We start from the raw sequence: 53,481 nt of genomic DNA, 5'->3' as shown, positions 1-53,481 counted from the left end.
TCCCCCGCCTCCGCCACCGCCCCCCGACGAACCGCCGCCGCCAAAACCGGAGGACGAGCTCGACGGCGGCGGCGAGGGTATGGTCGAGGCGATGGTCGAGGCCATCGACGAGGAAAAGCCGCCGACGCGGTCGGAGAAACTGCCGCTGTTGAAATTGCCGGAATACCAGGCGGGCGCATAGGCGGCGGCCGCACCGGCCGCGGCGGCTGCAAGCCAGGTCTCGAAGGTGCGCGACCAGGGCCTCTCGACACCGAGCGCCACCGCATAGGGCAGCAGCGTCTCGAAATGCTGCGGCGACATTTCAGGCGCGCCTGCCGTGTTCATGCGGTCTTTTTCGGCCAGCGTCAGATATTGGCGCAGGCCGTCTATGCCGTCCATCATCCGGGCGCCAAGCGGGGTCGGCGCGCCCATGATGAAGAAATAGAGGATGTTGAGCAGCACGATGCCGCCGACGGCAAAGAGCATCGGCGTTTCGTGCAGTTGCACCAGCGACGAAGCAAGCGCCAGGACGACGACGGCAAGAATGCTGATGCCGACGAAAACACCGACCGCCGTGGCAATGATGGCGACGATCTTGCCGAATAGCGAGTTACCGCGATGCATCGACCTCATGAAACCGGCGACGAAGACGGCAACGAAAACCGCGATCGCCGTCGGGACCAGCATCAGAGCGATCGTGTCCGGCTGCAGCGAGCCGAAAACGAACAGCGCCACCAGGGAAGCGGCGCTGAGCGCGATGCCGCCTGCGGTATAGGCCAGGTTGGAATTGTAATATTTGCCGCGATGCTCCTTCTCGATCGCCGAACGGAAGGCCTGGCCGACGGATTTGACGCGCTCGCCATTGGCCTTGTCGATCGTCAGTGTCCTGCCTGCGCCACCGACAGCTTTCAGAAGCTCGGTCTCGCCGGCCTGGAATTTCTCCTTGCCGAGCGCTTTGCCCGTGCCCTGGATGACGATCGAATTCTTCAAGTCTTCGAGCTTGACGTAGCCGCGCACCGCAAGGTTGAGCGCGGTTGAAGCAAGCGCCGTCCAACCTCCGCCGGAGAAACCCTTGTTGTCGATGTAGTTGACCAGCGCCGGCGAGATGCCCTCAGGTGCGTCCCAGCGCGGCACGACGACGCCGCGGGCGGGATCGCGGCCGACCTTCAGCCAGGAACGAGTGTAATAAGCGAAAACCAGGATCAAGCCGCCGAAGCCGATGAAATAATTGCGGTTATCCTTGAGCCACCAGGTGCTTTCCATATCGGCGCTCGGCGGATCGATCGAACCCTTCGGCATGCGGATCGCGAAGGTCAGGCCCTCGCCGGCGGCAAGCGGCGCGGTGGTGGCAAAGACCAGGCCGGCGCCGGCTTCATCGACGCGGGCGTTCTTCCCCGTCGCGCCCTGAGGGCCGGTAAAGAAGACCGTGTCGGTGGCGGCAACACCCAGCGGCAGTTGCACCGTCGCCGTGGCCGAGCGGATCGGGAAGATCCAGCCATTGCCGGTGACGTTCCAGTAGAGTTCGGCATGATCGTCGAAATAGCGGATCTGGCGGTTGGTCTTGTAGGTGAAGACGTAGCGGTGACGGCCCGGCGTCACCGACACATCGGCGGAACCGGCATAGATGCGGATGCCGCCGGAAATCGATTCCGTGTGCCAAGGCTCGTCTTCGCCGTCGCGGGTGACCGACACCATATCGAAATCGACGCTACGGCGACGGCCTTCGGCGTCGGTGAAATAGAGCGGGAAGTCACGGAAGATGCCGTGATTGATCCGGTTGCCCTCGGCATTGACGGTGATCGTTTCCGCCACCGTCATCGCGCCGCTCTTTTCGAGCCTGATGGCGGAGGCGAAACTGTCGATGACCTCGGCAGCGAAAGCCGCCGGGGCCGCCAGCATCAAGAGCAGAGCAAAACAAAATCCGAAAAACCGACGCCCCATCCCTGTCTCCCCGCCGGCAGCCTCGGCTGCTTCTAGTCAATCCTTGTTCTGATATGTCACGCCGAGGGCGGCGAGCGTCCGCCAATAGGCGGGGAAGGTCTTGCCGACGCAATCGGGATCAAGAATGGTGATGCCGTCGATCTTCAGGCCGGCGAGCGCGAAGCTCATGGCGATACGATGATCGGCGAAACTGTCGATCTCGGCCGGAAGACGCTTTCCCGCAAGGGCCGGATCGGACTTTACGATCAGATCGTCGCCCTCTTCGCGGGCAAGGCCGGGGAGAATGCGGTTGAGGCCGGAGGAAAGCGCCCGGATGCGGTCGCATTCCTTGACGCGCAGATTGGCGATGCCGACGAAGCGCACCGGCGTCTCGTTGAAGGCGGCAAGCACGGCCAGCGTCGGAACGGCATCCTGCATCTGCGAGCCGTCGATTTCGGGGGGCAGCTGCGGAAAGCGGGCGATCATGTCGTAGGCGCGCGCGTCCGGCTGCGAAAAAGCGTCGGCGGGAACGCCGAGATCGATCGCGCCGCCGGTCAGGATTTCGGCGGCCCAGAGATAGGTCGCAGCCGAGGCATCGGGTTCGACGATGAAGTCGGCGGCGCGGTAGCCGGTCGGCTCGACCCGCCAGGTGACCGGGCTGGTCTTTTCGACCTTGGCGCCGAAGGCTTTCATCGCCGCCGTGGTCAGATCGATATAACCGAGTGCGCCGATATCCTCGCCGACGAGCTCGATATCGACCGGCCGGTCGCCGCCGGCCGCCATCATCAGCAAAGCCGAGACATATTGGCTGGACAGGCCGCCATCGATGCGGATGCGGTCGGCCTGGAAGCGGCCGGTGCCCTTGACGGTGACCGGCGGGCAGCCGGTCTCGGCGGTCGCATCGATGCCGAGCGTGCGCATCGCCTCAACCAGCGGGCCGATCGGGCGCTTGCGCATATGTTCATCGCCGTCGACGATCACGGTGCCATCGACCAAGGCGGCGGCCGCCGTCAGGAAGCGTGTCGCCGTGCCGGCATTGCCGAGGAAGAGCGGTGCTTTCGGCGGCTGGAGCCTGCCGCTGCCGGTGACGACGAAGGTTGTGTCGTCGGGCTCGTCGATCGAAACGCCCATGGCGCGCAGCGCATCGGCCATATAGCGCGTATCGTCGCTCTTCAGCGCGCCGGTCAGCCGGCTCGTGCCCTTGGCAAGGCCGGCGAGCAGCAGCGCCCGATTGGTGATCGACTTGGAGCCCGGCGGCATGGCGCGGCCCGAAAGCGGCTTGTCCGGCGGGATGATCGTGAGTTTGGCTGTACGTGTCATGCTGTTCTTCCGTCCATCGTGCCGCTGCACAGTTTTGCGCGACATGCTCTTGCCGGCCGCAGTCTGCCCCTGCTCTTAGTCGCTTTTTCGCAAAGGCAAAATGCCGGATCGTCAGAATTTAACGCTGGGGACGGCGCGATCGGCCTCGTTGGTGATTTCGAAATAGTCCCGCTTGGCAAAACCGAACTGGCCGGCGACGAGATTGGAGGGGAAGCTTTCGACCTTGACGTTGAGGTCGCGAGCTGCCCCATTGTAATAACGCCGCGCCATCTGCAGCTCGCCTTCCATGGTTTCGAGCGAGGCCTGCAGCTCGGCAAAATTCTGGTTGGCCTTGAGATCGGGATAGGCTTCCGCGAGCGCGATGACACGGCCGAGCGCCTGGCCGAGCAGCCCTTCCGCCTGCGCCCTGCCGGCGACATCATCTGCTGGCACGGCCTGCGCCTTGTTGCGAAGCGCAACCACCTCTTCGAGCGTCGACTTCTCGTGGGCGGCATAACCCTTGACCGTCTCGATCAGGTTCGGGATCAGATCGGCGCGGCGCTTCAGCTGCACGTCGATACCCGACCAGGCTTCTTCAGCCATCTGCCGCGAGCGAACCAGGCCGTTGTAGATGAAGACGACATAGAGGGCGACCAAAACGATGACGCCAAGCGCAATATACATCGCGAATCCCCTGCAACGAAGTAATCTTGGTGCAAAGACTACGCAGGATTCCCAGTTGCCGTCAAACACCGATATGCGCGAGAATTCGGGCCGTCGTCTGCTCCGGCGAAAGATCCGTCTTATCAATTTCGACCGTGTGCTCAGCAAGTCCGCGCAACAGTTTATAGTTTGCCCGGAGCTGTTGCAGCCTCGCCGTATCCGTCAGCTTGAGCGCCTCCGATCGGCCGGGGGAGACGAGGCGCCTGGCATTTTCCTCCGGCGCGCAGTCGAGGAGAACTGCGACCAGATCCGCGCCCCTGCCGGCAGCCAGATCGAGATACCAGGAAAACGTCGCACTATCATCCGCGTCATCCGCAAGAGCATCGGTAAAGACGAAGCTGTCGGCCGGATCGGCACGCACGGCATGGTCGAAAACCGCCAGCAAACGGCCGACGGTCAGCTTCCCGGTGCCTGGCCAGCCGTTGATATGGACAATACGGCTGGCAGGCTTTTGCGTCACGCTGCCTCTTTGCCCAGATTGACGCCGCCGGCGTCGGTCAGGAGGAAGGCTTCGCCGCAGGCCTTGGCGAGCGTGCGCACGCGCAGGATATAGCTCTGGCGTTCGGTGACCGAGATGACGCCGCGGGCATCGAGCAGGTTGAAGACGTGGCTGGCCTTGATGCACTGGTCATAGGCGGGGAAGACGCATTTGTGCAGGCGCTGGTTGGCGTTGTCGCCAGGCGCGCCGGCATCGAGCAGCGCCCGGCATTCCTTCTCGGCATCGACAAAGTGGCGATGCAGCATCTCGGTATTGGCGAATTCGAAGTTGTGACGCGAATATTCCTGCTCGGCCTGCAGGAAGACGTCGCCATAGCTGATCTTCTCGTCGCCTTCGCGGCCGTTGAAGTTCAGGTCGTAGACATTGTCGACGCCCTGGACATACATGGCGAGGCGCTCGAGGCCATAGGTCAGCTCACCGGCGACCGGCGCGCATTCGATGCCGCAGACCTGCTGGAAATAGGTGAACTGCGAGACTTCCATGCCGTCGCACCAGCATTCCCAGCCGAGGCCCCAGGCGCCGAGCGTCGGGCTTTCCCAATCGTCCTCGACGAAACGGATGTCGTGCAGCAGCGGGTCGAGGCCGATCGCCGCGAGCGAGCCGAGATAAAGCTCCTGCAGATTGGGCGGGTTCGGCTTCAGGATGACCTGATACTGGTAATAATGCTGCAGGCGGTTCGGGTTTTCACCATAGCGGCCGTCGGACGGGCGCCGCGACGGCTGGACATAGGCGGCCTTCCAAGGCTTGGGGCCGAGGGCGCGCAGCGTGGTGGCAGGGTGGAAGGTGCCGGCGCCGACCTCCATGTCGTAGGGTTGCAGCACCGCGCAACCCTTGTCCGCCCAGTAGCTGTGCAGGGTCAGGATCAGCGCCTGGAAGGAGCGCTTCGGGTTCATATGGTCTGGGATGGCTGACATGAAACGGCACCGATTGCGTGGGGATTATCGGCGCGACAGGTGCCATGGAGGGCGGCGGGGGTCAAGGGTTTTGCGAGAGTGGAACGGCCCGTATGGAGAGGGTCTCTGCCCTCACCCTAGCCCAACGGGGACGTGCCCCGTGAGGCGTCGGTGCGGGACGGAGAGGTCGCGGCATATCCCTTCTCCCCAGCGTGGAGAAGATGCCGGCATGCAGATGAGGGGGTAAGCGGCAAAGCCGCGAATGCGCTGAGCGCAACCGAAGGGCAATTAATGCCGTGCCGTGCGGCCCCCTCATCCGACCCTTCGGGCCACCAGCCTGGGCGAGCCACCGGTCTCGCCCGTCCTTCGGACCCCCGCTGGGGAGAAGGGAAAATCGACGCCCTATTCCTCATCCCGCTTCAGCCGGTATTCGCCGGTGACAGGATCCTTGACCAGCGTGCCGATTGCGCCGGTCTGGCGCTCCCTTTCGGCGCGGCGCGATTTTTCGGCGAGCTTGCGGGCATCGGAGACGAAGCGGCGGTAGAGCCACCAGGCCGAGAAGACCAGGACCAGGATGGTGATAAGCTGCGCCATTTCCCTCTCTCGCTCCCCTCAAAGCCCGAAACGGCTCCACAATGCTCTTTCTTCGGCCGCTTCGACAAGCCCCGTCGCGAGACCGGATGCCGCACTTTCGAGCGAGACCGGCGACACGCCGGGAACACGGCGGCCGAACAGGCCGCGGCCGGCGGCGACGAGTTCCAGCTTGGTCTTCTGGCCGTAGCGCCGCTTCAATTCCTGGCGCATGTCGCCGAGACCGTCGACGAGGCCGAGTTCGAGGCCGCGGGTGCCGCTCCAGAACAGGCCCGAGAAGACCGCCGCATCGTCCCTCAGCTTGCCGGCGCGGCGCTCGCGCACCATCGAGATGAAGACCTGGTGGATTTCGAGCTGCAGGCTCTTCAGATATTCGATGTCCTTTTCCTTTTCCGGCTGGAACGGATCGAGGATCACCTTGTTTTCGCCCGCGGTGTAGACACGGCGCTCGACGCCGATCTTCTTCAAAAGTTCGGGAAAGCCGAAACCGCCGGAGACGACGCCGATCGAGCCGACGATCGAGGTGGCGTCGGCAATGATCTCGTCGCCGGCGAGCGCGATCATATAACCGCCCGAGGCGGCGACATCCTCGACGAAGACCAGGACCTTCTTCTGCTTCTCGCGGGCGAGTTCGCGAATGCGGGTGAAGATCAGGCGGGACTGGACGGGCGAACCGCCCGGCGAATTGATAGTTATGGCAACCGCCGGCGCGTCCTTCATGGCGAAGGCCTTTTCCAGAACCGGAGCGACATTGGCGAGATTGAGGGCCGGCCGAAACGGGCCGCCGCCGCTGACGATCGGCCCCTGCAATCTGACGACCGGGATGGTGATGCCGTTCTTGCGGAACCGTTTCGGCAGCAGCTTTCTCCAGAATCCGGCCATCTCTAATCCTTCGCTTTCGGGTCGCACGATCACGTCAATGATGATCGGCATCCATGTATGCGCTGGAACGACAAACGCAATGGCCGCGTTCTCGAAAACATCGGCCCTGAAAACAGCGGATTGATTTTCTTGTTGCGAATGACTTGCATTATCATTCTAATTCGTCATAGTGCCACTCACGACTAATAGGTGGAAATCGTATGGATGCCCTGAATCCGAATGCAAACCGCGGCTGGCGGCACGAACGGGGAGAGGCGTCGCTATCAGATGTCTATCGCACCGTCGGAACCGGGCGTCATAGCTCAAGGTGGCGGCGGGCGGCAGCTTTTGCCGGACCCGGCTACATGGTCGCCGTCGGTTACATGGATCCCGGCAACTGGGCGACTTCGCTCGCCGGCGGCTCGAAATTCGGCTATGCGCTGCTCACCGTCGCGCTGCTTTCCAACCTGATGGCGATCGTGCTGCAATCGCTCTGCGCGCGCCTGGCGATCGCGTCCGGCCGCGACCTGGCGCAGGCCTGCCGCGACGCCTATCCGAAATGGGTTTCGGTGCCGCTCTGGGCCTTTGCCGAAATCGCGATCATTGCCACCGACATCGCCGAGGTGATCGGCACGGCGATCGGCCTCAACCTCTTGATGGGCATCCCGCTCGAACTTGGCGTGCTGATCACCGCGCTCGACGTCTTCGTCATTCTCTTCCTGCAAAAGCTCGGTTTCCGCTGGGTGGAAGCCTTCATCATCGCGCTGCTCGGCGTCATCGCGATCTGCTTCGGCGTGCAGATCCTGCTGGCCGATCCGCAGTGGGGCGCCGTCGTCACCGGCTTCTTCCCGACGACGGAGATCGTCACCAATCCTGAGATGCTTTATCTGGCGCTCGGCATTCTCGGCGCGACCGTCATGCCGCACAATCTCTATCTTCACTCCGGCATCGTGCAGACACGGGCCTATGGCCATACGGTTCCCGAAAAGAAAGAGGCGCTGACCTATGCGACGATCGACTCGACGGTCGCTCTCTGCTTCGCGCTGCTGATCAACGCCTCGATCCTGATCCTGGCGGCTGCCGCCTTCAATGCGCATGGCAGGACCGATGTCGTCGAACTCGGCGAGGCGCATTCGCTGCTGTCGCCGCTGCTCGGTCTCGCCATCGCGCCGACATTGTTCGGCATCGCGCTTCTCTGCTGCGGCCTCAACTCGACGGTGACGGCGACGCTTGCCGGCCAGATCGTCATGGAAGGTTTCCTGAAAATCAAGCTGCCGCCATGGATGCGCCGGCTGATAACCCGCGCCATCGCCATCGTGCCGGCGGCGATCGTCACCATCTGGTATGGCGACCAGGGCACGGCGCAGCTTTTGATCCTGACACAGGTAGTGCTCAGCCTGCAGCTTTCCTTCGCCGTCTTCCCGCTCGTCATGTTCACCGCCAACAAGGCCAAAATGGGCGAACTCGTGGCGCCGCGCTGGCTGAGCGGCATCGCCTATCTGATCGCGGTTGTAATTGCGGGGCTGAACGTCAAGCTGCTCTTCGACTTCGTCACCGGCTAAATTAAAGCCTGGCATAGGCCGCCCGGCCATTGTTGAAATCGTCGACGAGAGGGGAGAACTTGTGGCTCCCCTCTTCGTGCATGATGAGGGCCGCGCGCAGCGACAACCGCGCCCGCGATCCCTTGATCGCGGTCACCAGGATACGCACGGCGTTTTCACCCTGTCGCGGATGGATTGCGGTGATTTCGATGCCGCCGAAGCGCCGGCCGCAGGCATCGATGATCTCGGCGATCGATTGGGGTCTGGCGATCAGCGACAATTGCCCGCCCGGGATCATGACCGCACCCGCCGTGCGGATCCAGCTTTCGAACAGGCCGTCGGTCATCGCATGGGCTTCGGCTTTCAACGCATCCGGCGTGCGCCGGTCGCCCACATGGTTGAACGGCGGGTTCATGATGACGTGGTGGAAACTCTCATCGATGAGGCCGGCATCGTTGCGTGCTCTGGCAGTCAGCGTCACATCGGCTTCGACGACGCTGACGCGGGTAGCAAGATGGGCGTTTTCAGGCAGCAGGATGCTGCGGCGGGCGTAATCGGCCATTTCGGCCGAGCGCTCGAACAGCACCACCTCAGCATCGGCAAGCCGCGAGGCGACGGCAAGGCCGGCAGCACCGGCGCCGGCGCCGAGGTCGGCGACCTTGACCGGACGGTCGTCGGCAACGAGGGCGGCGAGCAGCATCGCATCCATGCCGGCGCGATGGCCCCTGCCCTTCGGCTGCACCAGGTGGAAGGCGCCGCGATGGAAGGCATCGATGGTTTCGGCGGGCTCCCCGGTCATCCTCCCCTCACGTCCTGTCACGCAATTCGTCGCCGAGGCCGGCGTCGATCAGGATGCGGCGGGCCTGATCGGCCATCTCCTCATCCACGAGCAGGCGGCGCGGCAGCATGCCGAGCGAACCTTCCAGCACGCTCATGCCCTGATCGGCGATGAAGCAGTGAATTCCGGCATCCTTCATCAAGCTCTCAGCAAAGGAGAGCAGAACAGCGTCGTTGGCGCGGATAAGTTCATGCATTTGCCGTCGTTTTCCTTCCAATTTCGCCTTGCGCGACAATTCACCCCTTGCCGCGTCCATCGCCCCTTTCTATTGTCAGATGCAAAGAATGAACAGGAGTCCGGGTCGTTGGGCGTGGTCATACCGCTTGAAGAAAGCAAAAACAAACTGGCATCCATCAAGCCATTGGTCGATCTCACCAGGGCGGACATGGAGCGGGTGAACCAGCTCATTCTGTCCAAGGCCGGCTCCGACGTGCAGATGATCCCCGAAGTGGCGAACCATCTGATATCGTCCGGCGGCAAGCGGCTGCGGCCGATGCTGACGCTGGCGGCCGCCTCGCTGTTCGACTACCGGGGCGAAAACCACGTCAATCTCGCCACCTCGGTCGAGTTCATGCACACCGCAACGCTTCTGCATGACGACGTCGTCGACGAAAGCGACCTGCGCCGCGGCAAATCGACAGCGCGGATGATCTGGGGCAACCAGGCAAGCGTGCTGGTCGGCGACTTCCTGCTCGGCCAGGCCTTCCGCATGATGGTCGATGTCGGCTCGCTCGATGCGCTCGACGTCCTGTCTTCCGCCGCCTGCATCATTGCCGAAGGCGAGGTTCTGCAGCTTTCCGTCGCCAAGAACATGGAGACGACGGAGGACGACTATCTCTCCGTCATCCGCGCCAAGACGGCGGCGCTCTTTGCCGCCGCCGCCGAAGTCGGGCCGATCGTCGCCGAGGCCGGCAAATCCGGCCGCAACGCGCTGAAATCCTACGGCATGAATCTGGGGCTCGCCTTCCAGCTGGTCGACGATGCGCTCGATTACGGCGGCAAGGCGGCCGATCTCGGCAAGAATGTCGGCGACGATTTCCGCGAGGGCAAGATCACCCTGCCGGTCATTCTCGCCTATCGCCGCGGCACCGAAGACGAACGCGCCTTCTGGCGCGATGCGATCGAAGCCGGCAACAGCACCGACGCCAACCTCGAAAAAGCGCTGGGGCTGATCACCAAATACGGCACGCTCGCCGACACGATCGGCCGGGCGATTCATTACGGCACGATCGCACGGGACGCGTTGGCGCCGCTGCCCGATACCGTATGGAAATCCTCCCTGATGGAAGTGATCGACTTCTGCATCGAGCGCGTCAATTGATCAAACGTCCTTGATCTTAGGCTGAATTTCTTGCGGCGCCGCTTCAAAAAAGCCATCCTGTTATGAATCAGTGAACACAACTGGTTTTGCGACCGGCACCATTGTCGGGACGCTGTCGAAGAAAGGTTTCCTAATGCGGCAGAGAATTGCCATCCGTCTTCTTACGAGCGCAGCGCTTGCCGCTGTCCTTTCGCTCAGCGGTGTCGGCGGCGCGAATGCCGAGGATGCGGCCAAGCCGAGCGATGTGGCGAAGACCGATAGCTTCGATGCCGATAGCGTTACCACCTTCTCCGGCGCCTTCCTTGCGGCGCGCACGGCCGATGTCGATCATGACTACGAGACGGCGATCGAACTCTACAAGAAGGCGCTGCAGATTGAGCCCGGCAATCCCGAGATCCGCCAGCGGCTGATGATCTCGCTGCTGCTCAATGGCGACATCAAGGACGGCGTCAAATATGCCAACGACCTGAAGGGCGATCCGTCCGTCGAGCGCATTACCACGATCGTGCGCGGCATGGATGCCGTGCGCCGTGATGACTACAAGACGGCCGAGAGCATTCTCAAATATAACGGGCCGAACGATCTCGACCGGATGATGAACGACCTGCTGCTCGCCTGGGCCCGCGTCGGCGCAGGCCGCGGCAAGGAAGCGCTCGCCATGGTCGAGAAGATGAAGGGGCCGGACTGGGTCCGCATCTTCCAGAATTACAATGCCGGGGCAATCGCCATCGCCACCGGCGACGTGAAATCGGCCCGGAAGCATCTCAACGATGCCGTGCTCGACAAGGAGGGAGGTGCGACGGCACCCGACACCTTCATGCGCGCAGTGATGGCGCTGGCCCGTCTCGAAGCGACACAAGGCAATAAGCAGAAGGCGCTCGACGCCGTTTCCGTCGGCGACAATCTGCTGCCGAACTACGCGCCGCTGAACGCGCTGCGCGACAGTATCGAAAAAGACGAGAAGCAGGAGCAACAGGTCAAGACGGCCGAAGAAGGCGCTGCCGGCGTACTGTTCTCGGTCGGCGGGGCGCTGAACCGCGATGGCGCCGAGGACATCGTTTCGCTTTACCTGCAGACCGCCAATGCGCTCGACCCGAACAGCGCCGATACGCTGGTGCTGCTCGGCGGCATCGCCGAGAAGCAGAACCAGATGGATCGCGCCATTGCGCTTTACAAGAAGGTGCCGGAGAATTCGCCGATGCGGCGGATCTCCGAGCTGCAGCTCGGCCTTGCCCTAGCCCAGGGCGGCAAGGTGGACGAAGCGCGCAAGCACCTGCAGGCGCTGATCGCTTCCGACCCGAAGGATATCCGCAGCTATCTCGCCTATGGCAGCGTGCTCTCCGACGCCAAGGACTACGAGGCGATGGCCGCCAATTACGACAAGGCGGTCGACGCGATCGGCCCCATTCCCGGCCGCGCCAACTGGAGCGTCTTCTTCCAGCGCGGCATTGCCTATGAACGGCTGAAGAAGTGGGACCAGGCGGAACCGAACTTTCGCAAGGCCCTCGAACTCAATCCCGACCAGCCGCAGGTGCTGAACTATCTCGGCTATTCCTGGATCGACATGAACCGCAACCTCGACGAAGGTCTCGGCATGATCAAGAAGGCCGTCGACCTTCGCCCCGACGACGGCTACATCATCGATTCGCTCGGCTGGGCCTATTTCCGCCTCAACCGTTTCGACGATGCCGTCGACGAGCTGGAGCGGGCCGCCCAGATCAAGGCCGGCGACGCGACGATCAACGACCATCTGGGTGACGCCTACTGGCGCGTCGGCCGCAAGCTTGAGGCCGTCTATCAGTGGAACCGGGCGCTCGCCTCCGAGCCAGAAGCAGCCGAGATCCCGAAGATCAAGGACAAGGTCGCCAATGGCCTGCCTGCCGTCAGCGACGATGCCAAGGCGGCCGACAAGAAGCAGCCGGATCCGGCCCCGGTCACGCCGCCGCCGGTCGACAAGAAATCCTGACGGGCGACAAACATGCCTGAAGCAGGCCTGGCCGAGGCGTTCGGCGTCACCGAAGAGGCGCGCGCGAAGATCAATCTCGCCTTGCATGTGACGGGCCAGCGGGCAGATGGCTATCATCTGCTTGATATGCTGGTAACCTTTGCCGATTGCGGCGACCGGCTGGGCTTCCTGCCTGCCCAAGTCGACGCCTTCACCCTGTCGGGCCGCTTCAGCGAGATGCTTGCCGGCGAAGGCGGCACCAATCTGGTGCTGCGGGCACGCGATCTCCTGCGCGAGCAGTTCGGCGCCCTCGCCTTCCCCGTCCATATCCACCTGCAAAAGAACCTGCCTGTTGCCTCCGGCATCGGCGGCGGCTCGGCCGATGCGGCCGCGACATTGCGCGGGCTGATGCGGCTCTGGGGCATGAGCCTGCCGGTGGAGGCGCTTGCCAGCCTGGCGCTGAAGCTCGGCGCCGACGTGCCGATGTGCCTTGAAAGCCGGCCGCTGATCGCCCGTGGCATCGGTGAGGAGATCGAGGCCGTGGCTGATCTGCCGGCCTTTGCCATGGTGCTTGCCAATCCGCTGAAGGGTGTTGCGACGCCCGAGGTGTTCCGCCGGCTGACGACAAAGAACAACGCGGCCCTGAGCCTCGCAACCGGTGTATCCGGGAGTGCCGGCTGGCTGGCAGTCATCGATGCCGCCCGCAACGATCTGGAACCGCCGGCGCGCCAGCTCGTGCCTGAGATTGCAGTCATCTCTGAGATGCTGCAGACCCGGGGCGCGCTTTTGACCCGCATGTCCGGCTCCGGCGCTACCTGTTTCGGGATCTTTGCCAACATGGCTGAGGCGCAAGAAGCGGCTGCAGCCCTTCACGGCGAGCGGCCCGACTGGTATTTCCAGGCGACGGAAACGGTTTCGGGAGGCATGTGATGGCAGGTCTGGACGAGAAGCGGCCCTTCATCGCCGTCGGTATTGCGGTTCTCACCGTCTCGGATACGCGCACGCGGGAGACGGACAAGTCAGGCGACACGCTGGCGGCGCGAATCACCGAGGCGGGCCACCGGCTGGTCGACCGGGCGATCGTGCCGGATGATCGCGAGAAAATCGCCGCCCGGGTGAAGGCCTGGACCGAGCTGGATGAGATCGACGTCGTCATCACCTCAGGGGGCACCGGCTTTACCGGCCGCGATGTGACGCCCGAAGCGCTGGAGCCCTTGTTCGAAAAGCGCATGGACGGCTTTTCCGCCGTCTTCCACCGCATCTCCTACGACAAGATCGGCACGGCGACGATCCAGTCTCGCGCCACGGCGGGCGTTGCCAACGCCACTTTCATCTTCGCGCTGCCGGGGTCGCCCGGCGCCTGCCGGGATGCCTGGGACGGCATTTTGAAAGCACAGCTCGACTACCGCAGCCTGCCGTGCAATTTCGTCGAGATCATGCCGCGTCTGGACGAACACCTGAAACGCGGCGCGATGAAATAGGCTACCGAACCCGGCTCGCTATGTGGCAAGGCCCGGCAGAGTGGGCATCGTTTCCCAGCTGTCACCCGACAGCAGGATGCAGCTTATGCCGTGAACATCCGTGACGACGAGCGTCCAGGTGCCGCTTTCGGCGGCATAGACCTCAAGAACGGCGTTCTCGTTGACCAGTCCGACCGCTGTCAGCTTTTCGGCGAAATTCTTGTCCAGGAAATTGACGACCTCGGATCGGCCTGCGCAACTGAGCATCGTCTGCGATGCTGCCGAATGCGGATGCGCGATCACCAATGTCGGCAATATGACGGCCAGCAGGCCGTAGAGCATATTGCGTACCATGACGCACCTCCTTCCGCCGGGAACCCGGCAGAAGAGGAGATTGTCGCCGACCTGTTCTGCCGTCCACCGGCATCCATGGCCATCCGTTGCGAAGCGAGGCGCTTCGGCGGCGCCATGGAAGAATTATAGCGCAAAATCCGATTGGGCGCCATCTTTTGCGCGATGGTGGGTTGCAATCGCCGACGTTATTGCGGGACCAGCCCCTCATCCGGCTGCGGCCACCTTCTCCCCGCTTGCGGGGCGAAGGGGATATGCCGCAACCTCTCCGTTCCCCGCTAACGTCTCGCAGGGCACGTCCCCTCTCCCCGTTCTTCACGGGGAGAGGACGTTTTCGGCGCCAACCAGATATGCGCGGTCAAGCCCAGCTCAAGATTGAGAGCGAAATCGTCTACCGAGCGGCGCGCGCCACCCAGGAAGGAATCAATTCACTGGCGAGCTTGCGCGGCTTCTGGCCCTTGGCGAATTCGGCAAGGGCCATGCCGCTTTGGGCGGCGGCGAGCGCCTGGTTCTTCGGCATCAGCAGACCGAGTTCCAACGGCGGCGCGGCGCGACCGATGCGCTTCAGAAACGGGCGCCGGTAGCCGCGCGAGGCGGTGAAGCGCGCCGGCAGCTTGTTCAGCGCCATATATTCGGCGATCTCGTCGATCCAGCCGGCCTGAGGCCGCGCGCCGGGCTCGACGAAGAGCAGCCATTCGCCGCGGGCGGAGCGGACGATGTCCTTGATATCCCAGTGCAAATAAAACCGGCAGCCAGCGGCGTCGGCGACCCGCGAGCTGCCGTCGCGCGAGCCGTGATCGAGCACGACCACATCGCTGACCAGCCCCTCTACCGCGCCTGCCACCAATACCGATAAAGTCTGGGCCAGCTCAGTTTCCTGATCCTGACATTCGAGAACAACCGTCAACATCGCCCATTCATAATGCGCCGTACAAATTATTGCCAGCGGCGTTTTCCGCATTTTGTTCTTGCATTGTTCTTGTTTTGCGGATAGGAATTTAATCATCAAAACGGGCGGAAGCGATGGCTTTTGCCGCGGGAGAATCCGATGAGAGAGCAGTCCTTGGCAGGGCAGGCCGCATTCGCGCCTGCCAATACGGCAGATATTGCCGATGCGATGATCGTGTCCTCCGGGCTGCGGATCGAGGTCGATCGGCGCCGTGGGCGCGGGGCGGGATTGAACCCGACAGGCAGGTTCGAGGCGCTGCAGCGCGAGACCTTCGACGATGGCTGGCAGACGCTGGAAGAGCTGCCGCCGTTCAAGACGGACGTGCAGATCGAGAAGCCGCGCACGGCCATTACCCGCAACGAATCGCCTGACATTGGCTTCGACCGCTCGATCAATCCCTATCGCGGCTGCGAGCATGGCTGCATCTATTGTTTCGCCCGGCCGACGCACGCCTATATGGGGCTTTCGGCGGGGCTTGATTTCGAGACGAAGCTCTTCGCCAAGCCGGATGCGGCAAAACTGCTGGAACGGGAACTTGCCAAGCCGGGCTACAAGGTGCGGGCGATCGCAATCGGCACCAATACCGACCCCTATCAGCCGATCGAAAAGGAATGGCGCATCATGCGCGGTATTCTCGAGGTCTTGAACAAGGCGAACCACCCGGTATCGATCGTGACCAAGTCAGCGATGATCCTGCGGGATCTCGACATTCTGCGGGAGATGGCGGCGAAGAACCTGGTGCGCGTCGGCATCTCGGTCACCACGCTCGACCGCAAGCTTGCCCGGACGATGGAGCCGCGCGCCGCCACGCCGCCGCGCCGGCTGGAGACCATTCACGCGCTGTCGGAAGCCGGCATCCAGACGGCTGTGATGGCTGCACCGCTGATCCCGGCGCTGAACGATCACGAGCTGGAGCGCATCCTCGAATCGGCCAAGGCTGCCGGCGCTGCCGAGGCGAGTTATGTCATCCTGAGACTGCCGCTCGAGGTCAGCCCGCTCTTCCGCGACTGGCTGCTGCAGCATTATCCCGATCGCTACCGGCATGTGATGTCGCTGGTGCGCTCGATGCGCGGCGGCAAGGATTACGATGCCGAATTCGGCAAGCGCATGAAGGGCGCCGGTCCCTATGCCTGGCAGATCGCCCGGCGCTTTGAAATGGCCGCCAGGCGTTTCGGCCTGACGCGGCGCGGCATGCCGCTGCGCGACGATCTGTTCGTGCCGCCCGATGGCAGCGGCGTGCAGCTGTCGCTGCTCTAGGCTTTGTCTTACGCAATTCTTGGCTTCTCGCTTTGTCTGGAATTGCTTTTTGACTTTTTACGCAATTCCGGACGGAAAACCGTGCCGCACTTTTCCCGGAATTGCTTCAAGCTTGCGCGTCGGCTGCTCAGAAAAACCGCCCTGTTTTCGAGCCCCGAGCGCAATTCCCGCGGATGGCACTGACCGCCACCATCCGCCGGACCCGGTCCCCGACCGCCGCCCTGATCGGGGACTTGCGGGCAATCGGGTTGGCGTGCGAGGTTCAGCCGCATGAAACCTCGCACGCCACCCGATTCTCCCCAGCTGTTCCAAGCGGTTCCCCTCGTGCCGGATTTCCGGCTGGAGCTCAAAGCCCGCAAGGCCGGCCACTGGCCGGTCGCCGGCGCCGACGAGGCCGGCCGCGGGCCGCTCGCCGGGCCGGTCGTTGCTGCCGCCGTCATCCTCGACCCGAAGCGCATCCCGGAGGGGCTGAACGATTCCAAGCAGCTTTCGGCGCAACGGCGCGAGGAGCTGTTCGTGCAGATCCTGGCGACCGCCACCGTCTCGATCGCCTCCTCCAGCTCGACACGTATCGACGAGACGGATATCCGTAAGGCGAGCCTCGACGCCATGCGCCGCGCCATCTGCAGCCTCGCCATCCCGGCAAGCTACGTGCTGACCGACGGGCTCGACGTGCCGCCCGGCCTCGATTGTCCCGGACAGGCTGTCGTCAAGGGCGATGCCCGTTCGGTCTCGATCGCCGCCGCCTCGATCGTCGCCAAGGTCACACGCGACCGGATGATGGCGCGCGCCCATCACGTCTTTCCCGATTACGGCTTTGCCGCTCATGTCGGCTACGGCACGGCGCAGCACCGCGCCGGCATCGAAAAACTCGGCCCCTGCTCCCTGCACCGGATGAGCTTTCGGCCGCTGCGCAAGGTCGAGGACGGTCCTGAGATGGACGAGCTGATCTCGGAATAGGTCTGGACTCCAGACTGCCGAGAGCTGCTTTAGGCCCCCTCCCCAACCGGACAGGCTCGGATTTCATAAAAGAAACTATCAACAAGAAAAGGCCGGGACATGCCCGGCCTTTTGCTCATTTCATTCGATACTGCTCAGTTGAGCCGCGTCTTGACCTGGCCGACGGCGTTGCCGAAGAGCTCGGACTGGACCTTGGCGTCGGCCTGCTTGGCGAGCACCGTTTCGGCAGCCGCGATTGCGAGATCGACGGCGGCGGAACGGACCGCCTTCATCGCTTCGGCCTCGGCCTGCTTGATCTTCTGCTCGGAAACCGCCGTGCGGTTGGCGACGAATTCTTCCGTCTTCTTCTTTGCTTCGGCGGTTAGCATTTCGGCTTCGCGCTCAGCGGCGGCAACGATGTGGGCCGCTTCGGCTTCGGCTTCCTTGCGCTTGCGCTGGTATTCGGCCAGCAGGTGCTGGGCCTCCTCGCGCAGGCGCTTGGCTTCGGCCAATTCGTTGCGGATCTGATCGGCGCGGTCGTCGAGCGACCGTGCCATCATGCCCGGAACCTTCAGGTAAACGACCAGCGCCAGGAAGAGGACGAGGCCGACAAAGGCGAAGAAAGTTGCGTCTAAGGCAAATTCCATCGATCAAGCCTCCTTCTTGGCGGCTGCGACGGCAGCGGCGACATCGGCCTTGGCGACGGTGCCGCCGATCAGTTGATCGACCACGGCAGCCGCGGTTTCCTCGGCAATGGTGCCGACATCGGCAAAAGCCTTCGCCTTGATTTCGCCGATGCGGAGCTCGGCAGCCTTAATCTTTTCAGACAGGCTCGCCTCGACAGCGCGGCGATCCTCTTCGGCCTTGGCCTTGGCGGCGTCGCGTGCGGCGGAGCCGATCGCGTTGGATTTGGCGCGGGCAGCAGCCAGTTCACCTTCATAGGTCTGAACAGCAGCGTCGGCTTCCGCCTTCAGGCGGCCCGCTTCTTCCAGATCCTGGGAAATGCGCGTATGACGCTGGTCGAGGATCGCCCCGATACGCGGCGCGATGACCTTTTGCATGAGCAAATAGAAGACGGTGAACGTGATCACCAGCCAGAGCAGTTGGGACGCGAAGGTCGTCGAATCGAAAGGCGGGAAAGGGCCACGGGCGTGCTCGCCGCCGGCAACACCAGTCTCGGTATGGACCTCGCCTGCGGCCGGAGCGGCATGCGCATCCGTACCCGTCGCTGCCGCCGGTGCTTCTTCAGCGTAAGCCGGGGTCACAAAAAACATTCTCACCTCCAGGTGGACTGCAAATGCAAAGGATCACGGCTTGCGGTGGCAGGCCGTGATCCATCTATTCGCCGATATCAGACGGCGAAGAGGAGGAGGAGAGCGACGAGCAGCGAGAAGATGCCCAGAGCTTCCGTAACGGCGAAGCCGAATACCAGACGGCCGAACTGGCTGTCAGCGGCAGACGGATTGCGCAGTGCGCCGGAGAGGTAGCTGCCGAAAATATTGCCGAGGCCGAGAGCCGTACCGGCCATACCAAAGCAAGCCAGGCCTGCACCGATGTACTTTGCTGCTTCCGCTTCCATGTTGAACTCCTTTGAAATGGTTGTTGCGGCGAATGACTGACGCCCTATGACGTCGATGTCGTTATCCTTAGTGCCCGCCCGGATGGATTGCGTCGTTGAGGTACATGCAAGTGAGCACCGCAAAGACGTAAGCCTGGAGGAAGGCGACGAGGAACTCGAGACCGGTCAGGGCGACGGTCATGATGAGGGGAAGAACGGCGCCGCCGACACCGACTGCACCAAGGGCTCCAAGCGAGGCGACGAAGCCTGCGAACACCTTCAGCGTAATGTGACCGGCGAGCATATTTGCGAAAAGACGAACGGACAGTGAAATCGGGCGGGACAGGAACGAAATGATTTCGATCGAGACGACCAGCGGCAGCAGGATACCCGGGACCCCCGAGGGCACGAAGACATTCAGGAAGTGGAAGCCATGCTTATAGAAGCCGTAGACGAGAACTGTGCCGATGACGAGGATCGCCAGTGCGAAAGTGACGATGATTTGGCTGGTGATCGTGAAAAAATACGGGAACATGCCAAGCAGGTTCGCCGTCAACACGAACATGAAGAGCGAGAAGACCAGCGGGAAGAACTTCATTCCCTGCTTTCCCGCGCCTTCCTTCAACATGTTGGCGATGAATTCATAGGACATTTCCGCAACCGACTGCGAACGGCCAGGTACGATGGCGCGGTTCGAGGTTGCGAAATAGAGGAAGCCTACGGCCACGGCGGCCGAAGCGACCATGAAGAGCGATGCATTGGTGAACGAGAAATCAATCCCGCCGATTTCGATCGGCACAATCTTGAAGATCTGGAACTGATGAGTCGGATCGTTGGACACCGCTTGTTCTCTCTCTTTGGCCCGCAGGACGCGGGGTCATTGCACTGGACCGGGACCGGTCCTTACTTCTTGTCGTCCTTATCGTCCAGAGGATGGGCCACCACCCCCGCAGAACGCAGCACGTTCAGAACGCCGGCACAGAATCCGAGAAGCAGAAGAACAATCATCCCCCAAGGCGCCGTGCCAACAAAACGGTCGAAGACATAGCCAAGGACAGCACCGACGACGATTGCGGAAATGAACTCGCTGGAAAGCTTCATCGCCTGGGCATAACCTTTGCGGCTTACCTCGGAACGGGCTTCGCTTGCCTCTTCCACTTTCGCCTCCACGCGCTTGGTCGCGAGTTTCGCTTCCAGTTGCGCACGGCGCTTCTCAAGACTTTCTTCGCGGTCATCCGCCATGGATCTCTCCTCGCCTGCCCGTCGCCCGCACTCCCGCTACCCCGGTCATTCGGACCCCGGACGCGAAGGTTGAAACCCTTCCGGCCCGTTCTGAAGTCGCGCGCAACATAGTTTTAGGGACTGGTATAGTCAAGGCGTAGGCAGCTTCTGTCCAGCCATAAAATAGTTTTGTCAAATCAAAGAGATAAGTCGTTTCTGGGGCGATCTGTTAAATTCGATGGAAAGAATCCGCTTTTCAGCCCGGCAAATCCGCTTGCCCGAGCGAATTATCTCAGCTCCAGCCGCCGCCATAGGTGCGATAGAAGACGTGAAGACCGATGCGGCCGACCTTTTCCATCGTCTTTGCCCATTTCGGCCTGACATAGACGGCATGGTAATGCGTCGCCGAGCCCACCTGCGGCAGCCAGATCTTACCTGATGTCACCGCCATCGCCACATCGCGGGCCATCCGCCAGTGATATTCCGAGTTCACCCTGTCCTTGATGCTGTCGCAGGCGAAGGAAAACTGGCAGCGGTTGCGCCAGTCCTCGTTCTGGTAGACGACGCCGCAGATGGTTTTCGGATAGGACGGGTTGCGGACGCGGTTGAGGATGACCTGGGCGACGGCCGCCTGTCCCTTCACCGATTCTCCCCGCGCCTCGAAATAGATGCCGGAGGCAAGGCACTGCTGCTCGCGGGCGGAAAAGACGCTCGGCGACAATATGCTGGCGGCCCAGGCATGGTCGCGCGGGCCGATCTGCGGGACGAAGCGGCCGCTATCCTGCTCGGTCAGAATGGAATCGAAAGGCGATTGGCGGGAATAGTCGGGCGCCGGCGGCCCATAGGCCGTGGCCAGGACATCGGCCTTGTCGCTGGTGACGAGGCTTGCGAGCATTGCCGGCACGCCACTATCGGTCACCACCGGCTGCTTCTTATAGAAAGAAGTGGCGATCTCGATTTCCTTGCCTTGGATCTTCGGCTTGACGAAAACCGACCTGTCCTTGAGATCGAAACTCGGGGTGAAGAGCATCCTGGTGCGCTCGAGGATCGAACCGGCGGAAAAATCCTTGGGCGGCTGCATCTTCTCGACGGCGACAACGCGGCCTTTCTTGGTGCCGCGGTTGACGCGATCCTCGTCGGGCGTGTCCTCGTGGCCTTTTTCCTTGCTGAAAGCCACCTTGCGGCCATCGGGAAGCACCATGCCGGCACCCGACGAGATCGAGCCCGTCACCGCCGGATCGGAAAAGGCAAGTTCGGCCTGATGGATCGAGCCGGCCGGCGAATTGGTCAGCACCATGCGCCAGTTCTCCCCCTCCCGATCGAGACCGGCGAGCATGGCGGCGAGATCCGCATGAGACGCGACGCTCGGGAAGATCAGCCAGCCGGCGAGCCCGAAGATTGCGGGCGACACCCAATTCTCGGGAAGAAGACGCAGCTTGCTACGGGAAGAGCTCTTTCGACGCAACACCAACTCCGGGCATGGAACGCGGGAACATTCCATCGAAAATCTCTCATTAACCTTGACGTCGGGTTAACGGGGCGTGCCGGAATGTGACCATGCGAAGTTTTGCATGTTCTAATGTGGCTTGTTTGACAGGGACGCATCCCCACTCTCCGTCATCCTCGGCCTTGAGCCGAGGATCCATGCCGCGGCTGCTGTGGATGCCGTGTGGATGCTCGGCTCAAGGCCGAGCATGACGGAAGACGAGGTCGCGGAAGCAGCCAGACAGCGCAGACACGCGTGTCGGGAATGTCGCCCGCACCTGTCAAATAATAACGTGCGACCCCAGTTCCACCACGCGGTTGGCCGGCAGGCGGAAGTAGTCCGAGGGGTTGGCGGCGGCGTTGGCAAGGGCGATGTAAAGCCGGTCCTGCCAGTAGGGCATGCCTGATTTGGCGTCCGGCACCAGCTTGCGGCGGCCGAGATAGAAGGAGGTCGACATGATGTCGAACTTCAGCCCCGTCTTGCGCAGCGTCGCCAGGGCCTGCGAGACGTTTTGGGATTCCATGAAGCCGAACAGCAGTTCAACGCGGGAGAAACGCTCGGAAATCTGCTCGACCTTATAGCGGTCGTGGCTCGGCACGCGCGGCTTGTTGACGGTGCGGATCGTCAGGATGACGTTGCGGTCGTGGAGCACATGGTTGTGCTTGAGATTGTGCAGCAAGGCGGCGGGGGCCGATTCCGGGTCGCTCGTCAGGAAGATCGCGGTGCCCGGGACCTGGGCCGGCGAATGTTCGCTCTTGCGCTCGATCGAGCTGACGAAGGAGGGGAGCGGAATATCGGTGTGGCGGGTCTTTTCCATCAGGATCGCGGTGCCGCGACGCCAGGTCCACATGATGACGGTAAAGGCGGTGGCGATCAGGATCGGGATATAACCACCGTCGTGGATCTTCAAAAGGTTGGCGCCGAGGAAGATCAGTTCGAGCACGACCAGCGGCGCAAGCGCGATCACCGCCACCGGAAGCGACCAGTTCCAGCGCGCGCGAACGAATTCGAAGGCCATGATCGAGGTGACGACCATCGCACCGGTGACGGAGATGCCATAGGCGGTCGCCAGCGCATCCGAGGTCTTGAAACTCAGGACCAGGAAGATGACGCCGATGAACAGCACAGCATTGACCGACGGCACGAAGATCTGCCCGGTATTGGTTTCCGACGTGAAGAGGATTTCCATACGCGGCAGGAAGCCGAGGTTGATGCCCTGGCGCACCATCGAGAACGCGCCCGTGATGACCGCCTGGCTGGCGATGATCGTCGCGGCAGTCGCCAGGATGACGACCGGCAGCAGCGCCCATTTCGGATACATCAGATAGAAGGGATCGGACATCGTCTCCGGATTGCCGAGAACGAGAGCGCCCTGCCCGAGATAGTTCAGCGTCAGCGCCGGGAAGACCAGCAGGAACCAGGCCCACTGGATCGGACGGCGGCCGAAATGGCCGAGATCGGCATAAAGCGCCTCCGCACCGGTCACCGTCAGGAACACGGCGCCGAGCACGACGACGCCGTAAAAGCCCTCATGCAGCAGAAAGCTGACGGCATAATAGGGGTTGAAGGCGGCGAGGATGCCGAAATCGTCGGAGATATGGGAAATGCCGGCGGCAGCCATGACCAGGAACCAGACGGCGGTGATCGGGCCGAAGAACCTGGCGACGGCGCCGGTGCCGCGCGATTGCACGACGAAGAGCAGCGCCAGGATCACCACCGAAATCGGCACGATATATTCCGAGAGCCTCGGCGTGACGAGTTTCAGGCCCTCGACCGCCGAGAGTACCGACAGCGCCGGCGTGATCATCGCATCGCCGAGGAAGAGGGCAGCCCCCATCAGGCCGAGCAGCATCAGTATGGCGGTATGGCCGTTGGCGGTTTTCATCAGAAGGGCGAGCAGCGACAGCGTTCCGCCCTCACCTTCGTTGTCGGCGCGCAGCAAAAACAGCACATATTTGATGGTGACGATGATCGTCAGCGCCCAGATCATCAGCGAGATCAGGCTGATGACCTCGAAACGGGTGACGCCGTCATGGGCGACCGGCTTCAGCGCCTCGCGAAAAGCATAGAGCGGGCTGGTGCCGATATCGCCGTAGACGACACCGACGGAACCGAGCGCAAGATAGAACAGCTTTTTCGGCGTCATCTGGGATTCGTTCGGATGGCTCTCTTCGGACATGAAGTTGCAACAGGCTCCTCAGAGCCAGCCTTTCCAGCGGAAAAAGAAAAAGGGGATGACGGCTGATATCACCATCAGGGCCAGCGAATAGGGATAACCCGCGGCCCAGGCCAACTCCGGCATGACCTGAAAATTCATACCATAGATGGAGGCGACCAATGTCGGCGGCAAGAAAACCACCGAGGCAATCGAGAAAATCTTGATGATCGAATTCTGCTCGATGTTGATCAGCCCGAGCGAAGCGTCGAGCAGGAAGGTGATGTTGCCTGCAACGAAGGCGGCATGCTCCGACAGCGACTGGATATCGCGCGAGAGGGTGCGGCAGAGTTCCTTCGTCTCGCGGTCCTGCTGGACCGCCGGAATCGTGTGGAAGAAGGTCAGCAGGCGGGACAGCGAACCGAGGCTGTCGCGCACCTTGCTGATCATCCGGTGATAACCGGCGATATCGCGCAGCTTCTCCTCTAGATAATTCGAGGGCTTGCGCGTCTTCTTCGCCCGATCGCCGAAGACATGCATCGACAGGATATCGAGGCGCGAGACGGAGACCTCGAGGATCTCGGCGGTGCGGTCGACGATCGTCTCCAGCAGTTTGGCGAGAAGGGCAGCGCCGCTGCGCCAGTTTTCCGGCAGCCGGTGGAGGGCAGCGATGAACAGCGCAAAGGATTTGGGATGGGCGTAGCGGATGGTGACAAGCCGGTTTCCGGCCAGGATGAAGGCGACATCGGTCAGCGTCGGCGCGTCGGTATCGGCCTTCCAGAGCAGCGAGGCGGTCATGAAGACAGCGTCGTTTTCGACGTAGAGACGGGCGGAGGGCTCGATATCCTTGAGGTCGTCCCGGGTCGGAACCTCGATGCCGAGCACCTTCTCGACATAAAGCTCCTCGTCGCGGCTCGGCTCGATCATGTCGATCCAGACGACATCCTCGGGGAAGGATGCGGGATGCGACAGATCGCGGATCTCGACCGACCTGCAATTGGAACAGTAAGCGGTGATCACCGGCAGCCTTTCCATGCGGCCGCCAGCGCGGCAACGCGAGGGTCGCTCGTCCCAGGTCCCAACGGAAGCGGATCAAAAAAGGTCATACAACTCCGGCTGCATCCAACCTTGAAGGCCGGCATGCGCATTGTGCTCCACCGCATCGCAGCGATCAATCCTTCGATCGACAAGACAACTCCGAACTTGCAGGCGGGCCGAAATCTTCCAAACGAGGACGGCCGTCATTGAGCATCTGCAGCAAACGCCATCATGGCGCCGCGCGCATATGCAGCAAAGCCGTGAAATAATCAAGACATCTTCCGTGAAGCGCGGCTTTTCACCACGTTTCCCCCACAATTTGGGGTACTGGCGATCGCGATTCGGCCGCTCGGAGCAGCCGCCCGGGTGCCGATGACAGCGCTTATTCGAAGACGATTGTCGGGGCGGGACGCTGGGTCTGGCCGCCGAGCTGCTCCCAGACCTTGGCGGCGATGCCGCGATAGATGCCGGCGACGACGCCGTTCGGCTCGGAGGCGACAAGCGGCGTGCCGGCGTCGGAGGTCTCGCGAATATTCATCGTCAGCGGCACTTCGCCGAGGAAGGGCACACCGATGCGCTCGGCCTCCTTGCGGGCGCCGCCATGGCCGAAGATGTCGTAGCGGGTGCCGGTATCCGGCGCGATGAAATAGCTCATATTCTCGACGATGCCGAGCACCGGCACTTCGACCTTGCGGAACATGTTGAGGCCCTTGCGGGCATCGATCAAAGCGAGGTCCTGCGGCGTCGAGACGATGACGGCGCCGGCAAGCGGCACCTGCTGGGCCATGGTCAGCTGCGCGTCGCCGGTGCCGGGCGGCATGTCAACGACGAGCACGTCGAGCTCGCCCCAGGCGACTTCGCGCAGCATCTGCAGGAGCGCCGACTGGACCATCGGACCGCGCCAGATCATTGCCGTCTCCTCGTCGACGAGGAAGCCCATCGACATGACCTTGAGGCCGTAATTCTCCATCGGATTGATGATGCGGCCGTCGATCTGGGTCGGGCGGCCGGATATCTTCAACAGCCGCGGCATGGAGGGACCATAGATATCGGCGTCGAGAATGCCGACGCGCAAACCGTTGGCAAGCAGGCCGAGCGCCAGGTTGACGGCGGTGGTCGACTTGCCGACCCCACCCTTGCCCGAGGCGACGGCGATGATGGCGCCGATGCCGGGGACGCCGATCTTGCCGGCCCGCGGCGGCTGTTGCTGCGGCGCGTGCGCATGGCCACCATGGTCATGCCCGTGATGATCGTGGCCGGCATGGCCGTGCGACGGGTTCGGCACCGGGCGGGCAGCCGGAGCGGCGGCGGCAGCTTTCTTGTCTGCGGTCAGTGCGACGAGCGCGCCCTTGACACCTGGCATTGCCTTGACGACGCGCTCGGCGGCGAGCCGCATCGGCTCCAGCTCCTTGGCACGATCGGCCGGAACGGTGATAGAGAAATAAACCTTGCCGTCGGAGATAAAGACGTCGGAAACCATACCGAGCTCGACGATATCGTGCTCGAGATCCGGTCCACGCACGGTCTTCAGCGTTTCGAGAACCTGTTCCTTGGTGACGTCGGTCATTCCACCCTCACTGCTGCTTCCCGATCACAGATAGTGGAGACGGACGCCTTCGCCAAACAAAATCATCGGCGGGAAAATCGATTTGCCGGCTTGCAAAAAGCGCCGGGGAGAACGGGCAATCCGTTGCGGCCATCAAGTCCGCCGGGCTTTCGCCCTGATGGCCGCAACGGTCTCCCCGAGAACCGGCGCAATCCGGGGCGAACTAGAGCAAGCCGACAAAAAGGCCAGCGAAAAATGAAGCGGGAGGGCCAAATGGCGCGCAGCTGTGCAAGAGGCGGTGCCAAAACGCAACAACCGCCGCCGACACCGAAGGCTTGGGAAAAGCGGCATCGGCGTCGGGCAGCGGTGTGCGGCCGCGCCATTTCCTGGCGCTGGTCCAAGTCCCCTCTGGGCCTCTGGCAAAAGAGAAGCAGAAAGCGTGCCAGACGGAAAATCGGCGGAAATGGCGCAAACGCCGGCTGGGACGGCCGCCATATGCCCAAGCGCTGGGCGCCCGGCGAAGACCCGCTATGCCTTTTGCACCTTATTTGATCAGGCCGATCCGAAGCGCCTTGGCCACCGCCTGGGTGCGATTGACCGTATCGAGCTTCTTGGTGGCACGGTTGAGGTAGTGATTGACCGTGTGCTCGGAGAGGGTGAGGATTTCGGCGATTTCCGCACTGGTCTTGCCAGCCGCTGTCCAGTTGAGGCAATCGATTTCCCGGTCGGTCAGCGTGTCCGTAATGCGCGTGTCGAGGTTGCGGATCTCGGCAAGCCTGTCATAGACATGGATCGAGATATAGCAAAGCTCGCGCATCTCCGCCGGGCTGAAGGGCTCGCGGTCGCCGGCGAAAGAGATGGCGCCGCGCACGCCGGATGGCTCATGCGTCGGGAAATAGGCGCCGCGCATCATCCGGAAACGTTCGAACAGCGAGGCGACGAGGATGGACTTGCCGTCGTCGCGCGACCAGTTTTCGCGAGACATGTCGTAGAAAAAGGGCCGCGCCGATGTTCTGAGCCGCCTGAGAACCGGGCTGTTGACCAGCAGTCCCTCCTGGTCGTAGAGCGCCAGAAGCTCGGCCGGCCAACTGGTGATGACGGTGCTGCCCTGGATATCCAGGGAGGTGACCGGCGGCAGATTGAGAACCAGGAAGGCACGGCTGCGATAGGCTTCCGTCACACGTTTCAGGAACCGGAAAATATCGAACTGGGTCTTCAGGCCGGCTATTTCCTGGATGTAATCGTCGTCTTCCTGGGATGTTTGCGACAAGGGTGCCATCACATTTCTTCATCTTCGGCGCAACGGCCGGTTCGATTGCCTCGGGGAATGACGATCGCTGATTGGATCACATGGAATCGGCCTCGCCGCAGAGGCGTTCGGCCGGCAGGTGGTTAATCGATTTCGCGGACTATTTGCAGTTGTCGTGATTCGCCCGAAAATCTCAATATCGCCCTCATCATAAGCATGCTCTCCGATCGCATTTAGCGGCGCGGGCCGAGCCGAACGCGCATATCTTCCATGATCCTCCCAGCTGCCAGCTGAACTGGAACGGTCCATTGGCACAGAAGTTCCATCGACAGACGATAGGCCGGGCCGGTAATCGAAATGCCGCCGATAAAGCTCCGATCCTGCGACCATAGCGGAGCGGCGACACAGCGGATGCCGGCCTCATGCTCCTCGCGGTCGAAGGCATAGCCCTGGTCGGTGATCTCGCGGATTTCGGCAAGCAGCGTTTCTGCCGAGAGATGGGTCGAGGCGGTAAAGCCGATGAAGTTGAGGCCGGCGAGGAGATCGGCGAGGAGATCGGCCGGTAGCAGGGACAGGGCGGCCTTGCCGACACCGGTGCAGTAGCAGGGCGAGGCATTGCCGATCTGCGAATACATGCGCACCGGCTGACGACCGTCGACCTTGTCGAGATAGATGATCGACTGGCCCCTCAAAACACCGAGATGCACCGTTTCGCCGGTCGCCTGCTGCAGAGCGGCAAGGTGCGGCTCGGCAATCAGCCGGAATTCATTGCGCGCCCAGCTGCGTGCCGCAAAATCGAGCAGGCGCAGGCCCGGCGCATAACGGCCGTCGCCATCAAGCTCAAGCAACCCTTCCTCCACCAGATGGCTCAGCTGGCGATGCAAGGTGCCGCGCGGCTGGCCGGCAAGGGCGAGGATATCGGTGAAACGCAGCGGCGCATCGGCATGGGTGACGAGATCGAGCAGAACCATCAGTTTGCCGAGCGTGCCGGTCTCGCGGCTCTGCGCCATGCTTTCGCTATTTGAATTCATCGTCTCGTCCGCCCTTGACAGCAAGGCCAGCATAATTTGATAATTCCATATAGTCAAATATAGTTCCAAATAATGGAACGCATTGAATATCAAAAGGCGACGGCGATGCCAGCACAATTTCCGGAGTTCAGAGATCGAACCGTGCTGGTGACGGGCGGCGGATCGGGCATCGGTGCTGCGATCGTCGAAGGCTTCGCGCGCCAGGGCGCCAAGGTCTCGTTCATCGATATCGCCGAGGCTGCCGGCCGCGAACTCGCCGAAAGGCTGTCGCAGGAGACCATGCATCCAGTCTCCTTTCACCATGCCGATCTGCGCGACATCGAGGCGATCCGGCGCACGGTCGATAGCGTCATTGCCAGCTCAGGGCCGATCCGCGTGCTGGTCAACAATGCCGCCTGGGACGACCGCCATGAATTCGACGCGGTGACCGAGGCCTATTGGGACAACAACCAGGCGGTCAACCTCAAGCATGTGTTCTTCACCTCGCAGGCAGTCGTGCCACCAATGCGGGTGGCCGGCGGCGGGGCGATCATCAATATGTCGTCGATTGCCTTCAAGCTGAACATGGGTGGCTTTCCCGCCTATGCGGCAGCCAAGGCGGCGGTCGTCGGGCTGACGAAGAGCCTGGCGGGCAGGCTCGGGCCGGAGAACATCCGGGTCAACTGCATTCTGCCCGGCATGGTCGTCACCGAGCGGCAGATGCAGCACTGGCTCACCGAGGAGAGCATTGCGCGCTCGGTCGAGGACCAGTGCCTGAAGATCGCGCTCAAGCCCGATGCGATCGTCGGTCCGTGCCTGTTTCTTGCATCCGACTGTGCGGCTGGAATGACCGCCCAGTCCCTGATTGTCGATGGAGGCGTTCTGTAATGGCAAATCCCGCTTATGTCGCGGTGGACTGGGGCACCAGCAGCTTCCGGCTCTGGCTCATGGGTAGGGACGGCACCATCCTTGCCGAACGCCGCAGCGGCGAAGGCATGACGAGCGCGGCAAAGACCGGCTTTTCCACCGTGCTTACCGGCCATCTCACAGCCATTGAGGCGCCGGAAAACCTGCCGGTGATCATCTGCGGCATGGCCGGCGCACGGCAGGGCTGGGTCGAGGCCGGTTATATCGATGTGCCGGCGCCCCTTGCCTCCGTCCTCACCGGGGCGGTCTCCGTGCCAGGCGAAAGCTGTGACATCCGCATCCTGCCCGGCCTTGCCCAGCGGGATATGGCGACACCCGACGTCATGCGCGGCGAGGAAACCCAGCTTCTCGGCGCGCTCGGCAGCGCAAGCGCGGGCGCCCAGGCGGTCTGCATGCCCGGAACCCATTCGAAGTGGGTGCATGTGGGCGACGGCAAGGTCACCGGTTTTTCGACCTTCATGACCGGCGAACTTTTCGACGTCATCAGCAAACACACGATCCTTTCGCATGCCGTTGCCGGCGCCGAGGAGCAGCCGGCCGATGCGCCCGCCTTCGAGGCGGCGGTCTCGGCCGCTTTCGCGCGGCCCGCGCTTGCCTCCAATCTGCTCTTTACCGCCCGCTCGGGGCAGCTCCTGCACGGAATCTCCGCCGCTGCCGCGCAGGCCCGCCTCTCCGGCACGCTGATCGGTCTCGAAATCGCCGGTGCGCTGCAGGAGGCGGCCAACTCAGGCATCACCCTGGTCGCTTCCGGGCGCCTGCAGGCGCTCTATGAACAGGCCTTCAAAACCCTTTCACTTCCCTTCACCGCCATCGATGCGGACGCCGCCGTGCGCCGCGGGCTTTCGGCCGCCGCCGAAGCCATCTGGCCGAATTGAGAAAGCCGACACGATGAAGCGTATCCCCTTCCCCGACATGAAGCGCCCGCTGATCGCCATCCTTCGCGGCATCCGGCCCGACGAGACCGAAAGCGTGGTCGGCGCCTTGATCGACAATGGCCTGATGGCGATCGAGATCCCGCTGAATTCGCCGGAACCGTTCAAATCGATCGAGATCGCCGCCAAGATGGCGCCGCCCGAGGTGCTGATCGGCGCCGGCACGGTGCTGACGGTCGAGGCGGTCGACAGCCTGCATGCGGCCGGCGGCACGCTGCTCGTCACGCCGAATGTCGAGCCCGAGGTGATCATCCGGGCGCGCCAATACGGCATGGTGACGATGCCTGGCGTCTTTACCCCGACAGAGGCGCTCGCCGCAGCGCGGGCCGGCGCCACCGGTCTCAAATTCTTTCCGGCAAGCGTGCTCGGTCCTTCCGGCATCACGGCGATCCGGGCGATCCTGCCGCCGGAACTGACGATTGCCGCCGTCGGCGGCGTGTCTGACAAGAATTTCGGCGATTACACCAAGGCCGGCATCTTCGCCTTCGGTCTCGGCACCAGCCTCTACAAGCCCGGAATGACCGCATCAGAGGTTGCCGAGCGCGCCAAGGCGACCATTTACGCCTATGATGCAGCCATTGGGAGCGTGAGCGTATGACCGATATCTACGAGTTCGAGGGCAAGACCCTTTGCAACACCAATTCCGTTCTCGGCGAAGGCCCGACCTATGATCCGGACAGCAACACCGTCTGGTGGTTCAACATCCTCGGCAAGGAACTGCACGAGCTCAATCTCTCGACGGGCGCCAAAAAGGTGCATCCATTGCCTGCCATGGCGAGCGTGCTTGCCCGTATCGACGCCGGCCGGCAGCTGATCGCGACGGAGGAAGGGCTTTTCGTTCGCGATGTGGCGAGCGGCAACCTCACCTTCTATGCCGCGCTCGAAAACGACAGGCCGGAGAACCGTTCGAACGACGGCCGCACCCATCCTTCCGGTGCGCTCTGGATCGGCACAATGAGCAAGCGGGCGGAAAACCAGGCCGGCGCCATCTATCATGTCGCCGGCGGCAAGGTGACGAAGATCTTCAACGGCATCAGCATCCCGAATTCGATCTGCTTCTCGCCGGACGGCACGATCGGCTATTATACGGATTCCCGCCTTAATCGACTGATGCGCGTCATGGTCGATCCGAACACCGGCATGCCCTCGGGCGAACCGATCGTGCTGGTCGACAGCGCCGACGAGCCCGGCGACATCGACGGCTCGGTGGTCGATGCCGATGGTTATATCTGGAATTCCCGCTGGGGTGCTGGCGTCGTCGACCGCTACAATCCCGACGGGTTGCGCATCTCGCGCTATAAGGTTCCCGCCGTCCAGCCCTCCTGCCCCGCCTTCATCGGCGTCAATGCCGACCGGCTGGCAGTGACGACCGCCTGGGAGGGCCTCGACGAAGATGCCCGTTCTGCGCAGCCGAGCGCCGGCGCGCTGCTCGAACTCGGCATCGAGGTGAAAGGCGTGTTCGATCCGGTCTACGTGATCTGAAGACAGCTTGCCCGTAACAATCAGAGGCGCTTCCGGCCGGAGGCGCCTTTTCTCGCTCTGGTGGCGGTTGCGCGATAAATGTTCCGTGAAAATCGAGAAATTTTCCGTGTTTTCAACCGGAACCATTCGGCGCACCAGTCATTTTCCTTTCGAACCGGCGCGGCAATGAAACAGAAATTGCCGCGTCAGCGACCACTCTAGGAACTGAAGGTAGGTTCGAAATGACACGCAAACTCTTGACGACCGTTGCCGCTGGCGCACTGTTTGCCACGGCTTTCGCACCGGCGGCATTCTCGCAGGCGGCGCCGCAGCCCGCGGACCCGGCCGCTCCGACACAGGCGGCTCCGGCCGATCCGGCAGCACCGAAGCCGATGACCCCTGACGTCACCAAGCCCGCAGGCGATGCCGCACAGGCTCCGGCTGCAGCCCCGACGGCAGACACGGCGCAGGCCGGCTATATCACGGAGCAATCTCCGGACCAGGTCAGCGCCAACACCTATATCGGCCAGTCGGTCTATAACGGCAACAATGAAAGCATCGGCAGCGTCAACGACCTGATTCTCAAGAAGGACGGCGGTTTCGTTGCTGCGATCGTCGGCGTCGGCGGCTTCCTCGGTATCGGCGAAAAGAACGTCGCCGTCCCGATGGAGAAGATCACGGTCGCCCAGAATACTCAGGATGGCAGCGTCAAGCTGACGACAAGCGAAACGGCTGAATCGCTGAAGGCTGCACCTGAGTTCAAGACGCTGGCCATGCAGTCGGCCGAAAAGGCTCCGGCTGCAACCGGCACCGACACCACGGCCACCGGCTCGACAACGCCCAAGTAAGTTGGCGTTTAGCCAGCCCGGCCAGATATACCGCGCGGTAGTATAGCGTAGGCGATGGCGCTCCTAGGGGCGCCATCGCTTTTTGCTATGTCGGTCTTTGGAGCATGATAAACCGCTCACACTTTTCGGCATCATGCTTTATGCGCTGACACGCTCCGCCATGGCGGGATCGTAATAGTTCTCGTGCAGAAAGCGCAGTGTGGCGATCCCGTCCGCCGGGCGGCCGAAATGATAGCCTTGGCCCATGCCGCAACCGAGCATGCGCAGCTTCACTGCCTCGGCATAATCCTCGATGCCCTCAGCCACGACTTCCAGCTCCAGGCCGTCGCACATGGTCAGAATCGCCTTGATGATGTGTTCGGAGGCGCGGTCGGAGTTGATGCGCGAGACGAAGGCGCGGTCGATCTTGATCTTGTCGAAGATGAAGTCGCGCAGGCGCCCGAGGCTCGACTGGCCGGTGCCGAAATCATCAAGCGAAATACGCACACCGGCGGCGCGCAGATCGGCGATGATGCGGTGGGCGGTATCGGCCGAGCTCATCACCGCGGTTTCGGTGATCTCCAGCTCCAGGCGATGCGGATCGAAGCCGACCCGACCGAGGATCGACAGGACGCTGCCGCTGGTGCCTGGATCCATCAACTGAGCCGAGGAGAGATTGAACGACAGGAAGAGTTCGCGCGGCCATGAAAGAGCTGCTTCGGTGGCTTTGCGCAGCAGCGCTTCCGACAGTGCATCGATGAAACCACGTTCTTCGGCGAGCGGCACGAAGACGCCGGGAGAGACGAAGCCGAGATCGGGATCGTTCCAGCGGGCGAGCGCCTCGAAGCCGACCACCTGATTGTTGGAGAGCGAGACGATCGGCTGGAAATGCACGTCGATCGCGTCGGAGATGATGGCGTTTCTAAGCGCCTGCTCCAGCTGCGTCGCGCGTTTCATTTCCTGGGCGATCTCGCGCGAATAGACGGTGATCTGGCCGCGCCCGCGGCGCTTGGAACGGTAGAGGGCGGTTTCGGCGCTCTTCAGCAACTCTTCGCAGTCTTCTCCGGCGAACGGGTAGATGGCAAAGCCGAGGGAGGCGGAAAGACGGACGTTGCGGTCGCCGAGATCATAGGGGGCCGACAGTATTTCACGGATCATCTGGCCGAATTTTTCGGCACTCGCCCGCTCGAAGATCAGCGGCAGCACGAAGGCGAATTCATCTCCGTCATGGCGGGTGACCAGCGCGCCATCGGGAATGCAGGCCCTGAGGCGATGGGCGACCTGACAAAGGATCTCATCGCCGGCAGCCGAGCCGAAAAGATCGTTGATCGGTTTGAAACTGTCGAGATTGGCGATGCCGATGGTGAAGGGAGCCGGGTCGCTAGCGCGCTCGGAAGAGATCTGCAAGACCTTGTCCCGCATGCGATTGCGGTTTCCCAATCCGGTGAGCGGATCGGTATAGGCCATCGCCTGAAGCTCATTCTGACCGACGGTCAAGAAAGCTGTGTCCGCCGATTTCATCATTCACCCGAGCTTTCCCGCGCCATGCAAAGAATGACCGGCATGTCTTAACAATTTGATAGTAAATCAGCAGGCATTGCCGCTAAAACCACCCCAGAATCCAGGAGTCGACCGGTAGTCCCGGCTAAAGTCGTTAATTTTTATGTCGTTAGCCGGAACCGCTAAGAGGTCCTGATGACATGTATCAGCCTCGCGCCCGTATGCCTTCATCCAGCAGATGCCTCTGGAAGACAGCCTCGAGCATATCGGGGCTGACCGGTTTCATGATGACATCGTCCATGCCTGCCTTGACGCATTCGGCGCGGTCTCGTTCGAAGGCCTGGGTGAGCACGCCGATGATCGGGGTGTGGCTTGTCCCGCCGGTTTCTTCCATCTGCCGGATGAGGCGGGCAGCCTCGAAGCCGTTGAAGCCCGGCAGCGAAATATCCATCAACACGATCTGCGGCCGGTGCTCGGCCCAGAGGCGCACGGCTTCATCGCCGGTCGCCGCGATCATATGGCGATAGCCAAGGCCTTCGAGGATCTGCGAAAAAACGATCTGGTTGATATCATTGTCTTCGGCGACGAGAACCTGCAGGCCGACGACGTCGTCAGAAATGCTGATTTCCCAATCCGAATCCGCACCGGCGGCGCCATTGCGGCTGTTGCGATTGAAATGGCGGGCGATCTGGAAGGTGAGCTCGTTGGCGATCTGAAAACCGTCCATAACAAGCGCCGGGATGCCATATTGCTCTGACAGTTCGAGGCAGCGCATGCCCATCTGGTTGTCGATGATCAAGAGATCGAGCGAGATGCCGGAGGAAGTGGCGATTTCCAGGAACCGCTCCTCCTCGTCCTCGCCGCGGACCGAGCAGGATTCGAAACCGTATTTCGACAGCGTCCGCAACGCGGCGGTCTCAGCGGCAAGGTCGGACGTGACGACGAGGACCTTGCGGCCGGAAAAATTCTCCGGAACGATCGCTTCCATCGCCGCCGGCTCGCGGCGCTCGACAGCGCTCGGTACCGGCACATAGGCGCGGCGATAGCTTTGATTGCTTGAGGTGGTGATCGCCGATGCCCGGCCGAACTCGTCGAGATCGGCGCCATCGCGCGGCAGATCCTGCATGGTCGACACGAGGAAATAGCGGCCCGGCTTGCCGATGCGGTGCTTGCGGCTGACGATGTCGCGCTCGATGCCGTCGCGGGAGATCTGCCGCTGGCGGGAGACGGACATCTCGCCGGTCTCCAGCACATGACGGTCGCTTTCTTCGAAACGCTTGGCGATCTCGACGGAAAAAAGGTCGCTGCTCTTGCGCCCGAGCACCTCGTCGGCGGTCGTCTGATATTTCTCGCAAAAGGCGAGATTGACCGCGACATAGGTGAGGTTGCGGTCCTTGACGAAGAGCGGGAACGGCAGATTGTCGAGAATGTCCTCGGTGAGCTGCACCCGCTCCAGATCCGAGCGCCATTGCTCTTCGCGCTTCTTGTCCTCGGAAATATCAGAAATGATGGTGACGCCGTAACCGCCGGGGAGCCTGCGTTTGACGAAACGGACCCAGCTGTCGGCAGCATGGCGCTCGACGGCATCGAAGCGCTCGCGCCAATGCGAGGCGATTTTCTGCGACAGCCAATCCTCGCGGCTCAGCGAGCCGCGCTGCTTCACGTCATATTGCTGGCGAATGCCGGTGTCGTAAACCGCGCCGAGGAAATCGCGAAGCCGCGTGCCGGGCTTCAGCATCTCGGGGGGCAGCGGGAAGAATTCCAGCGTCTGGCGGCTGGCGAAGATCAGATGATCGTTCTTGTCATAGATGATGAAAGCTGACGAAAGGCTGTCGCACACCACATCGAAAAGCGCCGTCTGCAGATCGGCTCCGGCGGAAATCCCGTCGGTTTCCGATGATGTGTCCGCCTTATCGAAGCCGGCACTCATGCTGTTGCGTCCCACATCTGTTCGATTTCGAAAGCTTCCGGAGGTATTTGAATAGAAATGCCATTTTTATGTTAAAACCGGCTTAACACTACAGCGCCGCGGGTCCTTTCCAGGCGCGCATAGGGCGCAATAACACTTTGAACTGCTGCATAATTTCATCAGTAAATCGGTTCCGATTTAAGCATGAATTATGCAGCGGCGATTCCCAGGTTGCGGGAGCCTCGGATCACGCTTTGGGAAAGCCCGCCGAACCCTCTTCCCTCCGGCCCGCGAATCCTCGAAAATAGCCCATGGCCATCAGACAGCTTTCCGAAACGCTCATCAACCAGATCGCCGCCGGCGAAGTCATCGAACGGCCGGCGAGCGCTGCCAAGGAACTGATCGAAAACGCGCTCGATGCAGGCGCGACGCGCATCGAGATCGCCACGGCAGGCGGCGGCAAGGCACTGCTGCGGGTGAGCGACAACGGTTCGGGCATGGATGCGGCCGATCTGGAACTGGCGGTCAGGCGCCACTGCACCTCGAAACTATCGGAGACGCTCGAGAATATCCGCACGCTCGGCTTCCGTGGCGAGGCGCTGCCCTCGATCGGCTCGGTTGCAAGGCTCAGCATCGCCAGCCGCCGGCGCGACAGCGCTGGCGGCCACGAGATCGCCGTCAACGCCGGCAAGATCGCGCATTTGCGCCCGGCCGCCGCCAATCCCGGGACGATCGTCGAAGTGCGCGATCTTTTCTTCGCGACCCCCGCGCGGCTCAAATTCCTGAAGACCGAGAAGGCCGAGGCCGGCGCCATTACCGAGATCGTCAAGCGCATGGCGATCGCCTTCCCGGCCGTGCGCTTCGTGCTGTCCGGCTCCGACCGCACGACGCTGGAATTTCCGGCGACCGGCGACGACCATCTGGCGCGCATGGCGCAGGTGCTCGGCAAGGACTTCCGCGACAACGCCATCGCCCTCGACGCCGTGCGCGAGGAAATTTCGCTGACGGGCTTTGCCGGCGTGCCGACCTTCAATCGCGGCAACTCCGCCCATCAATATGCCTTCGTCAACGGCCGGCCGGTGCAGGACAAGCTGATCCTGTCGGCGATCCGCGGCGCCTATGCCGAAACCATCCCGTCAGGCCGCCATCCGGTGGTGGTGCTATCGATTACCCTCGATCCCGCCCTCGTCGACGTCAACGTGCATCCAGCAAAATCCGACGTACGGTTCCGCGACCCCGGCCTCGTGCGCGGCCTCATCGTCGGCGCCATCCGCGAGGCCCTGGCGCGTGACGGCAGCCGGGCGGCAACCACCGGGGCAAGCGACATGCTGCGCTCCTTCCGTCCCGGTTTTCAGCCCTACGCGCAACGGCCACAGACGGCATGGTCGGCCGAGACCTCGCCTTCCCGTCCCTACCAGCCGGCAAACGGTTTCGGTGAACGGCCGCAGGCCTCCTTCGACGGGCTCTCGATGCCGACGGCACGGGCCGAGCCGCCGTTTCCGCCGCAGCCGGCAGCAGCCGACACCACCGCGCGCTATCCGCTCGGCGCGGCGCGGGCGCAGATCCACGCCAATTACATCGTCGCCCAGACCGAGGACGGGCTCGTCATCGTCGACCAGCATGCCGCGCATGAGCGGCTGGTGTTCGAAGCGATGCGCAAGGCGCTGCATTCGAAGCGGCTGGCCTCGCAGGTGCTGCTCATTCCGGAGATCGTCGATATTCCGGAAGAGGATTGCGACCGGTTGATGCAGCATGCGGGCGAGCTTTCCGAACTCGGCCTGGCGATCGAGCGTTTCGGTCCTGGGGCGATTGCCGTGCGCGAGACGCCGGCGATGCTCGGCGAAGTCGATGCGCATGGGCTGATCCGCCAGCTTGCCGACGAGATTGCCGAATGGGATACGGCGTCAGGCCTGTCGGCCAAGCTCGAATATGTGGCGGCGACCATGGCCTGCCACGGATCGGTGCGCTCCGGACGACGGCTGCGGCCGGAGGAAATGAACGCGCTGCTGCGGGAAATGGAAGTGACGCCCGGCTCCGGCCAGTGCAATCACGGCCGGCCGACCTATATCGAATTGAAGCTCAGCGATATCGAGCGGCTTTTCGGCAGAAGCTAAAAAAGCTGGAAAAGCCGCCTTTGCGGGAGTATGGCAAACGGATGAGAGGCTGCAGGGTACGGAGCGCATGAATTTGTTCGAAGGGCACGGAAACCGCGAAGCGAAGATCCGATATCTCGATGGCGATTTCCAGATTCTCTCGCCCGGCTCCTATGTCGTCTGCGCAATGACGGGAAAACAGATCCCGCTCGACGAACTGCGCTATTGGAGCGTCGCCCGCCAGGAGCCCTATGCCGACGTGATCTCGGCGATCGAAGCCGACAAACGCGCCGGCGTGCTGCCGAACCAGCGGCGTTAAGCGCGGCCGCGTGCGAGAGGCCGCAGGTCCGGCCCGCCCCACGAAGGACGGGCCGTTTGCTAGGCAACAGCAAGGTCGATATGCGCTCTCTGCAAATTGCACAGATCGGCAACGGTTTACTTGAATTGCGCCATATTCTCGGGCGTCACGAGCGCGGCGCCGGAATCGATCAAAGACTCCACCGTCTCTCCGCGAATCGATTTTACCAGCGCATCCACACCGAGTTCAGCCATCTTGGTGGGGAATTGCGCCACCGAAGCATCCTCGATTCCGCTCTTCAGCGCTTCCTCTTCACCACAGCAGAAGTCGAAACCGACCAGCACAATCTTGTCATTGGCAGTGCCGGCGTTCTTGATGGCGCGCGCAGCGCCAGCAGCGGGCGGGCCGCAAGCGGCATAAATGGCCTTGAGGTCCGGGTTCTTCGTCAGCAGGTCTTCGGCGACACTGATCCCGAGTTCCTCAGTGCAGTTTGTTGCGCCTTTCCCGACGATCTTGACGTCAAGGCCCTGCAGCCCTTCAAGCATGCCCTTCACACGGTCATCAAGCGCTGGCACACCGGGCACACCCTCGAGAATCCCGAGCGTATCGCCCGCTTTGAGAACCGTTTTGAGATATTCGCCCGCGATTTTGCCCGCGGCAAAATTATTGGTCGTGGCAAGCGCCGTTCTGCCTTTCCAATCCGGAATATTGTTATCCATCAGGACGACCTTGACGCCGGCTGCCACCGCCTTGTCCAGAGCCGTGGACACGGTAGGATCGACGGGCGTCAGGGCGATGCCCTGCACGCCTCGTGTCACCATCGACTCGATCTGTGCAATCTGGCCCTCGATGTCAGTTGCGGACGTCCCCTGTCCGTAGATGATCTCGACGCCGGGATTTCTCTTTGCATAATCTTTGGCTGCGTTCTCCATTGTTGCGAAAAACGGAACCGGGAACTTGGTTATAAAGCCGAGCTTGACCGGCTCCTGCGCCAAGGATGGGACTACAGCGAGAGCCAGAAGCGCAAGAGCTCCCAGCAGGGATTGCGGTTTCATCATAACACCTCCCATGTTTCGATCGCCCTCCTCTAGAGCGATCTCGTTGTCCACTGCCCTATCGAAGCAGTGATCTCCCTTAAGCCTCGGCGCCCACAATCATCGCGACAAGGTCCTGCTTGTTCGCTTCGGCTGGCTTCAGTTCACCCACCTTGCGACCCTGCCGCAGCACCACGGCCCGATCGGCGATTTCGACGACATGTTCCATATTGTGCGTGATTATGATCACGGCATTGCCTTCGGCTTTGAGCTGATTGACAAGGTCAAGAACTTGGCGAGATTCTCGCACGCCGAGGGCGGCCGTTGGCTCGTCAAGGATCACAAGCTTGCGCGCAAAAACAATGGCGCGCGCGACCGCGATCGCCTGTCGCTGTCCACCAGACATCAGCGCGACCGGCGCGTCGAACCGCGGCAGCTTGACCTTCAGGCGATCGATCACACGCGCTGCTTCCCGCTTCATCACGCCGGTGTTGAGGAAGCGGAGCGGGCGTGGCAGCCAGGAAGGGAAAGAGATTTCTCGCCCGCAATAGAAATTCTGCACAGGGGTCAGATTGTCGAAAAGCGCCAGATCCTGATAGACGGTTTCAATGCCGGCGCGGCGGGCCGCCGCCGCTGAATGGAGCAATACGGGAGCACCATCCACGAGGATCTCTCCTTCGTCGAGGCTATGAAGCCCACTAATGCATTTGACGAGCGTCGACTTGCCGGCGCCGTTGTCACCCAGAAGAGCGGTTACCTCGCCTGCATATGCATCAAAGCTTACATTTTTCAGGGCATGAATGGCGCCAAAGCGCTTCTGCGCATTTCGAACCGAAAGGACCGGTGGAGCGGATGCAGCGTTCATTGCACTCTCGCCGATTGAAGCACACGCGCGCGCGCCTCGAGATGGTTACGAAGCACATCGGCCTCAACGGCGATGACGATGACGAGACCGATCGCGATCATTTGAAAGAACACGTCGACGCCGAGAAGGTTAAGGGCGTTGCGGATGACGCCGATTAGCACGGCGCCGATCAGAGCGTGGCCGAGATGGCCTCGTCCGCCGAGGAAGCTGGCACCGCCGATTATCACCGCGGCAATCGTATCGAGCTCCAAGAGATTGCCGTAGATCGGCGAGGCGGCGCCGGTTCGTCCCGCCAGCAGCACCGCGCCGGCGCCGGCACAAAAGCCTGAGATAATGTAGGTCGAGAGCAGAACGCCCTTTACCGGTATACCCATGCTTCTGGCGGCATTCGGCGAGCCACCGACCGCATAGATCCATCGGCCACAGACCATTGACTTCGTCAAAATCAGAAAAAGAAGCCCGAAGATCCCGACGGCAAGGAAGGAATTGGGCACACCAAACGTCGTACCGCCGCCGATCGCAGTAATTGCATTGGGCATCCCGCGCATGGTGGTGTGGCCAGGGGCCAGTGCCAGTGCAAGGCCACGGCAGATACTCAAGGTCGCGAGGGTAATAATGAAGGGGTGTGGCAGCCTGCCATAGACAAATACCACGCCGTTTACCGCCCCGATTGCAGCACCCGAAAGCAGCATGGCCATAATGACGGCGATCGAGGCATCAACCTGCTGATAGACCAGTCCGCCGATGACTGTCGCGAGCGCGAGATTCGAGCCGACAGACAGGTCGACACCGCGAGTCAGGATAACGAGCTGCTGCCCCATCGCCACCAGAGCAATCACCGCCGTCTGCGCCAGGATGTTCCCCAGGTTGCCGGGCTTTAGAAAAGCCGGCGTGATCAGACTGACGACGGCGATGAGGATGATGAGGATCAGCAATGGGCCTAAGCTCAAAAGCTTCAGTCCTAATGTGATGCCAGATTGTCTCGGGTGGAAGGTTGCACCTTGCGAACCTCCAGGTCGGGACGAATTCTGAGGCAGAATCCCAGAGTCTTCCAAATTTCCCCAGCCTCCCTGGTTTTTTATACATAAGAAACATATGATACACGTACGTCAATTTGTTTCTTATGGATATCTAAACATGCCGGGAGTTGTGCAATGAGGACGGATACGACCTTTAAGCGGGCCTTCAATGATATGATCGATATCATTCGGACATCCGGTCTTGGGGAGGAATTGCCGTCCGAAAACGCACTGCGCGCCCAGCTTGGCGTGAGCAGAACGACGGTGCGGAAGGTGCTGGCGGCGATGTCCGCACGTGGGATCATCATATCCGAAGCGCATAGGCGGATCATACGCGAGCAGCCGCGGCAGATAGAGCGTTATCCGAAGGAAGAGACCTTAGCCATCTCGGAACAGGTCGAGACGAGTTTCATGGAATGGATGCTGCGCGGCGATGCCTGTCCGGGCACAGAAATCAATGAGGCTGAATTAGCTCGGAAATTCGGCGTCGCGACAACCATAGTCCGTGAATTTCTCAATCGATTTCAGAAATATGGGCTGATCGAGAGGCGTCAGAATGCAGGCTGGGTTTTTAAAGGGTTCACCGCGAGTTTCGCACTCGAACTGTTCGAAATCAGAGAAATGTTCGAAATGCGCTCCGCACGTCTCTTCGCTACCCTGCCCGACAGCTCACCCATCTGGAAGCAGGTGCGTGCAATACGAGCGGCGCATTTGGAACTGCTCGCGGACATCGATGCCCGGTTTCAGGATTTCTCGGAACTGGACAGCCGGTTCCATCGCCTGATTGTGGCTGTCGCGCCAAACCGCTTTATCGAAAGCTTCCAAGACGTGATCGCCATGGTCTTCCACTATCACTATCAGTGGAACAAGCGGGATGAACGCGCTCGGAATGAGGTCGCCATTGGGGAACATCTCGCGCTGATCGATGCCCTCGAAAGCCGCAATGTCGCGTTGATCGATCACGCTTGTCGGTCGCATCTGACCTCCGCCCGCGAAACTTTGCTTCATTCGATCGTGTAACCACATTGCGATTGGGGTAGCAGAAAGCCCGGCGAACCGGCGGACAAGAGGCCGGCGATCCATAGCCTCCGCAAACCAACGCGAGTTCGCGGCAGTCTTTTAGAGCGGCCCAGCCTTTCCGGGCATCGCTTTAAAGCCGGCCTTCATCTCCCTTAGGCGCCGCTCGCGGCAGGCAACGATCGCCCGGTCGATGATCAGGCTCGGGGCGAGGTGATCCTCGAACACCATGTCGACCTCGATCACCTGGCACTTTTCCGCGAGCTGTGCCGCCTTGCCGGGATGGCCGGAAAGGCGGACGAAATCCTTTGAGGTGGTGACGATCAGCAAGCCCTGACGCTCGGCGGTCGTCAGGATGTCGTCGATCTCGTCCTCGGTCAGGTGCTCGTGGTCGCCGAAGGACTTGGCGACGGCGATTTCAGCGCCGCGCGATTCGACCGTGCGGAAGAATTTGGCGGGATCGGCAATGCCGGCAAAGGCGAACACCTTCATGCCGGCGAGCGTATTGTCGCCGCGCACTTTCAGCGAGGCGGTGAAATAGGGCTTTGCGGCGCGTGCCGCCATGCGGACGATGCTGTCGGCGGCATTGCCGCCGCCGACCTTCAACAGGGCGGTGGCCGAACGCAGCTGCTGGCGGATCGGGGCCCGCACCGGGCCGGCCGGCACGATATGGCCGTTGCCGAGGCCGCGGGTCGCATCGATGACCAGCAGGGCATAGTCGATCGCCAGCCGGGCGCTCTGGAAACCGTCGTCCATGATGATGAGATCGGCGCCTTCCGCGACCAGACGCTGTGCCCCGTCGACGCGCCTCCGCGAAATCACCGTCAGCGCCTCCCGGGCAAGCAGCAGCGGCTCATCGCCGACGGCGACCGCCCGGTGATGATCGGGATCGACCACCGTCGTCACATCGAGCGAGCCGCCGTAGCCGCGGCTGAGAAAGCCCGGCTTCAGCCCTTTCGCCTTGGCGGCGCGGGCAATGGTCAGCGCTGTCGGCGTCTTGCCGGCGCCGCCGACGGTGAAATTGCCGACGCAGATGACCGGAATGGCAACGGAGGCGCGGCGCGCATGGGCCATGCGGTGGCCGGCGATACGACCGTAGAGAAAGGAAACCGGCAGCAGCAGCCAGGCCCGCCAATCGGCTTTCCTCCACCAGAACGGCGGCGCTTCGGATATCATCTTGCCGTTCCGCTCCCCTGCCCGCCTTACGGCAACCAGCCCCTTGCTTTTCGACCGGCCGGATTGAGAAGCCAAATTCAATGAAAATGCAAGCCCTTACCAGTCAGGCCGGCTGCAGATCCGGCAGCAGTGTCTCGAGAGCGGTGATATCGTCGAGCACATGATCGGCGGCGGCGGCCAGCGAATCGCGCGAACCGGTTCCGGTCAGCACCGCGATCCTGAGCCCCGTTCCGGCATTCAGGCCCATGTGCAGGTCGTGATTGTTGTCGCCGACCATCGCCACTTCCTCGGGCGAAAGACCGGTCGCAGCGCAGAAGCCGAGCACCATGCCCGGCTCCGGCTTGACGCCGAAACCGCTGTCATATCCGGCGATATAATCGACATAGCGGGCGAAACCGAAACGTTCCGCGGTCTGGCGGATCGAGCGCTCATTGTCGCTGGAGGCGACGCCGAGCTTGAAGCCGCGCCGATGCAGCCTGGCGAAGAAGTCAGCGAGATTGGTTACCGGCACGGAAAATTCGGCGGCGTTGGAAAACAGTTCGTCGAGGCGCACCGTCAGTTCGCCGACATCGACCATCGAACCCGCGGCAACCAGACCCTCGGCAATCTGGCGGGTATTGCCGGCGGCAAGCAGGCTGTCAGGCACGATATGGCCAGTCGCCGGATCCATGCCGCAGGCCGACAGCAGCCGGTCGGCAAGAAGCGGATCCCCTTCGGCGGCGATGCGGGCAAGTTCGCGGTTTACCGGCAGCCAGCTCTCGTCATAGTCGAGCAGCGTGCCGTCCTTGTCGAAGAGAATGCCTTTGATAAGCGACGCTGCCGCCATGCTTTATCCTCAGAGCTGGGCCACGGCCTTGGGCAGCAGCCGCGCCTTCACCGTCAGCGGATTGATATAGGGTTCCAGCCCCTTGACGGTCGCGGTCAGCGCACCGCGCATCTCGTGCACGGCGGTGATGCCGGCCTCGATCATATTGCGGCGGGCTTCGTCATTGGTCAAAAGGTAATGCACGCCCTTGGCCAGCATTTCGGTATCGCGCACCATGCGGGCGCTGCCGCTGCGGGCAAGCTTCTGATAGGCATCGCGGAAATTCTGCACATGGCCGCCGGAGAGAACGGCGCAGCCGAGCATGGCGGGCTCCAGCGGATTCTGGCCGCCTTCGGCAAAAAGCGAGCGGCCGACGAAGGCGATTTCCGTCAGTCGCAAATAGAGGCCCATTTCGCCGATCGTATCGCCGAGGAAGATATCGACATCGGCCGACAGGACATCGTCGCGGGTGCGGCGGGCGACCTTCAGCCCCAGCTTGACCAGAGCCGCCTCGATCTCGTCGCAACGGTCGGGATGGCGAGGCACGATGATCGTCAGCTGACGATCGCGCTCCCTCAGCGCCCGATGAACGATGGCAGCGGCATTCTCCTCGCCGTCGAAGGTCGAGATCGCCGCCCAGGTCTTGCGGTCGCCGATCTGCTTCTTGTAGCGGGCGAGGACAGCGCTGTCATAAGGGGGTGCGTCGGTATCGACTTTCAGATTGCCCGAGGTGATAACGGGAACGGCGCCGAGATCGCGGAAACGTTCGGCATCGATATCCGACTGGGCGATGACGAGGGCGAGATTCTCGAACAAGGCTTCGGCGATTGCCGGCCGGCGGCGCCAGCGGGCAAAGGAACGATCCGACATGCGGGCATTGATCAGGATCTGCGGAATTCGGCGGCGGCCGAGTTCCAGCACTGTTGCCGGCCAGATCTCGGATTCGGCGATGATTGCGCAATCGGGCGCCCAATAATCGAGGAAGCGGCTGACCGAGGGCTTCAGGTCGAGCGGCACATATTGGTGGATCGCGTCATTGCCGAGGCGCTCGGCGGCGAGCCTGGCCGAGGTGATCGTGCCCGTGGTCAAGATGACATGGATGTCGCGGCGGCGGATTTCGCGGATCAGCGGAATGACGGCATTGGTTTCACCGACACTTGCAGCATGGAACCAGACGAGCGGGCCCTGCGGCCGGTTGGCGCTCGGATAGCCGAAGCGTTCCAGGCGGCGCGCCCGGTCTTCCTTGCCCTTGGCCGTGCGGTAGGTGATATAGAGGCCGACGACAGGAGAGGCCACGGTTCCCGCCAAACGGTATGCGCTCAGACCGAACCGAGCCATCCGGGAACTCATTGCGCCAGTCTCCGATCCAAGATCGACATCAAACCCATTCCCTCATTATCGTTGCGGCCGGAATGGCCGATGAATTTGTTCAGAATGCGTCAAACGATCCGGATCGACGGACGGCCGGTGCACGAACCCGGCGCGACGAACCGCAGGCCGCCGATACATGCCGCGGCCGATGGCCGAGATCGGCTGCTTCAGGCCTTTTCCTGCGGATCGAGCAAACGATGCATGTGGACGATGAAATAGCGCATATGCGCATTGTCGACCGTCTGCTGCGCTTTCGACTTCCAGGCCGTCAGCGCCGTGGCATAATCCGGGAAAATGCCGACGATATCGAGACCCTTCAGATCGCGGAACTGGACGTTGTCGAGGCTTTCCAGTTCGCCGCCAAAAACGAGATGCAAAAGCTGCTTCTTGTCACCGGAGTCAGTCATTTTTTGTTCTCTTTCTGCTATTCTCCTCCGCCACCCCATCTGCGGGATTTTGACGGAAACGTCAACTGTCTCGTCGTCCCGCAAAGGCCGCGAGAAACTCGCTGATGCGGGGCGTCGGTGCTGCGCAGAGGACGTTGTGGGTCACGTCGGCGCGATTGTAGACGATCGGCCTGCCGTCGAGATCGACGAGGCCACCGCCAGCGCAGCTAAGGATCAGATCGGCGGCGGCCAGATCCCAATCATGCGAATTGCTCTTGACGAAGGTGCCTTCGAGACGACCGTCCGCCACCATGGCGATGCGATAGGCAAGCGAGGGAATGTGTTTGTGGCGGCTGACCCGGTCGCGAAACTCCGGCGGAAAGGTCGTCAACAGGTCCTCGCCGACCGCAAGGCGGCTCGTCTCCTCCGGTCCCGCGGCGGAGACGGTGAAGGGCACGCCGTTTTTCAGCGCCACGCCGCCGTCGACGGCCTCATAGAGTTCCTCGAGCGCCGGGGCATAGAGCACGCCGGCGACCGGACGGCCGCGATGAACGACCGCGACGCTGACGCACCAGAGCTTCTGCCCGCCGAGAAAGGCGCGCGTGCCGTCGATCGGGTCGATGATGAACAGCGTCTCATGCGAGAGGCGGCCGGCATCATCGTCGGTTTCCTCAGACAGCCAGCCATAATCCGGCCGGGCCTTGCGCAGAATGGTTTCGAGCGTCTTGTTGGCGGCGAAATCGGCGGCGCTGACGGGGGAGCGGTCGTCGTTTTTCCACCAGACCTCGGGAGACTGGTTGAAGAAACCGAAAGCGACCGCACCGGCCTCTTTCGCAGCATCGACGATCAGCGTGAGATCGCTCTGCCAACGGGGCTTTTCCCTATCGCTCATCCCGTCAAATCCGTCCAACTTTCGTTTGAGCATGATGTCGTCCGAAAACCGCACACACTTTTCGGCATCATGCTCTACCGCCCTGCCAGGGTCATGCCTTCGATGGCGAAGGTCGGGGCCGCGACGCCGAACTTGCGGTCGATGTCGTTTGCCGGCGTCAGGCGCATGAACATCTCCTTGAGATTCGAGGCGATCGTCACCTCGGAGACCGGGAAGGTCAGTTCGCCGTTCTCGATCCAGAAACCGGTGGCGCCGCGGCTGTATTCGCCGGTGATCATGTTGACGCCGTGGCCGATCAATTCGGTGACATAAAAGCCATTGCCGACGCTGCGGATCAGTTCCTCCGGCGTGATGTCGCCGGGTTCAAGGGCAAGATTGGTGGAGGACGGCGAAACGGCAGTGCCGCCGCGCACGCCGCGGCCGTTGGTCTGAAGGCCGAGCTCGCGACCGGTCGAGGTCGACAGGAACCAATGCTTCAAGACGCCGTCCTCGATCATCACCATCCGCTCGCCCGATACGCCCTCGCCGTCGAAGGGCCGCGAGGAGGGGCCGCGCACGATCAACGGATCGTCGGTGATAGACAGGCCCGATTTCAGTACCTGCTGACCCATCCTGTCGCGCAGGAAGCTCGACTTGCGGGCGACGGCGGCGCCATTGATTGCGCCGGCGATATGGCCGACGAAGCCGCGGGCGACTCGCGGATCGAAGATGACGGTGACATCCTTGCCGGTCGGCACCTGGCGCGGGTTGATGCGCTTTATCACCCGTTCGCCGGCTCGGCGGCCGATCTCGGCGGGATCGTCGAGCTCGGCATAATAGAGCCGGCTGTCGAAATCATAATCGCGCTCCATGCCGGTGCCTTCTCCGGCGATGACGCTGACGGAATGGCCGAAACGCGAGGCCATGTAGCTGCCTTCGAAACCGTGCGAGGTGGCGAGAACCAGGCCGCCCATGCCGGCCGAGGCACCGGCGCCGGAGGAATTGGTGACGCCCTCGACCGCAAGGGCCGCGGCCTCAGCTGCAAGGCCTGCCTCGCGCAGCATCTCGGAGGAGACCTCGGTGGTATCGAGCAATTGCAGGTCGGGGTAGGATTTCGCAAGGCTCGCCTCATCCGCGAGGCAGGCGAAGGGATCTTCCGGCGAGACTTTGGCCATGGCGACGGCGCGTTCGGCCAGCGCCTGCAGATCGAAGCCCGGATTGGCCGAAACGCTGGCAACGCGCTTGCCGATGAAGACGCGCAGCGAAAAATCGTCGCTTTCGGAGGATTCCGTGCCCTCGACCTTGCCGAGGCGGACGCTGACCGATTGCGAGCGCGACCGGACGACGACGGCGTCGGCGGCGTCGGCCCCTGCCTTCCTGGCCAGATCGATCAATTGACTTGCGCGGGAAAGAAGTGTCGAGGAATCGATTTCAGAGGACATGATTTGGCCTTTCCTTCGGCTTCCATTTATTGTGCACTCACCCAAGCATCAAGGCCGCCGCCGCCGATTCTTTGTCGGGGCTGCCGGCCTGTTCCCCGCCGTCGAAAGAAATCGCCCCGATGTCCGCGTCCAATGCCTTTTTTTCCGAAACGATCCTGCTGCTCGGCGGAGGGGTGGTCGCCGCGCCGATATTCAAGAAGCTCGGGCTCGGCACGGTGCTCGGCTATCTCGCCGCCGGCATCGTCATCGGGCCGGTTTTCCACGGCATCACCGATGGCGAACAGATCCTTGCCGTCGCCGAACTCGGCGTCGTCTTCCTGCTTTTCATCATCGGGCTGGAGCTGAAACCCAGCCGCCTCTGGCAAATGCGCCGCGACATTTTCGGCCTCGGCACGGCGCAGGTGGTGGTGACCGGGCTGGCGCTGACCGCGCTTGCCTGGTTTTCTGAGGTTCTCGACTGGCGCGGCAGCATCGTCGCCGGCTTCGGCCTGGCACTATCCTCGACGGCCTTCGCCATGCAGATCCTCGAGGGCGACGGCGACGTCAACACGAGGTATGGGCAGCGCTCCTTCTCGATGCTGCTGTTCCAGGACCTTGCAATCGTGCCGCTCTTGGCGCTGATCACCGTGCTCGACGGCGGCGGCAAGGGCAGCCCTGCGCCGCTCACCGATTTTGCGGTCGCCGTCGGCGCGGTCGCGGCGATGGTCGTCATGGGGCGCTACCTGCTGACGCCGCTCTTCCAGGTCATCGCGCGCACCGGTGCGCGCGAAGCGATGATCGCCGCCGCCCTCTTCGTCGTCATGGGATCGGCGAGCCTAATGCAGCTTGCCGGGCTTTCGATGGCGATGGGCGCCTTCCTCTCCGGGGTGATGCTCGCCGAATCCTCCTATCGGCACGAGCTGGAGGCCGATATCGAGCCCTTCCGCGGCGTGCTGCTCGCCATCTTCTTCATCGCCGTCGGCCTGTCGCTGCAGCTCGACGTGCTTGCCGACAACGTGCTCTTCGTCATCGTCGCGGTGCCGATCATCATGGCGGTCAAGGCGATCATCATCTACGGGCTCTGCCGGATCTCCGGCTCTCCGCATGATGATGCGATCCGCATCGCCTTCCTGCTGCCGCAGGGCGGCGAATTCGGCTTCGTGCTGTTTACCGCGGCGGCGACCGTCGGGCTGATGTCGGCGAGCACGGCATCGCTGCTGGTCGCGATCGTCACGCTGTCCATGGCGCTGACGCCGATCGGCGCGGCGCTTGCGAAGCGTCTGCTCAGCGGCGACGAGCATGAGGAGTTGGACGAGGATTTCGAGGGCGCCGGCGCCGACGTGCTGATGGTCGGCTTCTCGCGTTTCGGCCAGATCGCCGCGCAGATCCTGCTTGCCGGCGGGCGCAGCGTCACCGTCATCGAATTTTCGGCGGACCGCATCCGCCAGGCCTCCTCTTTCGGCTTCCGCATCTATTTCGGTGACGGCACCCGCAAGGACGTGCTGCGCTCGGCCGGCATCGACCGGGCAAAGATCGTGCTCGTCTGCACGCAGAAGAAGGAGGTCACCGACAAGGTGGTGGAGCTGGTGCAGGCGGATTATCCGCACACAAGGCTCTACGTGCGCTCCTACGACCGTATCCATTCGATCGAACTGCGCAACAAGGGCGTCGACTACGAGTTGCGCGAAACGCTGGAATCCGGCCTGCTCTTCGGGCGGCGGACGCTGGAGGCGCTCGGCGTTCCCGAGGTCGACGCCTATGAGATCGGCGAGGATATCCGCAAGCGCGACGAGGCGCGCCTGGTGCTGCAGGTGTCGGAAGGGCTGCAGGCCGGCCGCGACATGCTGTTTTCCCACCCTGTCCGCCCCGAACCGCTCGTGAAGCCGAAACGCGCCGCCGATCCATTCGAGGACGATCCGCTGGCGGGAACGGTGGATGCGACGGCGGAGGCCTGATCGCCGCCGATCGGCTTGTTAAATTGACGCATTGAATATGCGCTCGGCGGCGTCTATCAGCGGGTGATCGGAGAGGGACACTTGATCAGACGGGCGAGACAGATCGAGCAATGGGCACTGCGCATCCTGTGCGCGGCGACGTTGGTTTTTGTCGCATTCGCCCATCAGGCTCCCGTCGCCGATGAGTCCGGTCCGACCGAACTCGCGCAATATGTACTGCCCGATGGAACGCTGCCGTCGCTTTGCGTCACCGTCAGCGATAAATCCGATCAAGGCCAGCACGACAAAACCCATTCGCATGGTTGCGAGGCCTGCCGGATCGGCGCCTCGACCCTGCTGCCGGCGCCGATGGATGTCGCCGGTGCTCCGATACCCTTTGCGGTCGCGGTCGAACTGCCGATCCGGGCCGAAAGCTTCCCTCGCCGGCTTTTCCCGCCCAATACCGGTCCCCGCGCTCCGCCTTCCGATCCGATCCTCGCCTGAACCTCGTGTTGCGGCAGGCGCCGTGACGCCTTTCAACGCCGGCCGAACTGCTTCCCGCAGCCGGCCGCGGATACGGATCCATCCTCATGTCGACTATCACTGCCGCCGGACCGGCGGAGGACGCCGCCAGCGGCGTTTCGCTCTACCGCGCCATCTGGCGCTGGCATTTCTTTGCCGGGCTTCTCGTCATACCCTTCATGCTCAATCTGGCCGTGACCGGATCGCTCTATCTTTTCAAGGACGAGATCAACAACAGCTTCTTCGGCTACCGTTATACCGTCCAGCCCTCCGGCCAGGCGCTGCCGGCCGAGCGGATCGCGGAAATCGCCACCGCCGCGGTGCCGAGCTCGGCGGCGACCTCCTACAAGGAGCCGGCCGGACCTGAGCGATCGGCCATCGTCACCGTCGCCAGCGATGCCGGCACGACGCTGGTCTTCGTCGACCCTTATGCCGGCAAGGTGCTCGATGTGGTCGGATCGACCGATGAGTTCAATTATGTCGTCAAGCGCATCCACAGCCTGGCCTATTTCGGCGGTATAGCGAACCGGCTGATTGAGATCACCGGCGGCTTTGCCATGGTGCTCGTCGTCACCGGCATCTATCTCTGGTGGCCGCGCCGCCAGACGGGCGGTGTCGTCAGCGTGCGGGGAACATCGGGCCGCCGGGTTTTCTGGCGTGACCTGCATGCGGTGACGGGCGCCTTCGCCGGGGTGCTGATCTTCTTCCTGGCGATAACAGGCATGCCATGGTCGGGCTATTGGGGCGCAAACGCCAATGCCTGGCTGACCGAACACGGCCTCGGCTATCCCGTCCAGCTCTGGGACGACGTGCCGAAATCGCAGAAGGTGACCGAGGACATCCTGCCGAAGAGCGGCTGGATCGTCGAAAAGGCGCCGGTTCCGCTTTCCGATATCGCCGCAGCACAATCGGCCAAGCCGATCGGTCTCGACAAGGCCGTGGAGATCGCCAGGCGGCTGGGCATGGCGCCGGGCTTCGACGTGGTCATTCCCTCCGACGAGACGGGCGTCTATACCGCCTCGCTCTATCCCGACGATCTGGCCAACGAACGCACCATCCATATCGACCAGTATTCCGGCAAACCGCTGGTCGATATCGGCTTCAATCAGTATCCGTTGCTCGGCAAGGCGATCGAGTGGGGCATCAATGCCCACCAGGGACAGGAATGGCGGCGTTTCAACCAGTTGCTGATGCTCGCAACCTGCCTGGCCATCGTGCTCAGCTGCGTGAGTGCCGTCATCATGTGGTGGAAACGGCGCCCGGCCGGCCGGCTCGGCGTGCCACCCATGCCGCCAAAACGCGCGGTCTATTACGGCCTGTGGCTGATTACCGCCATCTTCGCCGTCGCCTTCCCGATGAGCGGGCTCGCCATTGTCGCCATGATCGCCTTCGACCAGATCGTCGTGCGCTTCGTGCCCGTGTTGAAACGCGTTGTCGCTTAAGGGAGACCATTCGATGAGGATGATCATTGCCCTTCTAGCCTGCATGCTTTTCGCATCCATGGCAGCTGCGGACGACGATCCGCAGCAGGCGATCCCGGCAAGGCTGAAGCTGATGTTCGAAAGGCTTGATAAGCCATTGGACATCGCCCCGGTCGTCGTCCAGGCCGATTGGGCGATCGCCGGCTGGCGCCAAGCTGGGCGCGGCGGACGCGTCTTGCTGCAAAAGACGCATCATGGCTGGAGCATCTATCTCAGTAGCGGCGACAGCCTGAAGGATGCGGGGACGCTGGAGAAAATCGGCCTCCCGGCAAGTGACGCGGCCGGACTGGCTGCGAAGCTGAAAGAGGCCGAGACAAGCCTTGATCCCTCCGCGCTGGCACTGTTCTCAAGCTTCGAGGGCACGGTCATGATGATTAACGCGGCGTCAAACGGGGCGGGTGGCCATGAGGGCCACGCCCAATAACACTATGTTCTAGCGCTTGAGCCGCGCTTCGATTTCCCGGTCAAGGGCGAATTTCAGCTCGTCCTTGACGCCGACCGACATGGCCAGCACCTCGCGGGCCTTGAGGAAATCCATGACGCCGGTGCGGCCGACGGCCGGGCGCAGGAAGATGTGCGGCTGGCAGAGCTTCAGCTTCAGCGTGATCGCCGTCTGCATCATCAGCTGGCCGGAGCCGAAGATGCTCTCCATGCGGTTCGGAATATGGGTGCCGTCGCCTTCCGGCGCGCCGACGACATCGATGCCGATGACGATATCGGCAAGATCCATCAGCGGTTCATAGGGCACGGGATTGCTGATACCACCGTCGATCATCACCCGGCCGCGCAGGCGCACCGGCATGAAGACGGCGGGAATGGCGGAAGACGCGGCGAGTGCCGGAAACAGCTCACCTTCTTCGATGATGACTTCGTTCTGCCCGTAATAATCCGTGGTGATGACCTTCATCGGCACCAGCAAATCCTCGAAGCGGGCCGGCAACTCGGCCGGCAGAAAGGCTTTCAGGATCCGCTCCAGATTGAACTGGCCGATGCGGATGCCCTT

The 53,481-nt window shown here is 62.3% G+C and carries 53 protein-coding genes (1 of these 53 running past the window's edge); 19 read left to right on the top strand and 34 right to left on the bottom strand.

Annotated elements, in window-relative coordinates; translation table 11 throughout:
* The 7 genes from K6N12_RS18320 to K6N12_RS18290 form a co-directional block, all read right to left on the bottom strand.
* Positions 1-1,920: DUF2207 domain-containing protein (locus tag K6N12_RS18320; protein ID WP_222148920.1), on the bottom strand; the 1,920-nt coding region annotated here is incomplete at its 3' end.
* Positions 1,921-1,956: 36 nt separating this feature from the next.
* On the bottom strand, positions 1,957-3,219 hold the full coding sequence (gene aroA, locus K6N12_RS18315; RefSeq protein ID WP_097624040.1) for a 3-phosphoshikimate 1-carboxyvinyltransferase: 1,263 nt from the start codon (positions 3,217-3,219) through the stop codon (positions 1,957-1,959).
* A gap of 111 nt (positions 3,220-3,330) precedes the next feature.
* The gene (locus tag K6N12_RS18310; protein WP_097624039.1) at positions 3,331-3,882 is read right to left on the bottom strand and encodes a LemA family protein; all 552 of its coding nucleotides are present in this window, start codon (positions 3,880-3,882) and stop codon (positions 3,331-3,333) included.
* A 61-nt stretch (positions 3,883-3,943) separates the two neighbouring features.
* Positions 3,944-4,381, bottom strand: coding sequence for a nucleoside kinase (locus tag K6N12_RS18305; RefSeq protein ID WP_097624038.1), 438 nt, complete (start codon positions 4,379-4,381; stop codon positions 3,944-3,946).
* Positions 4,378-5,334: a glycine--tRNA ligase subunit alpha gene (locus K6N12_RS18300; protein WP_010069596.1), complete on the bottom strand. Its 957-nt coding sequence runs from the start codon at positions 5,332-5,334 to the stop codon at positions 4,378-4,380. The genes K6N12_RS18305 and K6N12_RS18300 overlap by 4 nt, the downstream gene beginning before the upstream one ends.
* 381 nt (positions 5,335-5,715) lie before the next feature.
* A complete protein-coding gene (locus tag K6N12_RS18295) occupies positions 5,716-5,907 on the bottom strand; it encodes a hypothetical protein (RefSeq protein WP_003588221.1) in 192 nt (63 codons plus the stop codon).
* An 18-nt stretch (positions 5,908-5,925) separates the two neighbouring features.
* Positions 5,926-6,786, bottom strand: a complete 861-nt coding sequence (locus K6N12_RS18290) for a S49 family peptidase (protein ID WP_097624177.1) — start codon at positions 6,784-6,786, stop codon at positions 5,926-5,928.
* Between the two features lie 200 nt (positions 6,787-6,986).
* Between K6N12_RS18290 and K6N12_RS18285 the strand changes: the two genes are divergently transcribed.
* Positions 6,987-8,327, top strand: a complete 1,341-nt coding sequence (locus K6N12_RS18285; RefSeq protein ID WP_097624037.1) for an Nramp family divalent metal transporter — start codon at positions 6,987-6,989, stop codon at positions 8,325-8,327.
* A gap of 1 nt (position 8,328) precedes the next feature.
* Here K6N12_RS18285 and K6N12_RS18280 read toward each other — a convergent pair whose 3' ends face one another.
* Together K6N12_RS18280 and K6N12_RS18275 are read right to left on the bottom strand one after the other, a co-directional pair.
* Positions 8,329-9,105: a tRNA1(Val) (adenine(37)-N6)-methyltransferase gene (locus K6N12_RS18280; protein WP_097624036.1), complete on the bottom strand. Its 777-nt coding sequence runs from the start codon at positions 9,103-9,105 to the stop codon at positions 8,329-8,331.
* Between the two features lie 7 nt (positions 9,106-9,112).
* Positions 9,113-9,340: a putative signal transducing protein gene (locus tag K6N12_RS18275; protein ID WP_012556751.1), complete on the bottom strand. Its 228-nt coding sequence runs from the start codon at positions 9,338-9,340 to the stop codon at positions 9,113-9,115.
* A gap of 108 nt (positions 9,341-9,448) precedes the next feature.
* Between K6N12_RS18275 and K6N12_RS18270 the strand changes: the two genes are divergently transcribed.
* From K6N12_RS18270 to moaB, 4 genes are all read left to right on the top strand, one after another.
* Entirely contained in the window at positions 9,449-10,465 is a 1,017-nt protein-coding gene (locus K6N12_RS18270) for a polyprenyl synthetase family protein (protein ID WP_222148919.1), read from the top strand.
* A 133-nt stretch (positions 10,466-10,598) separates the two neighbouring features.
* Positions 10,599-12,431 carry a tetratricopeptide repeat protein gene (locus K6N12_RS18265; protein ID WP_097624034.1) on the top strand — a complete coding sequence of 611 codons (1,833 nt, stop codon included), beginning with the start codon at positions 10,599-10,601 and terminating at the stop codon, positions 12,429-12,431.
* Positions 12,432-12,443: 12 nt separating this feature from the next.
* Positions 12,444-13,340, top strand: a complete 897-nt coding sequence (locus tag K6N12_RS18260; protein ID WP_097624033.1) for a 4-(cytidine 5'-diphospho)-2-C-methyl-D-erythritol kinase — start codon at positions 12,444-12,446, stop codon at positions 13,338-13,340.
* Positions 13,340-13,891, top strand: a complete 552-nt coding sequence (gene moaB, locus K6N12_RS18255; protein ID WP_097624032.1) for a molybdenum cofactor biosynthesis protein B — start codon at positions 13,340-13,342, stop codon at positions 13,889-13,891. Before K6N12_RS18260 ends, moaB begins: the two co-directional genes overlap by 1 nt.
* A gap of 18 nt (positions 13,892-13,909) precedes the next feature.
* Here moaB and K6N12_RS18250 read toward each other — a convergent pair whose 3' ends face one another.
* Both K6N12_RS18250 and K6N12_RS18245 read right to left on the bottom strand, forming a co-directional pair.
* A complete protein-coding gene (locus K6N12_RS18250; RefSeq protein WP_097624031.1) occupies positions 13,910-14,224 on the bottom strand; it encodes a hypothetical protein in 315 nt (104 codons plus the stop codon).
* Positions 14,225-14,612: 388 nt separating this feature from the next.
* Positions 14,613-15,131: a glycosyltransferase family protein gene (locus tag K6N12_RS18245; RefSeq protein WP_097624176.1), complete on the bottom strand. Its 519-nt coding sequence runs from the start codon at positions 15,129-15,131 to the stop codon at positions 14,613-14,615.
* Between the two features lie 138 nt (positions 15,132-15,269).
* Between K6N12_RS18245 and K6N12_RS18240 the strand changes: the two genes are divergently transcribed.
* Both K6N12_RS18240 and K6N12_RS18235 read left to right on the top strand, forming a co-directional pair.
* Positions 15,270-16,427, top strand: a complete 1,158-nt coding sequence (locus K6N12_RS18240; protein ID WP_097624029.1) for a PA0069 family radical SAM protein — start codon at positions 15,270-15,272, stop codon at positions 16,425-16,427.
* A gap of 270 nt (positions 16,428-16,697) precedes the next feature.
* Positions 16,698-17,387: a ribonuclease HII gene (locus tag K6N12_RS18235; RefSeq protein ID WP_003588235.1), complete on the top strand. Its 690-nt coding sequence runs from the start codon at positions 16,698-16,700 to the stop codon at positions 17,385-17,387.
* 134 nt (positions 17,388-17,521) lie between these two features.
* On the opposite strand, the gene K6N12_RS18230 is transcribed toward K6N12_RS18235, so the two are convergent.
* From K6N12_RS18230 to K6N12_RS18180, 11 genes are all read right to left on the bottom strand, one after another.
* On the bottom strand, positions 17,522-18,013 hold the full coding sequence (locus K6N12_RS18230) for a F0F1 ATP synthase subunit B (protein ID WP_097624028.1): 492 nt from the start codon (positions 18,011-18,013) through the stop codon (positions 17,522-17,524).
* Between the two features lie 3 nt (positions 18,014-18,016).
* Positions 18,017-18,640, bottom strand: coding sequence for a F0F1 ATP synthase subunit B (locus tag K6N12_RS18225; protein WP_097624027.1), 624 nt, complete (start codon positions 18,638-18,640; stop codon positions 18,017-18,019).
* 77 nt (positions 18,641-18,717) lie between these two features.
* A complete protein-coding gene (locus tag K6N12_RS18220; protein ID WP_003545854.1) occupies positions 18,718-18,945 on the bottom strand; it encodes a F0F1 ATP synthase subunit C in 228 nt (75 codons plus the stop codon).
* A gap of 67 nt (positions 18,946-19,012) precedes the next feature.
* Complete coding sequence (locus K6N12_RS18215; RefSeq protein WP_097624026.1) at positions 19,013-19,765, bottom strand: F0F1 ATP synthase subunit A; 753 nt, start codon at positions 19,763-19,765, stop codon at positions 19,013-19,015.
* 62 nt (positions 19,766-19,827) lie between these two features.
* The gene (locus tag K6N12_RS18210) at positions 19,828-20,166 is read right to left on the bottom strand and encodes an AtpZ/AtpI family protein (RefSeq protein WP_097624025.1); all 339 of its coding nucleotides are present in this window, start codon (positions 20,164-20,166) and stop codon (positions 19,828-19,830) included.
* Between the two features lie 271 nt (positions 20,167-20,437).
* The gene (locus K6N12_RS18205; RefSeq protein ID WP_097624024.1) at positions 20,438-21,646 is read right to left on the bottom strand and encodes a cell wall hydrolase; all 1,209 of its coding nucleotides are present in this window, start codon (positions 21,644-21,646) and stop codon (positions 20,438-20,440) included.
* 265 nt (positions 21,647-21,911) lie between these two features.
* Positions 21,912-23,810, bottom strand: a complete 1,899-nt coding sequence (locus K6N12_RS18200) for a potassium transporter Kup (RefSeq protein WP_097624023.1) — start codon at positions 23,808-23,810, stop codon at positions 21,912-21,914.
* Positions 23,811-23,828: 18 nt separating this feature from the next.
* On the bottom strand, positions 23,829-24,806 hold the full coding sequence (locus tag K6N12_RS18195) for a magnesium transporter CorA family protein (protein ID WP_097624175.1): 978 nt from the start codon (positions 24,804-24,806) through the stop codon (positions 23,829-23,831).
* A 400-nt stretch (positions 24,807-25,206) separates the two neighbouring features.
* Positions 25,207-26,391: an Mrp/NBP35 family ATP-binding protein gene (locus K6N12_RS18190; protein WP_097624022.1), complete on the bottom strand. Its 1,185-nt coding sequence runs from the start codon at positions 26,389-26,391 to the stop codon at positions 25,207-25,209.
* Positions 26,392-26,914: 523 nt separating this feature from the next.
* Positions 26,915-27,649, bottom strand: a complete 735-nt coding sequence (locus K6N12_RS18185; RefSeq protein WP_097624021.1) for a LuxR family transcriptional regulator — start codon at positions 27,647-27,649, stop codon at positions 26,915-26,917.
* Positions 27,650-27,852: 203 nt separating this feature from the next.
* On the bottom strand, positions 27,853-28,650 hold the full coding sequence (locus tag K6N12_RS18180; RefSeq protein ID WP_097624174.1) for an IclR family transcriptional regulator: 798 nt from the start codon (positions 28,648-28,650) through the stop codon (positions 27,853-27,855).
* Positions 28,651-28,755: 105 nt separating this feature from the next.
* Here K6N12_RS18180 and K6N12_RS18175 point away from each other — a divergent pair, with 105 nt between their 5' ends.
* The 5 genes from K6N12_RS18175 to K6N12_RS18155 all read left to right on the top strand — a co-directional run bounded on the left by K6N12_RS18175 (position 28,756) and on the right by K6N12_RS18155 (position 32,797).
* Positions 28,756-29,517 (top strand): SDR family NAD(P)-dependent oxidoreductase, encoded by a 762-nt coding sequence (locus tag K6N12_RS18175; protein ID WP_097624173.1) that lies wholly within the window; start codon positions 28,756-28,758, stop codon positions 29,515-29,517.
* Positions 29,517-30,431, top strand: coding sequence for a 2-dehydro-3-deoxygalactonokinase (locus tag K6N12_RS18170; RefSeq protein WP_097624020.1), 915 nt, complete (start codon positions 29,517-29,519; stop codon positions 30,429-30,431). The genes K6N12_RS18175 and K6N12_RS18170 overlap by 1 nt, the downstream gene beginning before the upstream one ends.
* A 13-nt stretch (positions 30,432-30,444) precedes the next feature.
* Positions 30,445-31,086: a 2-dehydro-3-deoxy-6-phosphogalactonate aldolase gene (locus tag K6N12_RS18165; protein WP_097624019.1), complete on the top strand. Its 642-nt coding sequence runs from the start codon at positions 30,445-30,447 to the stop codon at positions 31,084-31,086.
* Positions 31,083-31,970, top strand: coding sequence for an SMP-30/gluconolactonase/LRE family protein (locus tag K6N12_RS18160; RefSeq protein WP_003588263.1), 888 nt, complete (start codon positions 31,083-31,085; stop codon positions 31,968-31,970). The genes K6N12_RS18165 and K6N12_RS18160 overlap by 4 nt, the downstream gene beginning before the upstream one ends.
* A gap of 221 nt (positions 31,971-32,191) precedes the next feature.
* On the top strand, positions 32,192-32,797 hold the full coding sequence (locus K6N12_RS18155; protein ID WP_097624018.1) for a PRC-barrel domain-containing protein: 606 nt from the start codon (positions 32,192-32,194) through the stop codon (positions 32,795-32,797).
* 138 nt (positions 32,798-32,935) lie between these two features.
* Here the strand turns inward: K6N12_RS18155 and K6N12_RS18150 are convergent, their stop codons facing one another.
* Together K6N12_RS18150 and K6N12_RS18145 are read right to left on the bottom strand one after the other, a co-directional pair.
* Positions 32,936-34,300, bottom strand: coding sequence for a putative bifunctional diguanylate cyclase/phosphodiesterase (locus tag K6N12_RS18150; RefSeq protein ID WP_131711078.1), 1,365 nt, complete (start codon positions 34,298-34,300; stop codon positions 32,936-32,938).
* A gap of 181 nt (positions 34,301-34,481) precedes the next feature.
* On the bottom strand, positions 34,482-36,206 hold the full coding sequence (locus K6N12_RS18145) for a response regulator (RefSeq protein WP_097624016.1): 1,725 nt from the start codon (positions 36,204-36,206) through the stop codon (positions 34,482-34,484).
* Between the two features lie 290 nt (positions 36,207-36,496).
* Here K6N12_RS18145 and mutL point away from each other — a divergent pair, with 290 nt between their 5' ends.
* Positions 36,497-38,299 carry a DNA mismatch repair endonuclease MutL gene (gene mutL, locus K6N12_RS18140; protein ID WP_097624015.1) on the top strand — a complete coding sequence of 601 codons (1,803 nt, stop codon included), beginning with the start codon at positions 36,497-36,499 and terminating at the stop codon, positions 38,297-38,299.
* 67 nt (positions 38,300-38,366) lie between these two features.
* Positions 38,367-38,597: a DUF2093 domain-containing protein gene (locus K6N12_RS18135; protein ID WP_003588271.1), complete on the top strand. Its 231-nt coding sequence runs from the start codon at positions 38,367-38,369 to the stop codon at positions 38,595-38,597.
* Positions 38,598-38,713: 116 nt separating this feature from the next.
* Here K6N12_RS18135 and K6N12_RS18130 read toward each other — a convergent pair whose 3' ends face one another.
* The 3 genes from K6N12_RS18130 to K6N12_RS18120 all read right to left on the bottom strand — a co-directional run bounded on the left by K6N12_RS18130 (position 38,714) and on the right by K6N12_RS18120 (position 41,530).
* On the bottom strand, positions 38,714-39,631 hold the full coding sequence (locus tag K6N12_RS18130; RefSeq protein WP_097624172.1) for a sugar ABC transporter substrate-binding protein: 918 nt from the start codon (positions 39,629-39,631) through the stop codon (positions 38,714-38,716).
* 79 nt (positions 39,632-39,710) lie between these two features.
* A complete protein-coding gene (locus K6N12_RS18125; protein ID WP_097624014.1) occupies positions 39,711-40,475 on the bottom strand; it encodes an ATP-binding cassette domain-containing protein in 765 nt (254 codons plus the stop codon).
* The gene (locus K6N12_RS18120; RefSeq protein ID WP_179867054.1) at positions 40,472-41,530 is read right to left on the bottom strand and encodes an ABC transporter permease; all 1,059 of its coding nucleotides are present in this window, start codon (positions 41,528-41,530) and stop codon (positions 40,472-40,474) included. The genes K6N12_RS18125 and K6N12_RS18120 overlap by 4 nt, the downstream gene beginning before the upstream one ends.
* 99 nt (positions 41,531-41,629) lie before the next feature.
* On the opposite strand from K6N12_RS18120, the gene K6N12_RS18115 reads away from it, so the two are divergent.
* Positions 41,630-42,514, top strand: a complete 885-nt coding sequence (locus tag K6N12_RS18115; RefSeq protein WP_097624012.1) for a GntR family transcriptional regulator — start codon at positions 41,630-41,632, stop codon at positions 42,512-42,514.
* Positions 42,515-42,613: 99 nt separating this feature from the next.
* Here K6N12_RS18115 and lpxK read toward each other — a convergent pair whose 3' ends face one another.
* The 6 genes from lpxK to K6N12_RS18085 all read right to left on the bottom strand — a co-directional run bounded on the left by lpxK (position 42,614) and on the right by K6N12_RS18085 (position 48,562).
* Positions 42,614-43,687, bottom strand: coding sequence for a tetraacyldisaccharide 4'-kinase (gene lpxK / locus K6N12_RS18110; protein WP_097624011.1), 1,074 nt, complete (start codon positions 43,685-43,687; stop codon positions 42,614-42,616).
* A gap of 103 nt (positions 43,688-43,790) precedes the next feature.
* A complete protein-coding gene (locus tag K6N12_RS18105) occupies positions 43,791-44,513 on the bottom strand; it encodes an HAD family hydrolase (RefSeq protein ID WP_097624010.1) in 723 nt (240 codons plus the stop codon).
* A 9-nt stretch (positions 44,514-44,522) separates the two neighbouring features.
* Entirely contained in the window at positions 44,523-45,842 is a 1,320-nt protein-coding gene (gene waaA, locus K6N12_RS18100) for a lipid IV(A) 3-deoxy-D-manno-octulosonic acid transferase (protein WP_097624009.1), read from the bottom strand.
* Between the two features lie 188 nt (positions 45,843-46,030).
* Complete coding sequence (locus K6N12_RS18095) at positions 46,031-46,270, bottom strand: DUF4170 domain-containing protein (RefSeq protein ID WP_012556727.1); 240 nt, start codon at positions 46,268-46,270, stop codon at positions 46,031-46,033.
* A 61-nt stretch (positions 46,271-46,331) separates the two neighbouring features.
* A complete protein-coding gene (locus K6N12_RS18090; protein ID WP_097624171.1) occupies positions 46,332-47,141 on the bottom strand; it encodes a 3'(2'),5'-bisphosphate nucleotidase CysQ in 810 nt (269 codons plus the stop codon).
* A 74-nt stretch (positions 47,142-47,215) separates the two neighbouring features.
* Complete coding sequence (locus tag K6N12_RS18085) at positions 47,216-48,562, bottom strand: TldD/PmbA family protein (RefSeq protein ID WP_097624008.1); 1,347 nt, start codon at positions 48,560-48,562, stop codon at positions 47,216-47,218.
* 119 nt (positions 48,563-48,681) lie between these two features.
* Between K6N12_RS18085 and K6N12_RS18080 the strand changes: the two genes are divergently transcribed.
* From K6N12_RS18080 to K6N12_RS18065, 4 genes are all read left to right on the top strand, one after another.
* Positions 48,682-50,496, top strand: coding sequence for a monovalent cation:proton antiporter-2 (CPA2) family protein (locus tag K6N12_RS18080; protein ID WP_097624007.1), 1,815 nt, complete (start codon positions 48,682-48,684; stop codon positions 50,494-50,496).
* A gap of 81 nt (positions 50,497-50,577) precedes the next feature.
* Complete coding sequence (locus K6N12_RS18075) at positions 50,578-50,979, top strand: hypothetical protein (protein WP_097624006.1); 402 nt, start codon at positions 50,578-50,580, stop codon at positions 50,977-50,979.
* 86 nt (positions 50,980-51,065) lie between these two features.
* Complete coding sequence (locus K6N12_RS18070) at positions 51,066-52,439, top strand: PepSY-associated TM helix domain-containing protein (protein WP_097624005.1); 1,374 nt, start codon at positions 51,066-51,068, stop codon at positions 52,437-52,439.
* 13 nt (positions 52,440-52,452) lie between these two features.
* Complete coding sequence (locus tag K6N12_RS18065; RefSeq protein WP_097624004.1) at positions 52,453-52,902, top strand: copper uptake system-associated protein; 450 nt, start codon at positions 52,453-52,455, stop codon at positions 52,900-52,902.
* A gap of 9 nt (positions 52,903-52,911) precedes the next feature.
* Here K6N12_RS18065 and K6N12_RS18060 read toward each other — a convergent pair whose 3' ends face one another.
* Positions 52,912-53,481, bottom strand: partial view of a patatin-like phospholipase family protein gene (locus tag K6N12_RS18060; protein ID WP_097624003.1) — the 3' portion only. Its footprint extends 312 nt past the window's final position; only the last 570 of its 882 coding nucleotides appear in the window; the start codon falls outside the window, past its right edge; its stop codon occupies positions 52,912-52,914.

The sequence above is a fragment of the Rhizobium redzepovicii genome (genome assembly GCF_019793435.1).
Classification (GTDB): Bacteria; Pseudomonadota; Alphaproteobacteria; order Rhizobiales; family Rhizobiaceae; genus Rhizobium; species Rhizobium redzepovicii.
The sequence above is the reverse complement of the archived record's forward strand: the minus strand, read 5'-3'. Positions and strand labels throughout refer to the sequence as shown.

What these genes read in the sequence shown, in the direction of transcription:
- aroA (WP_097624040.1), bottom strand. Translation starts at nt 3,219, where the DNA reads ATGACACGTACAGCCAAACTCACGATCATCCCGCCGGACAAGCCGCTT.
- K6N12_RS18310 (WP_097624039.1), bottom strand. Translation starts at nt 3,882, where the DNA reads ATGTATATTGCGCTTGGCGTCATCGTTTTGGTCGCCCTCTATGTCGTC.
- K6N12_RS18300 (WP_010069596.1), bottom strand. Translation starts at nt 5,334, where the DNA reads ATGTCAGCCATCCCAGACCATATGAACCCGAAGCGCTCCTTCCAGGCG.
- K6N12_RS18295 (WP_003588221.1), bottom strand. Translation starts at nt 5,907, where the DNA reads ATGGCGCAGCTTATCACCATCCTGGTCCTGGTCTTCTCGGCCTGGTGG.
- K6N12_RS18290 (WP_097624177.1), bottom strand. Translation starts at nt 6,786, where the DNA reads ATGGCCGGATTCTGGAGAAAGCTGCTGCCGAAACGGTTCCGCAAGAAC.
- K6N12_RS18285 (WP_097624037.1), top strand. Translation starts at nt 6,987, where the DNA reads ATGGATGCCCTGAATCCGAATGCAAACCGCGGCTGGCGGCACGAACGG.
- K6N12_RS18280 (WP_097624036.1), bottom strand. Translation starts at nt 9,105, where the DNA reads ATGACCGGGGAGCCCGCCGAAACCATCGATGCCTTCCATCGCGGCGCC.
- K6N12_RS18275 (WP_012556751.1), bottom strand. Translation starts at nt 9,340, where the DNA reads ATGCATGAACTTATCCGCGCCAACGACGCTGTTCTGCTCTCCTTTGCT.
- K6N12_RS18265 (WP_097624034.1), top strand. Translation starts at nt 10,599, where the DNA reads ATGCGGCAGAGAATTGCCATCCGTCTTCTTACGAGCGCAGCGCTTGCC.
- K6N12_RS18260 (WP_097624033.1), top strand. Translation starts at nt 12,444, where the DNA reads ATGCCTGAAGCAGGCCTGGCCGAGGCGTTCGGCGTCACCGAAGAGGCG.
- moaB (WP_097624032.1), top strand. Translation starts at nt 13,340, where the DNA reads ATGGCAGGTCTGGACGAGAAGCGGCCCTTCATCGCCGTCGGTATTGCG.
- K6N12_RS18250 (WP_097624031.1), bottom strand. Translation starts at nt 14,224, where the DNA reads ATGGTACGCAATATGCTCTACGGCCTGCTGGCCGTCATATTGCCGACA.
- K6N12_RS18245 (WP_097624176.1), bottom strand. Translation starts at nt 15,131, where the DNA reads ATGTTGACGGTTGTTCTCGAATGTCAGGATCAGGAAACTGAGCTGGCC.
- K6N12_RS18240 (WP_097624029.1), top strand. Translation starts at nt 15,270, where the DNA reads ATGAGAGAGCAGTCCTTGGCAGGGCAGGCCGCATTCGCGCCTGCCAAT.
- K6N12_RS18235 (WP_003588235.1), top strand. Translation starts at nt 16,698, where the DNA reads ATGAAACCTCGCACGCCACCCGATTCTCCCCAGCTGTTCCAAGCGGTT.
- K6N12_RS18230 (WP_097624028.1), bottom strand. Translation starts at nt 18,013, where the DNA reads ATGGAATTTGCCTTAGACGCAACTTTCTTCGCCTTTGTCGGCCTCGTC.
- K6N12_RS18225 (WP_097624027.1), bottom strand. Translation starts at nt 18,640, where the DNA reads ATGTTTTTTGTGACCCCGGCTTACGCTGAAGAAGCACCGGCGGCAGCG.
- K6N12_RS18220 (WP_003545854.1), bottom strand. Translation starts at nt 18,945, where the DNA reads ATGGAAGCGGAAGCAGCAAAGTACATCGGTGCAGGCCTGGCTTGCTTT.
- K6N12_RS18210 (WP_097624025.1), bottom strand. Translation starts at nt 20,166, where the DNA reads ATGGCGGATGACCGCGAAGAAAGTCTTGAGAAGCGCCGTGCGCAACTG.
- K6N12_RS18205 (WP_097624024.1), bottom strand. Translation starts at nt 21,646, where the DNA reads ATGGAATGTTCCCGCGTTCCATGCCCGGAGTTGGTGTTGCGTCGAAAG.
- K6N12_RS18200 (WP_097624023.1), bottom strand. Translation starts at nt 23,810, where the DNA reads ATGTCCGAAGAGAGCCATCCGAACGAATCCCAGATGACGCCGAAAAAG.
- K6N12_RS18190 (WP_097624022.1), bottom strand. Translation starts at nt 26,391, where the DNA reads ATGACCGACGTCACCAAGGAACAGGTTCTCGAAACGCTGAAGACCGTG.
- K6N12_RS18185 (WP_097624021.1), bottom strand. Translation starts at nt 27,649, where the DNA reads ATGGCACCCTTGTCGCAAACATCCCAGGAAGACGACGATTACATCCAG.
- K6N12_RS18180 (WP_097624174.1), bottom strand. Translation starts at nt 28,650, where the DNA reads ATGAATTCAAATAGCGAAAGCATGGCGCAGAGCCGCGAGACCGGCACG.
- K6N12_RS18175 (WP_097624173.1), top strand. Translation starts at nt 28,756, where the DNA reads ATGCCAGCACAATTTCCGGAGTTCAGAGATCGAACCGTGCTGGTGACG.
- K6N12_RS18170 (WP_097624020.1), top strand. Translation starts at nt 29,517, where the DNA reads ATGGCAAATCCCGCTTATGTCGCGGTGGACTGGGGCACCAGCAGCTTC.
- K6N12_RS18165 (WP_097624019.1), top strand. Translation starts at nt 30,445, where the DNA reads ATGAAGCGTATCCCCTTCCCCGACATGAAGCGCCCGCTGATCGCCATC.
- K6N12_RS18160 (WP_003588263.1), top strand. Translation starts at nt 31,083, where the DNA reads ATGACCGATATCTACGAGTTCGAGGGCAAGACCCTTTGCAACACCAAT.
- K6N12_RS18155 (WP_097624018.1), top strand. Translation starts at nt 32,192, where the DNA reads ATGACACGCAAACTCTTGACGACCGTTGCCGCTGGCGCACTGTTTGCC.
- K6N12_RS18150 (WP_131711078.1), bottom strand. Translation starts at nt 34,300, where the DNA reads ATGATGAAATCGGCGGACACAGCTTTCTTGACCGTCGGTCAGAATGAG.
- K6N12_RS18145 (WP_097624016.1), bottom strand. Translation starts at nt 36,206, where the DNA reads ATGAGTGCCGGCTTCGATAAGGCGGACACATCATCGGAAACCGACGGG.
- mutL (WP_097624015.1), top strand. Translation starts at nt 36,497, where the DNA reads ATGGCCATCAGACAGCTTTCCGAAACGCTCATCAACCAGATCGCCGCC.
- K6N12_RS18135 (WP_003588271.1), top strand. Translation starts at nt 38,367, where the DNA reads ATGAATTTGTTCGAAGGGCACGGAAACCGCGAAGCGAAGATCCGATAT.
- K6N12_RS18130 (WP_097624172.1), bottom strand. Translation starts at nt 39,631, where the DNA reads ATGAAACCGCAATCCCTGCTGGGAGCTCTTGCGCTTCTGGCTCTCGCT.
- K6N12_RS18125 (WP_097624014.1), bottom strand. Translation starts at nt 40,475, where the DNA reads ATGAACGCTGCATCCGCTCCACCGGTCCTTTCGGTTCGAAATGCGCAG.
- K6N12_RS18115 (WP_097624012.1), top strand. Translation starts at nt 41,630, where the DNA reads ATGAGGACGGATACGACCTTTAAGCGGGCCTTCAATGATATGATCGAT.
- lpxK (WP_097624011.1), bottom strand. Translation starts at nt 43,687, where the DNA reads ATGATATCCGAAGCGCCGCCGTTCTGGTGGAGGAAAGCCGATTGGCGG.
- K6N12_RS18105 (WP_097624010.1), bottom strand. Translation starts at nt 44,513, where the DNA reads ATGGCGGCAGCGTCGCTTATCAAAGGCATTCTCTTCGACAAGGACGGC.
- waaA (WP_097624009.1), bottom strand. Translation starts at nt 45,842, where the DNA reads ATGAGTTCCCGGATGGCTCGGTTCGGTCTGAGCGCATACCGTTTGGCG.
- K6N12_RS18095 (WP_012556727.1), bottom strand. Translation starts at nt 46,270, where the DNA reads ATGACTGACTCCGGTGACAAGAAGCAGCTTTTGCATCTCGTTTTTGGC.
- K6N12_RS18090 (WP_097624171.1), bottom strand. Translation starts at nt 47,141, where the DNA reads ATGAGCGATAGGGAAAAGCCCCGTTGGCAGAGCGATCTCACGCTGATC.
- K6N12_RS18085 (WP_097624008.1), bottom strand. Translation starts at nt 48,562, where the DNA reads ATGTCCTCTGAAATCGATTCCTCGACACTTCTTTCCCGCGCAAGTCAA.
- K6N12_RS18080 (WP_097624007.1), top strand. Translation starts at nt 48,682, where the DNA reads ATGTCCGCGTCCAATGCCTTTTTTTCCGAAACGATCCTGCTGCTCGGC.
- K6N12_RS18070 (WP_097624005.1), top strand. Translation starts at nt 51,066, where the DNA reads ATGTCGACTATCACTGCCGCCGGACCGGCGGAGGACGCCGCCAGCGGC.
- K6N12_RS18065 (WP_097624004.1), top strand. Translation starts at nt 52,453, where the DNA reads ATGAGGATGATCATTGCCCTTCTAGCCTGCATGCTTTTCGCATCCATG.